Source organism: Pseudobacillus badius (genome assembly GCF_002189605.1).
Classification (GTDB): domain Bacteria; phylum Bacillota; class Bacilli; order Bacillales; family Domibacillaceae; genus Pseudobacillus; species Pseudobacillus badius.
Genome location: NZ_MWMM01000002.1, coordinates 340,319 through 396,331 on the forward strand (window position 1 = coordinate 340,319; position 56,013 = coordinate 396,331).

59 protein-coding genes, 2 pseudogenes and 2 riboswitches (2 of these 63 only partly in view) are annotated in these 56,013 nt (G+C 44.0%); of the genes and pseudogenes, 17 read left to right on the forward strand and 44 right to left on the reverse strand.

All coding sequences use genetic code 11. The annotated features are described in order from the left end of the window. Both B1A98_RS04790 and B1A98_RS04795 read left to right on the forward strand, forming a co-directional pair. Nucleotides 1–447, forward strand: partial view of a DUF1385 domain-containing protein gene (locus B1A98_RS04790; protein ID WP_041097188.1) — the end only. The gene continues 498 nt to the left of window position 1, outside the view; only the last 447 of its 945 coding nucleotides appear in the window; its start codon lies off the left edge, out of view; its stop codon occupies nt 445–447. A gap of 46 nt (nt 448–493) precedes the next feature. Further along, complete coding sequence (locus tag B1A98_RS04795) at nt 494–862, forward strand: SA1362 family protein (RefSeq protein WP_052475125.1); 369 nt, start codon at nt 494–496, stop codon at nt 860–862. Nucleotides 863–872: 10 nt separating this feature from the next. Here the strand turns inward: B1A98_RS04795 and B1A98_RS04800 are convergent, their stop codons facing one another. From B1A98_RS04800 to B1A98_RS04820, 4 genes and pseudogenes are all read right to left on the reverse strand, one after another. Next, nucleotides 873–1,745: a patatin-like phospholipase family protein gene (locus B1A98_RS04800; protein ID WP_041113291.1), complete on the reverse strand. Its 873-nt coding sequence runs from the start codon at nt 1,743–1,745 to the stop codon at nt 873–875. 134 nt (nt 1,746–1,879) lie between these two features. Then, nucleotides 1,880–3,001: pseudogene (locus B1A98_RS04805) on the reverse strand (ribonucleoside-diphosphate reductase); the annotation flags it as partial. Between the two features lie 279 nt (nt 3,002–3,280). Next, nucleotides 3,281–4,720: pseudogene (locus tag B1A98_RS04810) on the reverse strand (vitamin B12-dependent ribonucleotide reductase); the annotation flags it as partial. 319 nt (nt 4,721–5,039) lie between these two features. Next, nucleotides 5,040–5,876, reverse strand: a complete 837-nt coding sequence (locus B1A98_RS04820) for a lipoate--protein ligase family protein (RefSeq protein WP_063385571.1) — start codon at nt 5,874–5,876, stop codon at nt 5,040–5,042. A 362-nt stretch (nt 5,877–6,238) separates the two neighbouring features. Between B1A98_RS04820 and B1A98_RS04825 the strand changes: the two genes are divergently transcribed. Next, entirely contained in the window at nt 6,239–6,559 is a 321-nt protein-coding gene (locus tag B1A98_RS04825) for a rhodanese-like domain-containing protein (RefSeq protein ID WP_052475158.1), read from the forward strand. A 30-nt stretch (nt 6,560–6,589) separates the two neighbouring features. Here B1A98_RS04825 and gcvPB read toward each other — a convergent pair whose 3' ends face one another. From gcvPB to gcvT, 3 genes are read right to left on the reverse strand one after another with little or no spacing between them, the layout of a single operon-like run. Further along, the gene (gene gcvPB, locus B1A98_RS04830) at nt 6,590–8,062 is read right to left on the reverse strand and encodes an aminomethyl-transferring glycine dehydrogenase subunit GcvPB (protein ID WP_063385570.1); all 1,473 of its coding nucleotides are present in this window, start codon (nt 8,060–8,062) and stop codon (nt 6,590–6,592) included. Continuing rightward, on the reverse strand, nt 8,055–9,401 hold the full coding sequence (gene gcvPA, locus B1A98_RS04835; RefSeq protein ID WP_063385569.1) for an aminomethyl-transferring glycine dehydrogenase subunit GcvPA: 1,347 nt from the start codon (nt 9,399–9,401) through the stop codon (nt 8,055–8,057). The genes gcvPB and gcvPA overlap by 8 nt, the downstream gene beginning before the upstream one ends. 21 nt (nt 9,402–9,422) lie before the next feature. Then, nucleotides 9,423–10,523, reverse strand: a complete 1,101-nt coding sequence (gcvT, locus tag B1A98_RS04840) for a glycine cleavage system aminomethyltransferase GcvT (protein WP_063385568.1) — start codon at nt 10,521–10,523, stop codon at nt 9,423–9,425. An 86-nt stretch (nt 10,524–10,609) separates the two neighbouring features. Next, nucleotides 10,610–10,689: riboswitch (glycine riboswitch) on the reverse strand. A 3-nt stretch (nt 10,690–10,692) separates the two neighbouring features. Next, nucleotides 10,693–10,782, reverse strand: a riboswitch (glycine riboswitch). A gap of 158 nt (nt 10,783–10,940) precedes the next feature. On the opposite strand from gcvT, the gene B1A98_RS04845 reads away from it, so the two are divergent. After that, nucleotides 10,941–12,641, forward strand: a complete 1,701-nt coding sequence (locus tag B1A98_RS04845; RefSeq protein ID WP_041097206.1) for a DEAD/DEAH box helicase — start codon at nt 10,941–10,943, stop codon at nt 12,639–12,641. After that, nucleotides 12,613–13,386 carry a YqhG family protein gene (locus B1A98_RS04850; protein ID WP_063385567.1) on the forward strand — a complete coding sequence of 258 codons (774 nt, stop codon included), beginning with the start codon at nt 12,613–12,615 and terminating at the stop codon, nt 13,384–13,386. The genes B1A98_RS04845 and B1A98_RS04850 overlap by 29 nt, the downstream gene beginning before the upstream one ends. A 60-nt stretch (nt 13,387–13,446) precedes the next feature. Here the strand turns inward: B1A98_RS04850 and B1A98_RS04855 are convergent, their stop codons facing one another. From B1A98_RS04855 to comGA, 8 genes are read right to left on the reverse strand one after another with little or no spacing between them, the layout of a single operon-like run. After that, nucleotides 13,447–13,617, reverse strand: coding sequence for a YqzE family protein (locus B1A98_RS04855; protein ID WP_082821802.1), 171 nt, complete (start codon nt 13,615–13,617; stop codon nt 13,447–13,449). A gap of 60 nt (nt 13,618–13,677) precedes the next feature. Next, nucleotides 13,678–14,058, reverse strand: coding sequence for a hypothetical protein (locus tag B1A98_RS04860; protein ID WP_063385566.1), 381 nt, complete (start codon nt 14,056–14,058; stop codon nt 13,678–13,680). Further along, entirely contained in the window at nt 14,055–14,459 is a 405-nt protein-coding gene (gene comGF / locus B1A98_RS04865) for a competence type IV pilus minor pilin ComGF (protein ID WP_063385565.1), read from the reverse strand. The genes B1A98_RS04860 and comGF overlap by 4 nt, the downstream gene beginning before the upstream one ends. 10 nt (nt 14,460–14,469) lie before the next feature. Then, complete coding sequence (locus B1A98_RS20180; RefSeq protein ID WP_041097214.1) at nt 14,470–14,778, reverse strand: type II secretion system protein; 309 nt, start codon at nt 14,776–14,778, stop codon at nt 14,470–14,472. Next, a complete protein-coding gene (gene comGD / locus B1A98_RS04870) occupies nt 14,762–15,223 on the reverse strand; it encodes a competence type IV pilus minor pilin ComGD (protein WP_063385564.1) in 462 nt (153 codons plus the stop codon). Before comGD ends, B1A98_RS20180 begins: the two co-directional genes overlap by 17 nt. Continuing rightward, nucleotides 15,213–15,536, reverse strand: a complete 324-nt coding sequence (comGC, locus tag B1A98_RS04875; protein WP_041097219.1) for a competence type IV pilus major pilin ComGC — start codon at nt 15,534–15,536, stop codon at nt 15,213–15,215. The genes comGD and comGC overlap by 11 nt, the downstream gene beginning before the upstream one ends. A gap of 18 nt (nt 15,537–15,554) precedes the next feature. Further along, a complete protein-coding gene (gene comGB / locus B1A98_RS04880; RefSeq protein ID WP_125474383.1) occupies nt 15,555–16,622 on the reverse strand; it encodes a competence type IV pilus assembly protein ComGB in 1,068 nt (355 codons plus the stop codon). After that, nucleotides 16,549–17,634: a competence type IV pilus ATPase ComGA gene (comGA, locus tag B1A98_RS04885; RefSeq protein ID WP_063385562.1), complete on the reverse strand. Its 1,086-nt coding sequence runs from the start codon at nt 17,632–17,634 to the stop codon at nt 16,549–16,551. The genes comGB and comGA overlap by 74 nt, the downstream gene beginning before the upstream one ends. Before the next feature lie 305 nt (nt 17,635–17,939). Here comGA and B1A98_RS04890 point away from each other — a divergent pair, with 305 nt between their 5' ends. Next, entirely contained in the window at nt 17,940–18,182 is a 243-nt protein-coding gene (locus B1A98_RS04890; protein WP_041097224.1) for a DUF2626 domain-containing protein, read from the forward strand. A 128-nt stretch (nt 18,183–18,310) separates the two neighbouring features. Here the strand turns inward: B1A98_RS04890 and B1A98_RS04895 are convergent, their stop codons facing one another. Continuing rightward, the gene (locus tag B1A98_RS04895) at nt 18,311–18,943 is read right to left on the reverse strand and encodes an MBL fold metallo-hydrolase (RefSeq protein WP_063385561.1); all 633 of its coding nucleotides are present in this window, start codon (nt 18,941–18,943) and stop codon (nt 18,311–18,313) included. Nucleotides 18,944–19,132: 189 nt separating this feature from the next. Here B1A98_RS04895 and B1A98_RS04900 point away from each other — a divergent pair, with 189 nt between their 5' ends. Beyond that, nucleotides 19,133–19,306, forward strand: coding sequence for a DUF2759 domain-containing protein (locus B1A98_RS04900; RefSeq protein WP_041097228.1), 174 nt, complete (start codon nt 19,133–19,135; stop codon nt 19,304–19,306). 118 nt (nt 19,307–19,424) lie between these two features. Here B1A98_RS04900 and B1A98_RS04905 read toward each other — a convergent pair whose 3' ends face one another. From B1A98_RS04905 to rpmG, 5 genes are all read right to left on the reverse strand, one after another. Beyond that, complete coding sequence (locus B1A98_RS04905; RefSeq protein WP_063385560.1) at nt 19,425–21,293, reverse strand: LTA synthase family protein; 1,869 nt, start codon at nt 21,291–21,293, stop codon at nt 19,425–19,427. Between the two features lie 325 nt (nt 21,294–21,618). Beyond that, a complete protein-coding gene (locus tag B1A98_RS04910; protein ID WP_041098199.1) occupies nt 21,619–21,825 on the reverse strand; it encodes a YqgQ family protein in 207 nt (68 codons plus the stop codon). 71 nt (nt 21,826–21,896) lie between these two features. Beyond that, complete coding sequence (locus B1A98_RS04915; protein WP_063385559.1) at nt 21,897–23,069, reverse strand: rhomboid family intramembrane serine protease; 1,173 nt, start codon at nt 23,067–23,069, stop codon at nt 21,897–21,899. Nucleotides 23,070–23,142: 73 nt separating this feature from the next. Continuing rightward, nucleotides 23,143–23,727, reverse strand: coding sequence for a 5-formyltetrahydrofolate cyclo-ligase (locus B1A98_RS04920; RefSeq protein WP_082821799.1), 585 nt, complete (start codon nt 23,725–23,727; stop codon nt 23,143–23,145). Nucleotides 23,728–23,848: 121 nt separating this feature from the next. Continuing rightward, entirely contained in the window at nt 23,849–23,998 is a 150-nt protein-coding gene (gene rpmG, locus B1A98_RS04925; RefSeq protein ID WP_077247170.1) for a 50S ribosomal protein L33, read from the reverse strand. A gap of 213 nt (nt 23,999–24,211) precedes the next feature. Here rpmG and B1A98_RS04930 point away from each other — a divergent pair, with 213 nt between their 5' ends. Both B1A98_RS04930 and B1A98_RS04935 read left to right on the forward strand, forming a co-directional pair. Further along, nucleotides 24,212–24,589, forward strand: coding sequence for a hypothetical protein (locus B1A98_RS04930; RefSeq protein WP_063385557.1), 378 nt, complete (start codon nt 24,212–24,214; stop codon nt 24,587–24,589). Between the two features lie 4 nt (nt 24,590–24,593). Then, nucleotides 24,594–25,076, forward strand: coding sequence for an endolytic transglycosylase MltG (locus tag B1A98_RS04935; protein ID WP_063385556.1), 483 nt, complete (start codon nt 24,594–24,596; stop codon nt 25,074–25,076). Between the two features lie 306 nt (nt 25,077–25,382). Here the strand turns inward: B1A98_RS04935 and pstB are convergent, their stop codons facing one another. From pstB to B1A98_RS04960, 5 genes are all read right to left on the reverse strand, one after another. Next, the gene (gene pstB, locus B1A98_RS04940; protein WP_041097238.1) at nt 25,383–26,198 is read right to left on the reverse strand and encodes a phosphate ABC transporter ATP-binding protein PstB; all 816 of its coding nucleotides are present in this window, start codon (nt 26,196–26,198) and stop codon (nt 25,383–25,385) included. Between the two features lie 34 nt (nt 26,199–26,232). After that, nucleotides 26,233–27,123, reverse strand: coding sequence for a phosphate ABC transporter permease PstA (gene pstA, locus B1A98_RS04945; RefSeq protein ID WP_082028132.1), 891 nt, complete (start codon nt 27,121–27,123; stop codon nt 26,233–26,235). Further along, entirely contained in the window at nt 27,123–28,067 is a 945-nt protein-coding gene (pstC, locus tag B1A98_RS04950) for a phosphate ABC transporter permease subunit PstC (protein WP_041097240.1), read from the reverse strand. The genes pstA and pstC overlap by 1 nt, the downstream gene beginning before the upstream one ends. Nucleotides 28,068–28,144: 77 nt before the next feature. Further along, nucleotides 28,145–29,107 carry a PstS family phosphate ABC transporter substrate-binding protein gene (locus B1A98_RS04955; protein WP_041097242.1) on the reverse strand — a complete coding sequence of 321 codons (963 nt, stop codon included), beginning with the start codon at nt 29,105–29,107 and terminating at the stop codon, nt 28,145–28,147. A gap of 159 nt (nt 29,108–29,266) precedes the next feature. Further along, entirely contained in the window at nt 29,267–31,411 is a 2,145-nt protein-coding gene (locus B1A98_RS04960; RefSeq protein ID WP_370511054.1) for a peptidoglycan D,D-transpeptidase FtsI family protein, read from the reverse strand. Nucleotides 31,412–31,619: 208 nt separating this feature from the next. Between B1A98_RS04960 and B1A98_RS04965 the strand changes: the two genes are divergently transcribed. Then, nucleotides 31,620–32,039, forward strand: coding sequence for a hypothetical protein (locus B1A98_RS04965; protein ID WP_063385555.1), 420 nt, complete (start codon nt 31,620–31,622; stop codon nt 32,037–32,039). A gap of 540 nt (nt 32,040–32,579) precedes the next feature. Here B1A98_RS04965 and B1A98_RS04975 read toward each other — a convergent pair. The 3 genes from B1A98_RS04975 to B1A98_RS04985 form a co-directional block, all read right to left on the reverse strand. After that, a complete protein-coding gene (locus B1A98_RS04975) occupies nt 32,580–33,812 on the reverse strand; it encodes an MFS transporter (protein WP_041113281.1) in 1,233 nt (410 codons plus the stop codon). A 94-nt stretch (nt 33,813–33,906) separates the two neighbouring features. Further along, nucleotides 33,907–34,515 (reverse strand): superoxide dismutase SodA, encoded by a 609-nt coding sequence (sodA, locus tag B1A98_RS04980; RefSeq protein ID WP_063385553.1) that lies wholly within the window; start codon nt 34,513–34,515, stop codon nt 33,907–33,909. 252 nt (nt 34,516–34,767) lie between these two features. Beyond that, nucleotides 34,768–36,402 (reverse strand): Na/Pi cotransporter family protein, encoded by a 1,635-nt coding sequence (locus B1A98_RS04985; protein ID WP_041097251.1) that lies wholly within the window; start codon nt 36,400–36,402, stop codon nt 34,768–34,770. Between the two features lie 224 nt (nt 36,403–36,626). Here B1A98_RS04985 and B1A98_RS04990 point away from each other — a divergent pair, with 224 nt between their 5' ends. From B1A98_RS04990 to ispG, 3 genes are all read left to right on the forward strand, one after another. Further along, nucleotides 36,627–37,415, forward strand: coding sequence for a DUF1189 domain-containing protein (locus B1A98_RS04990; RefSeq protein ID WP_063385552.1), 789 nt, complete (start codon nt 36,627–36,629; stop codon nt 37,413–37,415). Nucleotides 37,416–37,484: 69 nt separating this feature from the next. Next, nucleotides 37,485–37,817: a hypothetical protein gene (locus tag B1A98_RS04995; protein ID WP_041113278.1), complete on the forward strand. Its 333-nt coding sequence runs from the start codon at nt 37,485–37,487 to the stop codon at nt 37,815–37,817. 159 nt (nt 37,818–37,976) lie between these two features. After that, nucleotides 37,977–39,074 carry a flavodoxin-dependent (E)-4-hydroxy-3-methylbut-2-enyl-diphosphate synthase gene (ispG, locus tag B1A98_RS05000; protein ID WP_240492511.1) on the forward strand — a complete coding sequence of 366 codons (1,098 nt, stop codon included), beginning with the start codon at nt 37,977–37,979 and terminating at the stop codon, nt 39,072–39,074. A 39-nt stretch (nt 39,075–39,113) separates the two neighbouring features. On the opposite strand, the gene B1A98_RS05005 is transcribed toward ispG, so the two are convergent. Beyond that, on the reverse strand, nt 39,114–39,455 hold the full coding sequence (locus B1A98_RS05005; RefSeq protein WP_063385550.1) for a hypothetical protein: 342 nt from the start codon (nt 39,453–39,455) through the stop codon (nt 39,114–39,116). Between the two features lie 154 nt (nt 39,456–39,609). On the opposite strand from B1A98_RS05005, the gene B1A98_RS05010 reads away from it, so the two are divergent. Next, nucleotides 39,610–40,206 carry a 5' nucleotidase, NT5C type gene (locus B1A98_RS05010; RefSeq protein ID WP_063385549.1) on the forward strand — a complete coding sequence of 199 codons (597 nt, stop codon included), beginning with the start codon at nt 39,610–39,612 and terminating at the stop codon, nt 40,204–40,206. A 67-nt stretch (nt 40,207–40,273) separates the two neighbouring features. On the opposite strand, the gene B1A98_RS05015 is transcribed toward B1A98_RS05010, so the two are convergent. The 4 genes from B1A98_RS05015 to B1A98_RS05030 all read right to left on the reverse strand — a co-directional run bounded on the left by B1A98_RS05015 (nt 40,274) and on the right by B1A98_RS05030 (nt 43,295). Continuing rightward, nucleotides 40,274–40,696: a Fur family transcriptional regulator gene (locus tag B1A98_RS05015; protein ID WP_041097264.1), complete on the reverse strand. Its 423-nt coding sequence runs from the start codon at nt 40,694–40,696 to the stop codon at nt 40,274–40,276. Nucleotides 40,697–40,702: 6 nt separating this feature from the next. Beyond that, nucleotides 40,703–41,539 (reverse strand): metal ABC transporter permease, encoded by an 837-nt coding sequence (locus B1A98_RS05020; RefSeq protein ID WP_041097266.1) that lies wholly within the window; start codon nt 41,537–41,539, stop codon nt 40,703–40,705. Further along, nucleotides 41,536–42,315 carry a metal ABC transporter ATP-binding protein gene (locus tag B1A98_RS05025; RefSeq protein ID WP_063385548.1) on the reverse strand — a complete coding sequence of 260 codons (780 nt, stop codon included), beginning with the start codon at nt 42,313–42,315 and terminating at the stop codon, nt 41,536–41,538. The genes B1A98_RS05020 and B1A98_RS05025 overlap by 4 nt, the downstream gene beginning before the upstream one ends. A 107-nt stretch (nt 42,316–42,422) precedes the next feature. Further along, on the reverse strand, nt 42,423–43,295 hold the full coding sequence (locus B1A98_RS05030) for a YitT family protein (protein WP_041098205.1): 873 nt from the start codon (nt 43,293–43,295) through the stop codon (nt 42,423–42,425). Nucleotides 43,296–43,405: 110 nt separating this feature from the next. Between B1A98_RS05030 and B1A98_RS05035 the strand changes: the two genes are divergently transcribed. Continuing rightward, nucleotides 43,406–43,660, forward strand: a complete 255-nt coding sequence (locus tag B1A98_RS05035) for a DUF2624 family protein (RefSeq protein ID WP_041097269.1) — start codon at nt 43,406–43,408, stop codon at nt 43,658–43,660. A gap of 140 nt (nt 43,661–43,800) precedes the next feature. On the opposite strand, the gene B1A98_RS05040 is transcribed toward B1A98_RS05035, so the two are convergent. Together B1A98_RS05040 and B1A98_RS05045 are read right to left on the reverse strand one after the other, a co-directional pair. Next, the gene (locus B1A98_RS05040; RefSeq protein ID WP_063385547.1) at nt 43,801–44,697 is read right to left on the reverse strand and encodes a deoxyribonuclease IV; all 897 of its coding nucleotides are present in this window, start codon (nt 44,695–44,697) and stop codon (nt 43,801–43,803) included. Nucleotides 44,698–44,924: 227 nt separating this feature from the next. After that, a complete protein-coding gene (locus B1A98_RS05045) occupies nt 44,925–46,244 on the reverse strand; it encodes a DEAD/DEAH box helicase (protein WP_063385546.1) in 1,320 nt (439 codons plus the stop codon). 170 nt (nt 46,245–46,414) lie between these two features. Here B1A98_RS05045 and vrrA point away from each other — a divergent pair, with 170 nt between their 5' ends. Next, on the forward strand, nt 46,415–46,957 hold the full coding sequence (vrrA, locus tag B1A98_RS05050) for a VrrA/YqfQ family protein (protein ID WP_063385545.1): 543 nt from the start codon (nt 46,415–46,417) through the stop codon (nt 46,955–46,957). Nucleotides 46,958–47,048: 91 nt separating this feature from the next. After that, nucleotides 47,049–48,005, forward strand: a complete 957-nt coding sequence (locus tag B1A98_RS05055; protein WP_063385544.1) for a 4-hydroxy-3-methylbut-2-enyl diphosphate reductase — start codon at nt 47,049–47,051, stop codon at nt 48,003–48,005. Between the two features lie 156 nt (nt 48,006–48,161). Here the strand turns inward: B1A98_RS05055 and B1A98_RS05060 are convergent, their stop codons facing one another. From B1A98_RS05060 to ccpN, 8 genes are all read right to left on the reverse strand, one after another. Further along, a complete protein-coding gene (locus B1A98_RS05060; protein WP_063385852.1) occupies nt 48,162–49,280 on the reverse strand; it encodes a Nif3-like dinuclear metal center hexameric protein in 1,119 nt (372 codons plus the stop codon). Then, nucleotides 49,258–49,986: a tRNA (adenine(22)-N(1))-methyltransferase gene (locus B1A98_RS05065; protein WP_063385543.1), complete on the reverse strand. Its 729-nt coding sequence runs from the start codon at nt 49,984–49,986 to the stop codon at nt 49,258–49,260. The genes B1A98_RS05060 and B1A98_RS05065 overlap by 23 nt, the downstream gene beginning before the upstream one ends. Nucleotides 49,987–50,084: 98 nt before the next feature. After that, a complete protein-coding gene (gene cccA / locus B1A98_RS05070) occupies nt 50,085–50,453 on the reverse strand; it encodes a cytochrome c550 (protein WP_063385542.1) in 369 nt (122 codons plus the stop codon). Between the two features lie 166 nt (nt 50,454–50,619). Next, nucleotides 50,620–51,153: a hypothetical protein gene (locus B1A98_RS05075; RefSeq protein ID WP_063385541.1), complete on the reverse strand. Its 534-nt coding sequence runs from the start codon at nt 51,151–51,153 to the stop codon at nt 50,620–50,622. A 255-nt stretch (nt 51,154–51,408) separates the two neighbouring features. Continuing rightward, nucleotides 51,409–52,530 (reverse strand): RNA polymerase sigma factor RpoD, encoded by a 1,122-nt coding sequence (rpoD, locus tag B1A98_RS05080; RefSeq protein ID WP_041097285.1) that lies wholly within the window; start codon nt 52,528–52,530, stop codon nt 51,409–51,411. Between the two features lie 40 nt (nt 52,531–52,570). After that, on the reverse strand, nt 52,571–54,385 hold the full coding sequence (gene dnaG, locus B1A98_RS05085; protein WP_087903730.1) for a DNA primase: 1,815 nt from the start codon (nt 54,383–54,385) through the stop codon (nt 52,571–52,573). A gap of 517 nt (nt 54,386–54,902) precedes the next feature. Continuing rightward, nucleotides 54,903–55,709 (reverse strand): pyruvate, water dikinase regulatory protein, encoded by an 807-nt coding sequence (locus B1A98_RS05090; protein WP_063385851.1) that lies wholly within the window; start codon nt 55,707–55,709, stop codon nt 54,903–54,905. Nucleotides 55,710–55,739: 30 nt separating this feature from the next. Then, nucleotides 55,740–56,013: the 3' end of a transcriptional regulator CcpN gene (gene ccpN / locus B1A98_RS05095; RefSeq protein ID WP_041097289.1), read on the reverse strand. 362 nt of this gene lie beyond the right edge of the window; the window shows 274 of its 636 coding nt (coding positions 363–636); its start codon lies off the right edge, out of view — the gene reads right to left on this strand; the stop codon is at nt 55,740–55,742.

The following is a 56,013-nucleotide window of genomic DNA, read 5'->3' on the forward strand; positions in this document are numbered from 1 at the left end:
CTCATCAAACGAGTGTTCCAATATCATGGAGCGGAGCATAAGGTGATCAACGCATTTGAAAGCGGGCTCCCGCTAACAGTGGCAAACGTGCAGTCGGCTTCGCGTCTTCACTACCGCTGCGGCTCCAGTTTTATTTTATTTACAGTAATTGTCGGAGTTTTTGTCTACATGCTCGTCCCCACTGATCCGCTTTATGTAAGAATATTAAATCGGATCGCTCTGATTCCCGTTGTTCTCGGCATCTCATTTGAAGTGCTGCAGTTGACGAATAAACTCCGGGATATCCCTGTGCTCCGCTACCTCGGCTATCCGGGTTTGTGGCTTCAGCTGCTGACAACGAAAGAACCAGAGGATGATCAAGTGGAAGTGGCGATCGCTTCTTTTGAGAAGCTGCTCACAATGGAAGAGAGCGCCAAAAAAGGGTTAAGCACAGAGGAAATTGTCTAATATGTAAATAACAGCTTATTTAACAGTTCGCTAGGAGGTGGCTTTTTTGACAATCCGGTCAGTCATTGCCTATACACTCGTGGGGCTCGCGGCCATTGGCTTAATTTCCATGCTGCTTTACTCACCTGGAGCTTTAGCAAAACAGCTTATTATTCTTGCGGTTACGGCTGCCGTTATTTATTTCATCTACCGCCTAGTTATCAGAAAACGCCTTGGCGGTGGCACTGAGGACAAAGCATTTGCCAAAGCAGCGAAGGAATCAAAGAAACGGCTGCAAAAACAAAAGCGGCGAAATCCCGTCTCTTCTTCAGTTGCTTCTCCGAAAAAGAAAAAACCGTTCCGAAGAAAAAAAACCAATCATTTGACGGTTATCGACGGAAAAAAAGGCAAAAAGAACAACCGGGCGTCCTCATGACACCCGGTTGTCAGTAGCACCACCTTTTTAAAAAGGCCTCTGTATACCCGCGCCCTATTTGAATGAGGGCGTCTTTTTTTTCGTCTGACAGCCCAAAGTCAGTAGCTGATGTCCCTTCTACAGGAATAAATACGATATTATTTGCATGCCTTTTGGAAATATACCTGGCATCATGGGCGTCTTTCATCGTATGGAACATGGCGCCGAATAAGTCGGCTCCGTTATGAATCTGGCGCGGCATTCTCATCGTTTTGGTGCTTAATTTAATGCCAAGCGCTGGCCGCTTTTTCTTTTTTTCTTCATCAAATAACCAGAGCGGAAAATTGCTTAGCATCCCTCCATCTAAAATAAGTGCCTTGCCATGTGGTCCAGGCAGCTTGACAGGCTGAAAGAAATACGGGAGCGTGCAGCTCATCCGCACTGCGCGGGCAATCGAAAATGTCTGCGGATTAATCCGGTAGGCAGGCAGGTCATCCGGCAGTGTCAATATCCGCCCATTGGTAATATCCGATGTCACAACCCGCAAAGCTCCCGGAGCCAGGTCGCCGAAAGAGCGAATGCCTTTCTTCATCAGCAAGCCATCAATCCACTGCTCCAGCTTTTTTCCTTTATATAACCCCAGTGAAAAATACACCTTCAGCCAACGCACAAACGGCAGATCGAACAGTGTATCATCGAGCAATTCCTTTCCGTCTACTCCCTTTATAATGCTCTTCAATTCTGTACTCGTATAACCGGCTGCAATCAAAGCGGCCATAATAGCGCCAGCACTCGTTCCCGCCAGCCTCACAAATCTCAAGCCTCTGCTCTCAATGGCCTCATAAGCGCCGATAAGAGCAAACCCTTTAATGCCGCCGCCGGAAAATATTCCATCAATGTGCATGCTTCCGCCTCTCTTCTGCTTTCTTTATATATATGTAAGCGGCAAAAGCTTGGACTAGAAGAAATTTCTTGCAAGTGCCCAGACAGATAACAACAAAAAAACAGCCCCTTGTTCAGGAGCTGTTTTTATGGCTTTTACAAACCGCATTTCAGCTGAGCGCCGCAGTTTGTGCATGTGTTGCATCCGCCCATTTCTTCCACGGTTCCTTTACGGCAAACCGGGCATGTATTCCCGACTTCGCTGCCGATCGTCACGTTAGTCGAGCGGATTTCTTGAATGGTATCAACGAGCACGACATGGTTTTCATGCTCTTTCGCTTTTGTTTCTTCTTGCTCGTCAAAGCTGTTTTCTTCTGCTTTTAATGTTAATACCTGCGAATCACGGCTGCCGTCCACATAGACCGTTCCGCCTTTTGCACCGCCTTTATACAGGCGCTCGTACACTTTTTCTACCTGTTCTACTGTATAGCCGCGCGGCGCGTTGACTGTTTTGGAGATAGAGCTGTCAATCCAGCGCTGGATGACACATTGAACATCAGCATGGGCTTCTGGAGACAGGCTCATGGCAGTCACAAACCACTCCGGCAGATGATTCGGATCTGCGTCTGGATGGCGGTCTAAGTATTCTTTTACAATATCCGCCTTCACTTCGATAAATTTACCTAAGCGTCCGCTCCGGTAATACGTAAAGGAGAAGTAAGGCTCTAAGCCCGTCGACACGCCCACCATCGTTCCTGTAGAGCCTGTCGGCGCTACTGTAAGAAGATGGGAGTTGCGGATACCTGTTTCAAGAATCGCTTCACGAACATCTTCCGGCATTTTCTTCATGTAGCCTGTTTCGATAAATGCTCGACGCAAACGATTCGTTTCCTCTTCTGTTTCCCCTTCAAGAAACGGGAAGCTGCCTTTTTCCTTTGCCAGCTCTACAGACGCTTTGTAAGCCGTTGTAGCAATCGTTTCAAAGACTTGATCTACAAGTTCATTTCCTTCAGGAGAACCGTATTCTTTTTCACAGTAGATCAATAAATCGGCAAGCCCCATGACCCCGAGGCCAACACGGCGTTCACCAAGGGCCTGCTTCTTATTTTCTTCAAGGAAGTAAGGAGTCGCATCAATGACATTGTCCTGCATTCTTACCCCGGTGCGGACCGTTTCTTTAAGCTTTTCAAAATTCACTGTTTTTGTTTCTCTGTCTGCCATTTCTGCCAGGTTCACAGCAGCTAAGTTACAAACAGAAAATGGTGCGAGCGGCTGCTCCAATGCTCGCTTTTGTTATCCTATCAGCTTTTTATCCGATAGTTCTTACAGTTGATTTCCTGTAAGTTCAGCATATATTTTCATTGCATACCATTAAAAAATTCCACCTCTTTATCAGGTATGCAACGTTGCGGCCTCGTGGATGGATTATATTCTGCCAGGCAGGTTCACCATCTATGCGTTGCCCCTGACTGAAGCTTTGCCTTCAGCCTTCGGTTCGGATTCCCATCTCAGGGTTCCCGCTTTATTCCGCAATGTTTAACGTGAGGCAAGCTATTTACCACACGGATTCGTAGCTACGACCTGCTGGCCGTACGCTTTAGCATTCGTCATGTCATTGGCGTTATCAATAAAGAAAATGCCTGGCTCTGCAGAATACGTCGCACAAATATTAATCAAGTTCCATAGCTCGCGCGCCTTCATCTTGCGGTATGTCCGCACAGCGTGTCCTTGTTTCTCCCACTCGCGCACATCACCGACTTTATGCCAGTTTTCATTATAGTAAGCCATTTCTTCTTTGCTGTATGTTTCAACAGCCGGGAATCGCAGCTCGTACTCCGCGTCTTTCTCGACCGCTTCCATAAATTCCTTCGTTAAGCAGATGGAAATATTGGCCCCTGTTAAGAATTCAGGATTGTGAACCGTATATGTTCCGCCCGTTCTTAATTTCTCTTCTGCTTCCTTAATAATTTCAGCGCTGAAGCCGCCATACCCCGGAATGTTTTTATAATTCACCACGCCTTGATACATCGCTTCTTCACGTTCAGTGAGCGGCTTGAAGTTCAGCTTGTCCTTCGCCGCTTTTTTAATTTGTTCATCTTGTGTATTTTCAAGCAAATAACGTAAAATACGCGGATTTTGCATTTTGGAAATAATAAATTCTACGATATCTGGATGCCAGTCCGCCAGCATAATCATCTGTGCTCCGCGTCTGGAGCCTCCTTGCTCTACAAGGTGCGTTAACTTGGCAATATCATCAAGCCAGGAAACCGATCCTGAGGACTTTCCATTTACGCCTTTGGCAAGCGTGTTGCGCGGGCGAAGAGTAGAACCATTCGTGCCGACGCCGCCGCCGCGGCTCATAATTTCCATTACTTGTTTCCGGTGTTCCGAAATGCCTTCGCGTGAATCAGGAACGAACGGCATGACATAACAATTAAAGTATGTAACGTCCGTTTGTGCTCCCGCTCCATAAAGAACGCGTCCCGCTGGAATAAAGTTTAAGTTCACAAGCTCTTGATAAAATTTTTCGAACCACTCTTTTCGCTTTTCTTCCGTTTTTTCTACAGAAGCAAGACCTGTTGCGTTGCGCTTAGCAATTTGCTCGTAATAAATTTCAAGAGGTTTTTCAATGACATCCAACGGACGGCGAATCAAACCCGTTTCTTGTTCCTTCGGGTCATCTAAAGCACCGCGGAACTCTTCATCAACAAGCACCTCTGCTTTTTTTTCCTGCCAGTCGATGCTTGTAATGAAGCCAACTCCTCTGGCCGGGAATTTTGGATCCTCTTTAATCGTTAACACAACAAAATCGCCTTCTGTTAACGTGACTTTCTCCGTGTCTTTAAACGAATAGCGGTCAATCATAACAAGACGTGAAACCCCTTTATGAGTGATCTTCATATCGGGGGTAACAGGATGAACTTGAGGGAAGACGCTGATGTCTTTGTTCAATCTGTCAACGTTGAGGGACATATTCTTTTGTGACGCAACAGACATAATCACAGCTCCTTTTCTTCTGCATAATATTTCATAGGCATTTAATTATGGTATACCCACACTTTTGAAGTAAAAACTAAACAAACACAATATATTGTGTTTGTTTTTATGAATACATTACTATATATTGAGTTAAAAACATTTTTTTGTCAAGGTGAAAAAGAGCTTCCTTTCCGATCAAAAGCTGGATTTCATAAGAAAACACAGCGATATTCGAAAGCGAGAAAAATTTTCGCGCTGTCCTTTTATTCCACTTTTTTCATTTTTTCGCAAAAAAAGAGAACAGGCCTAAAGGCCGGTTTCTCTTCCGCCTGATGATTCACCTTTTAAAATTCCATTCATCTGAAGCGTATTTTTCCTTGGCAAGCCGCTCGATATAAGCAATTTCTTCTGAAGTAAACTCATAAGGCTCAAGCGTTATTCCAAGGCCTTCCTGAAATCCTTTTTTAAAGGCTTCGCCAGCCTTCTCATAAGTCACTTTACGGGGACTGATGTCGTTCACGGCAACAGCCTTGCTTTTAAATGCCCGCTGCATCCGCTCTTTCACACGGTCGTTTGAATATGTAAATAAACTGAACAGCTTGTCTTCATCAAGATCCAGTAAGATGGAGCCATGCTGCAAAATCACGCCTTTTTGCCTCGTTTGTGCACTTCCTGCTACCTTTCGGCCCTCTACCACTAGTTCATACCAGCTTGGGGCATCGAAGCAAACGGAAGAACGCGGGTTTTTTAAACTATCCTTTTCCTCTTCAGTCCGCGGAACAGCGAAATAGGCTTCTAATCCAAGATGATGGAATCCTTTCAAGATACCTTCAGATATCACCCGGTACGCTTCTGTCACACCTGCAGGCATATTGGGATGCTCCTCTGTAACAATTACGCTGTATGTCAGTTCATGCTCGTGAAGCACCCCTCTGCCGCCTGTAGGACGGCGTACAAAACCGAGACCGTGCCGTTTGACCGCATCTAAATCAATCTCTTTAGCTGCTTTTTGAAAATAGCCGATGGACAGCGCTGCCGGCTCCCAGCCATAAAATCTTATAACTGGCGGGATTTTGCCTTCACTGTGCCACTCTAACAGCGCCTCATCCATCGCCATGTTGAACTCTGCCGTTTGACGGCCGGAGTCGACAAACTTCCACGTTTCTTTTTTCATGATGATTGCCGCCTTTTTTATGATGAATTCACCCACTTAGTGTATCAAAAGCAGCGACAAAAACAAAGAGTTATCATTCAAGATTATAGACAAAGTCTGTCCCCTGCCTTATCGGCCAGATGGAAAATGTTCAGCTCTCAAGGGATAGACATGGCCGAGAAACAGAGCGAATCTTGATGAAGAATTCGGACAGGCGAACGGCAAGCCCTGGCCAACCGCCTGATTGTTCGTTTATTTCTTTTGATTCTTCCCGCAGCCGCGTTTATAATAGAAATCAGCGCATGTTTTACTAGGAAGGGGTGTATCCATTGCTTTATACAATAGCTGCTATTTTAGGCGCCATTATTTTGTATACTTTATATATGTACTTTTCCCAGAAAAAAGCGGTCACTACGCTTTCTCAGGAAGATTTCATTAAAGGATACCGCAAAGCTCAGCTTATTGACGTCCGTGAACCGAATGAATTCGAAGCCGGCCATATTTTAGGCGCACGCAACGTTCCGCTGACACAAATGAAGGGGCGCATGAAAGAAATCCGCCCGGACAAGCCTGTCTACTTATATTGCCAAAGCGGCATTCGCAGCGGCAGAGCGGCCCAGACGCTATACAAAAAAGGCTATCGTGACCTTTATCAATTAGAAGGCGGCTTTAAACGCTGGACCGGAAAAGTAAAAAGCAAGTAAAAAAACTGCCTGTAGGCAGTTTTTTTATATTTAAGCGTTCTGCAAATCTTTCTCGTACCGAAGAACCGGCTTGCGGGCTGCGGCCGTTTCATCAAGGCGGCCAATAAGAGTCGTGTGCGGCGCTTCCTGGACAATTTCCGGATTAGTCTCTGCTTCCTCGGCAATTTGAATCATGACATCAATGAACGCATCAAGCGTTTCTTTTGACTCGGTTTCTGTCGGTTCAATCATTATGCACTCCTCCACATTTAATGGGAAGTAAATGGTTGGCGGATGGAAGCCGAAGTCAAGCAGGCGCTTAGCAATATCAAGCGTCCGGACGCCGAGCTTCTTTTGGCGCTTGCCGCTCAGCACAAACTCATGCTTGCAATGGCGGTCAAACGGCAGGTCGAAATAAGGAGCCAGCCTGCGCATCATATAGTTGGCATTTAACACGGCATATTCGGTAACTGCTTTTAAGCCGTCCGGTCCCATTGAGCGGATATAGGTATACGCTCGGACGTTAATTCCAAAGTTTCCGTAAAACGGCTTCACACGCCCGATGGATTGCGGACGGTCATACTCAAAATGATATACGCCCTTTTCTTTCACAAGCACCGGCTTTGGCAAGTAAGGAATCAAATCCTTCTTCACACCAACCGGACCAGAACCGGGGCCTCCCCCGCCATGAGGGCCTGTAAAGGTTTTGTGAAGGTTTAAATGCACAACGTCAAACCCCATATCTCCTGGGCGGGCTTTGGACATAACCGCATTTAAATTGGCTCCGTCATAGTATACTTTTCCGCCCACGCCATGAATAATTTCGGCAATCTCTAAAATGTTTTCTTCAAATAAGCCGAGTGTATTTGGATTAGTAAGCATGAGTGCCGCTGTTGTTTCATCAGCTACCCGTCTTAAATCCTCTAAATCAACCAGCCCGTCTTCCCCGGACTTCACGGTTACTGTTTCAAAGCCCGCCACCGTTGCTGAAGCTGGATTTGTGCCATGCGCAGAATCAGGAACAATAACTTTCGTGCGGTTTACATCCCCGTTAGCTTCATGGAAGGCACGGATCATCATCAATCCCGTCCATTCTCCATGGGCGCCGGCTGCCGGCTGAAGCGTCACTTCATCCATGCCGGTGATCTCCTTCAAATGCTCTTGCAAATCATACATCAGTTCCATCGCGCCTTGTACAGTCTCTTCTTGCTGAAGCGGATGAATGTGGGCAAAACCGTCAAAGCGGGCTACGTCTTCATTGATTTTCGGATTGTATTTCATTGTGCAAGAACCCAGCGGATAAAACCCAGAATCTACGCCATGATTTCTTTTGGATAACGCCGTATAATGGCGGATAATATCAAGTTCAGACACTTCCGGCAGTTCCGGCTCCTCCTCTCGCACATACCCATCCGGCAAAAGAGATGATATATCTGCTTCCGGCACATCCAGTTCGGGCAAGCTGTAGCCTACACGGCCCGGCTGCGATAGTTCAAAAATAAGCGCCTGGTCTTTGTTATTCATGGCTATCCCCCAATTCTTTTGCAAAAAGTTCAATTTCTTCTTTCGTGCGCAGTTCTGTAACGGCGACAAGCATACAATTATCAAGACCACTGTAAGAAAGCCCAAGATCATAGCCGCCAATGATGCCTTTTTCAAGCAGCTTGTTATTTACTTCTTTTACCGGCTTGCTTAAGCGGACAACAAATTCATTAAACACCGGTCCGTCAAATACAATGTCCAAGCCGTTTTGCTTGAGTGTTTCCCGGGCGAAGGATGTTTTTTGCAAATTTTGCACAGCCATTTCACGAACGCCTTTTTTTCCTAAAGCCGTCATGGCCACGCTGGCTGCCAGCGCATTGAGCGCTTGGTTAGAACAAATGTTGGAAGTTGCTTTATCCCGGCGAATATGCTGTTCGCGCGCCTGCAATGTCAGTACAAAGCCGCGCTGCCCTTCATCATCGTGCGTCTGGCCAACGAGCCGTCCCGGCACTTTGCGCATCAGTTTTTTCGTTACTGCAAAATAGCCGCAGTGCGGGCCGCCAAATTGGGCTGGAATACCGAATGGCTGAGCATCGCCGACAACGATGTCTGCTCCAAACTTTCCTGGAGGTGTCAACACACCAAGCGCCAGCGGATTGGAAGAAACGACAAACATCGCTTTTTTCCCGTGAGCTGCTTTTTCAACTTCGGCCAGTGATTCAACCGCTCCAAAAAAGTTCGGATATTGAACAATGACCGCTGCTGTATCATCATCGACCAATTCGTTTAATTGGCTGATGTCTGTTACGCCTTCTTTATGCGGAACGACCACGACTTCAATGTTTTGCCCCTTCGCATACATACACAACACGTCACGCGACTCGGGATGAACGGTTTCTGAGACGAGCACTTTTTTTCTTTTTGTCTGCCCCGCGCTTAGCATGGCCGCCTCTGCTAATGCCGTGCCTCCGTCATACATCGAAGAATTGGCGACATCCATGCCTGTCAATTCACAAATCATTGTTTGGAATTCAAAGATAGCCTGCAGCTCTCCTTGGGAGATTTCCGGCTGGTACGGCGTATACGCCGTGTAAAATTCCGAGCGGGAAATAACATGATCCACAATGGATGGGGTGTAATGGTCATACACACCTGCTCCCAAAAAAGAGGCGTATTGCTTAGCATTCATATTTTTCGCGGCCATAGCGCTCAATTCTTTTTTCAGCGCCGGCTCAGCTTTAGCTTCCTTAATATCATATAACCCTTGAAAGCGCACTTTCTCCGGAATGTCCGCGAATAATTCATCGATGCTCTGGACACCTACTGCTGCAAGCATTTCCTTTTTATCCGTCTCTGTCATCGGCAAGTAACGATGCTTCATACTATTCCCTTCCCTCTTCTCTTATTTTGAGCGTTTATAAAATGGCGGCTTTACAGTTTTAGCTGCAAGCTTTTTGCCGCGAATCTCTACGGACAGCTCCTGATCCGGCACAGCCCATTCAGCCTTCACCAAGGCAAGGCCAATGTTTTTCTTTAATGTTGGCGATTGTGTACCTGTTGTAATATGTCCAACTAATTCTTCACCTGAAAAAACAGGATAGCCATGGCGCGGAATGCCACGGTCGATCATCTCCAGGCCAATGAGCTTCCGCTGCGGGCCATGTTCTTTCTGCTCCTTTAGCACTTCCGAGCCGATAAAATCACCTTTGTTCAGCTTCACAGCAAAACCTAAGCCAGATTCAATAGGGGAAATATCTTCCGCCAATTCCTGTCCATATAATGCCAGATTCGCTTCAAAGCGCAACGTATCCCGTGCGCCAAGGCCGCAAGGAAGGAGACCTTCTTCCTTGCCTGCTTCTAAAAGGTCTTTCCATAGCTTAGGAGCCTCTTCACTCCGGCTATAAATTTCAAAACCATCCTCCCCCGTGTAGCCGGTGCGTGACACAAGGGCAGCTACACCATTCACCTGCACATGCTGACGGAATTTGAACGGCTTGATCTCAGCTAAATTCACATCTGCAACCAGCTTTTGCAAAATCTCTTCTGCTGCCGGTCCTTGAATGGCAAGCTGCGCCCAGTCTGTTGATACATTTTCAATATGGACGTTCTCTGTTTGATGCTCCTTTAGCCAAGCAAAGTCTTTATCTGTATTAGCGGCATTGACAACGAGCAAATAATCTTGCTCAGCCAGCATATAAACAAGCAAATCATCCACCGAGCCGCCTCTTTCATTACACATAATCGTATAGATTGCCTGATTGGGCTGCAGCTTTGACAAATCATTTGTCATCACTTTTTGCAGGAAAGACAGCGATTCCTTTCCTTTCACGATGATCTCTCCCATGTGGGAAACATCAAACAAGCCTGCTCTTGTACGAACCGCCTCATGTTCTTCCTTAATGCTCGAAAACTGAACAGGCAGCTCCCAGCCGCCAAAATCAATCGTTTTTGCTCCATGCAGCTGATACAGCTCAAATAGCGGCGTACGCTTTAATTCTCCCATTTTCTTGCCCCTTTCCTTGTCATTCTGATGGTTCAATTTGTTATTTTTCCATAAAAAAAGACAGAGAACAGCTTATACAAGTTGTTCTCTGTCCTTGAACCTGAAAGTTTAACCTGACGACCAGGCTGTCTTCTTTGGTGGTTTCCTCGGGAAACACTCTCCAGAGCCGCGTCCAGCAAGAGTTCTTTTGCCTGAGAGATTCACAAAAATTTGCTTGCTCCTTCGGCGCTGTATATACAGTCTCTCCCCTTACCTTCATTCGCTATATTTAATTGAGAAATGGGCATACTATGAACATATGATTAGCAAAAATCAATAATGTTCGTTTTTTTACAAAATGACACAATATTTTGTTCACTTACATCCTACCATTAAAGTTATGGTTTCGGCAACCTATTTTATAAAGGAGTTTTTCACATGAATGTAGATATTTATTTTGATCACGCCTGGGAAGAAGAATTAGAAAAAAGAATTGAACAGGACGGACCTTGGGGAAATTGGCCGCTTTTTCAATCGACTGTAAATATGGAAACACGAATGATGGTGCCGAATTTCGAAGGATTGTTAGCTCCTGGCTTTTTACCGGAGCTTAATCCTCTGCCGCATCAGCTTGAGGCAGCCAAGAGAGTCGTGGAAGAAATGAATGGAAAAGCAATTTTGGCCGACGAGGTTGGTCTTGGAAAAACAATTGAGGCCGGACTGGTATTAAAAGAATACTTGATCCGGGGCCTTGTCAAAAAAGTTTTAATCTTAACCCCTGCTTCTCTCGTTTCTCAATGGGCGAGTGAACTGGCTACCAAGTTTTATATTCCCGCTGTCGCCCAGAAAAAATTTTATGCTTGGGATCAGCACGACATTGTAATTTCTTCGATCGATACAGCAAAACGCAGCCCGCATAAAGAAAAAATTTACGAACAAGAATATGATTTAGTCATCATCGATGAAGCTCATAAATTAAAAAATCATAAAACTAAAAACTATCAGTTCGTTCGCCATTTAAAAAAGAAATTCTGCCTGCTTTTAACCGCGACTCCGATTCAGAATCGCTTGGATGAAATGTTTCATCTTGTTTCATTGCTAAAACCCGGCCACCTCGGAAACGAAGGACAGTTCACGGAGCGCTTTAAAAAAGGGGACCGCCAAGTGCAAAACCACCATCATTTAATCAAGCTGATGAATAAAGTCATGATTCGCAACCGCCGCCAGGATACCGGAGTGAAGTGGACAGAAAGAAAAGTAGAGTCAGTAAAAGTAGCGTTCACTGAGGAAGAGCGCTCGCTCTATCAGGCTCTCGAATCCTTTGTTCGCAGCCAGCCCGACGAGGTGCGTTCTTCTTTCTCCTTGCTCACGCTGCAGCGGGAAGCGTGCAGCAGCAAAGAAGCTGTTTTTTTCACGCTGAAAAACATGGCCCAAAAACTATATGGCAGCCAGTTGGAGTTTCCTCAGAGCTTTCAAGACGTTTTAACGCATATACAAGCGATCTCGCGCAATTCAAAAGCAGAGAAGGCGCTGGAACTTATTCAAACGATTAACGATAAAGTGATTATCTTCACTGAATACCGGGCTACACAGCTTTACCTGCAATGGTTTCTTAAACAAAACGGCATCTCTTCCGTTCCGTTTCGCGGCGGATTTAAGCGCGGGAAGAAAGATTGGATGAAACAGCTTTTTGAAAAGCATGCCCAAGTGTTAATTGCCACGGAAGCGGGCGGTGAAGGACTCAACTTGCAATTTTGCCATCACGTCATTAACTTTGATCTTCCATGGAACCCTATGCGCCTTGAGCAGCGAATCGGCCGTGTTCACCGATTTGGACAAACAAAAGACGTGCGAATTTATAATTTCAGCATTGCAGACACGATTGAAGATCGGATTTTGCAGCTTCTTTATGAAAAAATCCATTTATTCGAACAGGCTGTCGGCCAGCTGGATGCCATTTTAGAGAGAATGGATATTCCAAATATGCAAGAACACCTTACAGATATTTTCCAGCATTCAAGAACTGAAGGCGAGCTTCGGGTAAAAATGAAGAACCTTGAAGCAGTCATGGAACTAGCGAATGAATGGCAGGAAGAGGAGGATACATCGCATGAAAAACGAAATTCATCTATTTCTTGAAAATTATTTCAAAGCGGCAGAATGCACCTTTTTAGAATCTACAGAAGGCTCTCTTAGCGTTAAGCTGACACCCGAAATTGATAAAGAGCTGATGAACAGGCCCTTTTACTGGCATTATGCAGAAAAAACCGGCATGAAAGGCGAGCCGCTTTCCTTAACGCTTATAACAGATCCGACCAAAGCTCCTGGAGAGATTGAAGGGGAAAGCATTCATTTCGGCACTCCCCGGCTGCATCAAATCTTTCAGTCGGCCAAAGGGCATACAGGATTTATCCGGCTTTACGAACAAAGGAAATCAGGCAGCCGCCAGCCGCTTCATCCCTGGCTGCTCGTCAACATAAAGGTGTCTTATGAAGCAAACCATAAAAAAGATATCTTCTATTCACTCGGCCTCAGCTTAATTCACGGCGCGATTCAGGAAGAATTTATGAATGTGCTCAACCGGAAGCTGCTCGTATCAAAAATCCCGGATTTTTCGTTTACGATTACCCCTTTAATTAAGCCTAAAAGCGGGGTGAAACGGCTTCAGCGTTTTTTAATATCCCGGCTCGAACAAGAAAACCATGACTGGGCGGTAAAAGCTCGAAAAGAATGGGAAGAGGATCTTTTGCTGCTTGATTATTTTTATGAAGAAGAGGAAAAACCAGAAGCTTATTTTATTGAAAAAGCAGCCCTGGAGAAGCAGTATGCCCCCAAGATTCATGTCAGTATTATCAATGGAGGCATTGTTTATCTGCATTCTTGAATAAACGATAGGGGAAAAAAGATGGTTCACTCACAAAGCAAACAAAAAAGGCGCCAGCCCTCATCTTTTATGAAAGAGCTGGCGCAGCGCCCAAGGAAGCAGCCCGAACCACCGGAAAGAAAAGCCAGGGCGCTCTGCCTGTCTTTGGCGGCGTTTTTCTTTCCTTATCTGCTTCGGTTCATCGAAATAACCAAGAAATGCCTCCATAAAATATTTGATATACTCGTTCATGTCCACCGCCTCCTGCAGTCGGTGTCATTTTCTCCAACTTTCTTTCACTTTAAACGCATCTTATTCGATCCACTTAATAATTTGGCGTTCCGTCAAATGGTACACTACTTTCGTTGTGAAGAGAGTTTCCGGCTTATTGGTCTTTAAATGAATCACAACCGCTTCTTCCCCCTCATTCGGGGCAGCCGCATAAATAACCTCTCCCCGATCTGTCCGATAACTGCCCGAGACAGCCTCTCTACCTTCTAAAAGAGGAAGAATTTCTTGCAGAGCCATTAACTCGATCACTTTCGTTTCATAATAATCTGTTAACAGCAAAGCGGTTTGCTGCTTGCTCACAAAAATGCCGGTCCCAAATAAGGCTGCTGTGCACACGACCATAAAAAGCAGAAGCGTAAAGGGCAGCACTGCCCCATCTTCATTTGAAGCGAAGCCTTTCATATAGCCTCTCCCCGGTATAAATGCAGCTGCGCCTCTTCCTTTTCTCCGTTTTCAAAAGCCGCTTCTGCACATAATAACGAACCGCACGAATAAAAACGGATAGATACCACTTCCTGTAAAATAATTTCATGTCCCCTTCCCCCTACTCTTCTCCTCACTCCTTCTTGATATTTTTCAATGGAAACGAGGTCAGCCCCTTGGACAAAGATAATCCTTTCTTCTGTTATTTGCAGAGAGTGTGACAGGTGCATTTCTTTCCTGAGCTGTAAAATAAATAATTCCCACTCTGCTCTTCTTTCCGGATCAAGTTGTTCTTCTGTCCGATAAAGCGCTCCATACACCAGCGGAAAAAGCGCGGCAATGCTGATGAAGATCATGAGGACAAGCAACGATTCCACCATCGTGAATCCTTTATTGTTTGCGGATGCACGTCGCCCGCCCTGACACTTCAAAGCAGGCGGAGCCGCTGATTGTTTCCCAGGAAATTTCATAGCTTTGTCTCTCTCCTTCGTAAGCAACATAAAAATCTGCTCTTTCCTGCAGCCGCTTTCCGCTTTCTTCATATAAAAGCCTCATTCCTTTTTCGCGCTCCCACAGCGTTTTGGACTGGCCGGTCATTTGGACCATCAGCGGCAAGATAAAAGCAGCTATCATTGCCATAATCATTAAAGACAGCAGACTCTCTGCCAGAGTAAAACCTTTTTCATTGTTCTTTAACATAAAATCTCCCCTTACCAATTTGAAAAACCAGGGACAGGTACCGATCTCCATATTTAAAGTAGACAGTGCCGAAACTATTCGTATTGCCATTGGGCAAAAAAGACAGCTTCGCCAGTGAACCATCCATATATTGAATCGCATCGGGTATATTGCGTTGGACAAGAAAGGAAGAAGACGAAGCAAGTGTGCGGACCGTATAACGGTTCCCCCCGTAAGCAAACCTTACTTCGACGGTTTCCTGTTTGGCTATGGCGTAAGACTGGGCGAGAAAAAGATCTGCCCGCAGCTGGTTCAAGAATTGCCGTTTTTCAAACTCAGCTGCTCCCCTTGAAAATGAAAGTACAGTGATCGAAAGCACAACGAGCACAACCGCAAGAACAACCATTGTTTCAATCATTGTAAAGCCCTGTTCTTCCTTGATCGCTTTTTTCATTTTATTGAACAACCGACACTTCCCCATCTTCGCCAATTTTCAACTGTTCTCCGTTCGGACAAGCGGTTTCATCGTTTCTTAAATAGCCATCCTGTACCATTTCAGCAATTGAGGCCGGATATTTCTTTAAATCAATCCGGTAAGCCTGGACTTGTCCCTGCACCATATGTTTAAATGCCGTGCAGCCTTTATTGTTAATGTTCTTGCTCTGTTTAGCTACATTTGGAATAGCAATGAATAACAAGACGGAAATAACAAGCAGCACGATCATCATTTCAATCAACGTAAATCCTGATTCATTTTGTCGTACAAGCTTTCTTTTCACAAACTCACTCCTCCTTTTTTAAACGGAACCGATCATTTGAAACATCGGCAGCATAACCGACAAATAGATAGCAATGACTACAAGGCCGACAAACAAGAAAATAGCCGGCTGCAAAATAGACAGTCCTTTCTTGATTTTCTTCTCGAGAAGCGTCTCACAAAATTGGCTAAATAGCAGCAGTTCCTGTGCAAGCCGGCTGTTTGCCTCGCCATGCCGCATAATGCGCGGCAGTTGGGGGACAAAGCATGAAACCTGTTCGGCAGCTTCAGCCAAAGAATGCCCGGTTACTAAATAGCCATTTATCCCGGCCGCCACATGCTTCATCATCGGGTGCACGGTCTGTTCTTGCAAAATCAGCAATACTTCATTGACAGCAAAACCGCTTTCCAATAAATAAGACACTTCTTTAGCGAATAATCGGGTAAAAAACAAAGCAAAGAAAGTAGAGAGGACTGGAATTTTCATTAGCCGATTGATTTTTATTTGAGGAGTTTGCCGTTGGTAGTTGAAGAAATACGAAAGAGAAGCTGCTGCGCAGCCAGCAGCAGCTAGAAGAATCAGGGAGGGTCCTTTCTGCAGAAAAGCCATGAAAAGAAGCGTACTGCCCTCAGGAGAAAAATTGAGGGCCGCATAGAGGTCTTCCAGCCGGGGCATTAAAAAGTGCTTTAGCAAAAACAACAGCAAAAATAAAAGAAAAAGCAAAAAAAGCGGGTATTGAAGCAACTTAGTTAACTTTTCCTTCGCCTGCTCTGTTTTCTTCCAGTGCTCCCCAGCTTGTATGAGCGTTTCCGGCAGGCGGCCATGCTTTTCAGCAAAATACACTTGAAGGCAAATCATCGATGGGAAATCAAGCAAATGAAGAATCTCGTGCAGAGGTGTACCGGCGTTCAATTCAGCGCGAAGGGAGTGAATAGATTCACGATGATTGCGGTCAAAGTTGATTAACAAAAATTCAAGAGCCGCACTCATCGGGAACCCCTGCTTCAGCATCTCTCCCAGCCTTAAAATAAACTCACCTTGATATTTTCCTGCTCTTCTCTTCTTCAAATACCCAGCGATCATATTCGCTTTGAGAGAGATACCCAAGGGCAATCCCCTTTCCTAATAAATGTTTTAACAGCGGATAGCGATAGAAGCTCTTTTCTCCTTTTGCTTCATTTAATACCGCCTTTAAATTAGACCCGCTTAAGATTTCATAAATAGTCGCCTGTTTGCGCTGCTTCTCTGACAGACAGCGGGAAGAACAAGCTGCCCCGCACGCCGGACATAACAGATTGACAAGACGCTGGGCCGTTACGGCGATTAAGGTTTGCTCAATCTCATGCCACTTTAAGCCGAATTCCAGCAGGCGAATGACGGCTCCTTTGGCGTCACGCGTATGCAATGTCGTTAAAACCAGATGCCCTGTTAAGGCGGCTCGAATGGCTATCCTTGCCGTTTCTTCATCGCGGATTTCCCCGACCATAATCACATCGGGATCATGCCTTAAAATGGCTTTTAGCCCAGCTGAATAAGTGACACCGGCTTTTTCATTCACCTGCACTTGCAGCCATTGGTCATTTTGCTTTTCTACAGGATCTTCAAGTGTAATCACATTGCGGCCGTGCTGGCTGGCGGTATGCTGGATTAAGGAGTAAAGCGTGGTCGTTTTGCCGCTGCCCGTAGGACCGGTAAAAACAATTAATCCATGCGAATGCGACAGGAGGGCAAGCAGTTTTCTTGCCGAATGAGGAAACAAGGAAAGCTGAAGCAAATCCGGAACTCCTTGCTGCGGAAGAAGCCGGATGACAAGGCTTTCTTTTGAGAGGGCGGTAGGCAAAGTGGAAATGCGCAAAGAAATTAAACAACCTAAAACCTGAAGTTGAAACGAACCGCTTTGGGGCTTTCTCTTCTCCCCGATATCCATAGAAGCCATAAACTTAAAATGAGAGATGAGTCTCTCTCCTTCACGAACTGAAAATTGACTGTGGGGAATTAATTGGCTGTGGGAGCGAATGTGAACAGCGTAGCTATGCTTGCGGGGGATGAAGTGGATATCTGTCGAATCGAGGGAAAGAGCTTCTTGCAAAAGTTGTTCCACCGTTTCTTCAATTGCCATTGTTGTTGCTTTCACCACCTTTCTTTCCGGTTCACTTAGTTTTTATTCGACAATATAGAAGAAATTCCTTTTTCTTTTTTAACTTTTTTTGCTTCCTTCTGCTTATTAACCTCAGAAAAAACAAATGCTGCAGCCGCATAGCCAAATAACGGCCTTTTTCTTGAATATGCATAAAGAGGAGCGGCATGATATGATAGAGATATCACTTAATCGTCACAAAGTGTATGAAAGTTATATTTACAATACTAGCGCCATTCCATTATAATAAGATACTGATGGAGTGACGAATAAAGGAGGGATACATAATGGATCGCATGTTCCGCGTATTAGCATTCTGGACTGGAATCTTTGCTGTCATGTTCTATCTTGGCGACATGAATAAAACAGCGCTGCTATTCCTCGGCCAGACAGGATTCTTCTTAATTGTAGGCTTTTTAAACTTAACTGAACGTATGTACGTGTATCTTTTCGCAGCATACTTAACTGTATTCTTCTGTGGATACAGCTACTGGACTACCTTTATGGTAACTCCTGGAGCAGGCCATTAATCAATGGCACTGCCAGCCGGCCGCTATGGCCGGCTTTTTCATTGGGATGCCTTCCTTTTATTTAAGAATAAGCCAAAAAAGCTGTCTCTTCAGGTCTTCAGCCTATGCGAGAGACAGCTTTTCTATTTTTAGAAGCCGTTTAAAAATGGATTGCGCTCCATTTCGTCACCAATCATAGTGGCTGGACCATGGCCAGGCAGGACAATCGCTTCCTCCGGCAATGTCAACAAATGATTGTGAATGCTTTGAAGCAGCTGTTCGTGATTGCCTCCCGGTAAATCCGTCCGTCCGATACTTCCCATAAACAGCGTGTCGCCGGCAAATACCGCATTCCCCTCCTCAAAAAAATAAGAAATACTGCCGGGAGAATGTCCAGGTGTATGGAACAGCCGGAAAGAAAATTTTCCGATTGTCAACGATTCTTCCTCATCTAAGAGATGATCGGCTGGCTGGCCGCTGATTTCTCCAAACTGAAAACGGGCAGAGCCATTCAATGACGGATCTGTCAGCCATTCTGCTTCTTCTTTATGCAAGTAAACAGGAACGTTAAATGCCTGCCTTACCTGCTCGACTGCGCCAATATGATCAAAATGCGCATGCGTCAGCAAAACAGCCAGCGGCTGTAAGCGATTTTCGTTTAACCATTGAACCAGCTGCTCTCCTTCTGCTCCGGGATCAAATACGATGCATTCTCCGTCTTCGCCGGACAATATGTAGCAATTTGTTTGCAGCGGGCCTAACGGCAATTGCGTCCAATTCATTATTCCTTCTCCTGCCTTTCATTGTGACTATCATTATCGTACCAGCCAAACGTGTCTTTTTAAAGAACAATGATTTTTCAACTCGACAAACAATCAAAAAAACTATAGAATAGTGATGAATATGTACTGATTTTACATAATGATCTCTAAAGGATGATTATCGAGTGATCTAAGAAAGGAGTTTAGTTTATGAACGGCTTAGTAATTATCTTTGCCCTAGTAGCTCTTCTTGCCCTATTCAGCACAGTAAGCGCTTTGAAAAACAAAAATCTTTTGGGCATTATTTTCGGACTTGGCACGTTGGGAGTATTCGGATGGTTTACAGTTATGACTGTGATCCACCAAGGATACCCTGCCGGATAATTGACTTTCTTAACGGAATCCTTTGCTGCTCTTTTGCAGCAGAGGATTTTTTCTTTTACGCCGAATTCAACAGTAAGCAATAAAAAAACACCCCTGCCGCTTAACGGCAGGGATGTTTTTATTGCTTTTTGGCAGAATCCGGATCATAGAAGCGAAGCAAATCGCCATAAATAATTCGGTCTGAGTAATCAAGCTCTGTTGCCGCCTTTTCAATGTAAGGCGTGCAATAATTCTTTTCTGTCGGCTGTTCGGTCGCTTTGCTCCAGCATTTGTTGTCAGCATAGACATAATCTTTCGTTACGAACCGGCCATCGCGGAATACAGTAAAGTCTTCATGATCTTCAGACAACAAATCTTGTCCGAATTGCAAATCATCTTTTGTATTGATTCCGAGCAAGTGAAGAAGTGTTGGACGAACATCAATTTGTCCGCCTACCTTGTCGATCACTCTGCCTTTCACGCCAGGAACATGGATCATAAATGGCACCTTTTGCAGCTGAGTGGAAACGAACGGCGTAACTTCCTTGCCTAAATATTGGCTCATTGCTTCATTATGATTTTCTGAAATCCCATAATGGTCTCCGTAAAGAACGATGACGGAGTTTTCATACAGTCCGGAAGCTTTCAAGTCCGCCACGAACTTCTTTAACGCCTCATCTGTATAGCGCACGGTAACGAAATAACGGTTCAGCGTGCCGCTGTTGGAAGTAAATTCATCAATGAACTTGTCTTCCTCATCATAATAAAACGGATGATGGTTCGTTAAAGTAATCATTTTTGAATAAAACGGCTTCGGCATCTCTTTCATATGCTGGACAGATTGCTCGAAAAACGGAACATCTTTCATTCCCCAGTTGACACTGTTATCTTCATTGATATCATAATCCCCGGCTTCATAAAAGCGCTCGTAGCCTAAAGATTTATACATAATGTCCCGATTCCAGAAGCTCTTGTTGTTTGCATGCATAGAGTTAGAGAAATAGCCGTTTTCACTTAATTTTTCGGCCATAGAATTAAATTCATTGCCTGAATGAGTAAAGAAAACAGCTCCACGGCTAAGCGGGTAAAGCGAGTTTTCAGTCAGGAATTCCGCATCAGATGTTTTCCCTTGGCCCGTTTGGTGGTAAAAGTTGTTAAAGTACAAGCTTTCCTTAGCAAACTGGTTCATAAACGGCGTAATTTCCTGGCCGTTCACTTTATTATTCATCACGAATTCCTGAGTAGACTCCACAGAAACCATAATCAAATTCTTGCCTTTCGCCACGCCGAACAAATCATCATTTGGCGTCGCATAATTGGCGTCTGAATAGTTTTCAATATCCGCCAGTTCGCTGCCATCGGCAAGCGCACGCTGTGCAGACGACTTCGATTGCAAAATCACATCATAAATATGATAGTTAAATGTTCCAATGTTCTTCACAAGCATCTCGCGGTCAAATGTTCTCGTTAAAAGCTGCGGGCGTTCAATTTCAGAAAGGCCCAAATTTAAAAAGAACATCGCAGCAGCAGCCAAAAAGTAAGCGCGACGATTCATTTTAGTCATGGAACCGAAGTTTACAAGCTTTGGCTTCACCTTTAAGATCACCACGAGCACAATCAAGTCGATAAAATAGAAAATGTCATACCATTTAAATTCTTCCGTGACACTATTGCCCAGATCCGCAAAGTTGCTTGTCTGAAATAAAAGCGGCATCGTAATAAAGTCATTGAAAAAACGGTAGAACACTACGTTTGCATAAAGCAGGAAAGTAAGCAAGAAACTTGCACTAATTAAATAACGGTTTCTAGCTTTTTCACTCTTAAAGAACATACTAATCCCCATAATGAGCATAATAAAGCTCAATGGGTTGATAAAGAGTATAAATGCCTGCAATGTATTTTCGATTTCCATTTTAAAGCTCGTTTGATAGATAATATACGTTTTCATCCATAAGAACAAAACGACAACAGCGATTAAAGATACATTGTTGCGTAAGGTTCCTTTCATTCAATAACCTCCTTAATACACACCGTACCGATCACTCTGTATAAAAAAACCGTTCACTGTAAAAACATCATAGCTAATCTTAATACTTTTTTTACAAAAAAGCAAACGAGAGAAAACAGAGATTTTGTAGAATAATAGTTTAGACTCCCCCTTTTCTTCCTCTTTATCATACGATTCACAAAAGAAAAAAGTTCCATTTTTTTAAGTTTTGGACAATAAAAAAGGAACCGGCTTTAAACGGCTCCTGAAGGCAGGGGAAAGCCCTGCTTTTTTATTGAATCAGCGATTCCAGCATGGAAGCTGCCGATTTCCCCCATCGCCGCTGTTAGCAGCCCCTCTTTTCCCTTTCCAGCCTGTGCTCCTGCCGGACAATGAGCAGCGCCTGCTGAAAATCCTTTATATCAAGCAGCTTCGAATCATATAGATCTTTCAATTCCGCTTCCATCAGCTCTAAATCGGCCAGACGGTCGCCGACATATACAAAAATACCATACCGCTTTAAAAGCTGCTGTACATCCCACATCGTCTTCAACTTGTTCAACAGCTCCTTTATTATGTTTTGTCGAATTATCTGTTGCTTTTTTTGCTGCCGGGCATGGCTCGCTATACGGAAAATCCGATATAAAGACCGCCCATCGTTAATAAAAGCGCCGCTGCAAGAAAGGCGAGCTGCATCAAAGGTTTTGTCTTAGCGGGAACATGAACAGCGCCTGCGGCTAAAAATCCGCCGATCAAACCGCCAATGTGCCCGGCATTATCAATTCCCGGCATGGAAAAACCAAATACCAGGTTTATCACGATCAACACAATGATATTCATGCCCATGGTCCGGAAAAACAAGCGCGGATAAATCACCCCAAAGTAAAGCAAGGCGCCAAAACAGCCAAAGATTGCCCCGCTTGCTCCAGCTGACAGGCTAGGGCTTATAACGAAGCTGGCTAACGTTCCCGCGAACCCGGCAAATAAATAAATGAACAAAAACCGAAAGCGGCCATATATTTTTTCTACGGCTGTTCCAAGAAAGTATAAAGCAAAAGTATTCATGAGCAAATGCAAAAAACCGATATGCAAAAAAACTGGGGTAATAAAGCGCCACCATTCTCCTTCAAGAATAAGCGGATTATATTTTGCTCCAAAATAGATAAGCGTTGCTGAGTTTGTGCTGCCGCCGCTCAATTCCAGCAGAAAAAATACAATGATTTGAACGGCAATAAATAAGTAGGAAAAGAACGGAGCCGAAGCATGAAACACCTTCTTTTCTTCTTCGCTCTTTTTGACTGAATGAACGAGAGCAGCTCTTCGGTAAGCAGCGGTCTCTTCCTCAGACCCAGGTTCAAAAAAAGCCGCCTCCAAATCCCCTGGAAATAAGCCGCTCAATGATTTTGCCGCTTCATGCTTATGTCCCTCGGAAAACAAGATAGAGGTCACTTTCGTCCGTCCTCCCTTAGGGAAATAGGCCGGCTCTTTTAAATAAGTTTCATATGCATCAACTGGCGGATAGGGGGACAAGTATAAGTTGACGACCGTTAATTCCCGCTTGCCCAACTGTTTGCGAATGCTTTCTCCGACAGTGAGCACTCTTTCGATATCCCGGCGCATTTTGCTGCTCCAGTCCAATTCGCTGTATACCATTCGAATGATCTGCGCTGGCTTATTAGATAAGTTTTCAAACAAAATCTCCTGATAATTCTCTTCCATCCGGACAATTCGATAATCCTGCTCCACGATCAGAAAATACGCCAGCTTCCAAAACAAGTTGTTTTCATAAGAACCCATTTCACCACTGCCTTTATTCGTTTTCTTATTACAGTAACTATAACGAATAGAAAAAGTGAATGCAAAGCGCAGACTACGACTGTGTACTTGCCGATTCGCAAACAATTACTTCTTGTTCTGTGATAATCCGCTGAACAGGCAGGTCATGAGGCTCTGTAGGCAATTCAGCGATCAGCTGCTCTGAAAAGGCAAGCGCAGCTGTTCTTCCGCTATAGCCCGTTAAAAAACGGTCATAATAGCCGCCTCCGAAGCCGAGCCGGCCGCCTGAACGGCTGAAAGCCAGGCCCGGAACAAGAATCAGATCCATCTGCGAGCGGTCCACCGGGGGTGTGCTCTCGAGCCGAGGCTCGTACAAGCCGAAATAAACCTTCTCTAATTCGGTAAACGAGGACAGCAGCTGGAAGGTTAGTTTCTTTTCAGCCGGCAGGCATTTTGGCACCGCCATCTCTTTCCCCTCAAGCCAGCCTTGGCGGATAATCTGCCATGTGTCCACTTCCGGAACATTCGATACAGTCACCGCGACTGTCCTTGCTTCTTTCCATTCTTTCAAAGAAAACAGCTGGCGGGCAATTTGAAAAGAGTGCTGCTCATAGGACAGCTTATTTAGCGTGGACAGCTTTTCTTTTATTTGCTGCCTGACAATTTGTTTATTTACCAAGAGACAGCCTCCTTCTTTTACCTGTTTATGTATCAGCCCTATTCGTGCCTACCCTGCTGGGGATAGCTTTCTGGGCGTCATTATACGCACAAAAAAACAGCAGGAAATAAATCCCCGCTGCTTACTTTGTTTCACGGTGTGCAGTAACACGTTTTTCTCTAGAGCAATATTTTTTCAGTTCAAGACGATCTGGATTGTTACGCTTGTTTTTAGTAGAGATATAATTACGATCACCGCACTCAGTGCATGCTAAAGTGATATTTACGCGCATCTTTTTTTCCCTCCAAACTTTTCAATACATTTGTATCTTCTTTACGACTTTTCTATAATAGCACTTTTCTTGTACAAATGCTAGTCCGACTTTGCTATTCGGCAGTTGAATCAAAAATTCTTTTTTAACAGCCGAAAAGATAGCCAGCACCGCAAAGAACTAGTTTGAATGCCCCCTCAATCACGTTATAATAAACAATGAGGTGAATAAGAAATGAATGGACTAATCATTGGGCTGGCTGCGGCAGGCATTGTTTTCTTTCTGCTGTCCTTCTTCGTTAAAGATCGCTCCCGCCTGCTGGAAAAAGAAGTAGAAGACTTGTCCTTGCAGTTTTTGCAAGAGACTTATCAGTTAAAGAAAAAAATTAAAGTTCTGGAAGAAGAGTTGTTAATCGGGCCTCCCGTCACCTCTTTGCAGAAAACAGCCGCCGCTGGCGAAACGGCAGCCGGCGTCAACGAAATACTGAAGAATCAGGTAATCTCCCTTTATTATCAAGGAGTAAAACTTGAAGATATCGCCAGACAATCGTCTCTTTCTCTTTCACAGGTCCGGCAAATTTTAACTCCCTATCTAAATGAAGGAAAAGGATGATAGCATGAATCAGCAAACAATGAGAGCCTTTGCGTTTGGTCTTCTGGCCGCTGCACTCGCCCTCTTTATTTACACCCAAGCGACCGGCTTTTCCTCGTTGTCTGAAACGGCGATGATTAAGCAGCTGGAAAAAGAACAGTATGTGGTGCTGACGTCTGCACAAGCGGCAAAGCAAAAGCAAGAAAATGAAAAGCTGCAGCAGAAACTCAGCCAATTAACTGCCGAGAACGGCAAGCAGGCGCCGCAACGAACGAAAGAAAAAACAAGCGCAAAGAAGAAAAAATCGTATACTTTGCATATCAAATCAGGCATGTCTTCCTCTGAGGCCGGACAGCTCCTTGAAAAAGCAGGAATCATCGAAGACAGCCAAGCATTTAATGATTACTTAACAGAAAACGGCTATGCGGAAAAGCTCCAATTGGGTGAGCATACCGTTCACCAGTCGATGTCCATGAAGGAAATCGCTGTCGTTCTAACAACGAAGTAAAGAGGCCGCCTTTTAAAGGGCGGCCTTTTTTGTTTTGCTTGTGGAGGAAAATGGTTGATTGCCATTTCAGAGGCTTCGCTTTCCGCAGACAAACATCAGGTCTTGTTCCTTTACATGACTAATGATGAAGAAGGCAGCCTTACATAATAGAGAGAAAGCAACCAGCAGAGCATTCCGAGAAAGGAAGAGGCTCTCGGACAATCATTCTATTCAGCGAGGTTTCCCATTCTCTCTAAGTTCTTGACACCCCTTAAAAAGCAGAAAAGGTTCGGAAAGAGCTCTTTCCGAACCTTTTTGATGGCCGATTTAGCCAAATCGGCCTGTAATGTAATCTTCCGTGCGATGATCTTTGGGATGATTAAAGATGGTATACGTATCATCGTACTCCACCACTTCTCCATTAAGGAAGAAAGCTGTTTTATCGGAGATTCGCGAAGCCTGCTGCATGTTATGCGTCACAATAATGATGGAGTATTTTTCTTTCAGCTCTTGAATCAGCTCTTCTACTTTTAACGTTGATACCGGGTCCAAGGCCGAAGTCGGCTCATCCATTAACAGCACATCCGGCTCCAGCGCGAGGCTGCGGGCAATACAAAGACGCTGCTGCTGTCCGCCGGATAACCCGTAAGCAGATTCGTGCAGTCTGTCTTTTACTTCGTCCCAGATCGCTGCCTGGCGCAAGCTCTTCTCCACCGTTTCATGAATGAGCTGTTTATTTTTGATGCCATGAATTCTTAAACCAAAAGCAATGTTCTCAAAAATTGACTTTGGAAAAGGATTTGGCTTCTGAAACACCATACCCACTCTCGTACGCAGTTCTTCTACATGAAAGTCCTTGCTGAAAATATTTCTTCCCCGGTATTCAATCACTCCAGCTGTTTTTACATTTGGAACAAGATCGACCATGCGGTTTAGCGTCTTGATATAAGTAGATTTCCCGCAGCCTGAAGGACCGATGATAGCTGTTACTTCTCTTTCTTTCATATCCAGATTAATATTCTTCAAAGCATGGTGATTCCCATACCAAAGATTGCAGTTCTTTGTGCTGTACACGGTTTGGCGTTCAACAAGCGGCTGTTCATTTATTTTTTTCGTTTTTGTTTTTAAGGCGACTATTCCCATTTTATTTCCTCCTCGTTTGCTTTCAGTTGTCCACTCAGTATTTATTCTCGTAACGGTTGCGAATCCATACAGCCACCGAATTCATTAAAATTAATATGATAAGCAAGACGATAATTCCGGCGGCAGCAAGAAAATGAAACTCCTCCTGCGGTCTGCTCGTCCAGTTGTAAATTTGCATCGGCAAGGCCGTAAATTGATCAAACACACTTTTAGGCAAAAAAGCGACGAATGCCGGGATGCCGATGACCACTAGCGGAGCTGTCTCCCCGATAGCACGGGAGAAAGCGAGAATGCTTCCCGTTAATATGCCGGCTAAAGCAGAAGGCAGCACAACACGCAAAATCGTTTGCCACTTTGTAGCTCCGAGCCCATAGGACGCTTCCCGCAACTCTTTCGGAACCGCCCGAATGGCTTCTTGAGAAGCAACGATAATAACAGGAAGAATCAGCAGGCTCATCGTTAGTCCTGCGGCCAGGACACTATTGCCGAGAAAAAGGACGCGAACGAAAAGAGTTAACCCCAACAAACCAAAAACTACTGAGGGAACACCAGCCAGATTAGAAATATTCATTTGGATAAAGCGGGTCATTCGGTTTTTCCCCGCGTATTCTTCCAGATAAATAGCCGTTCCTACCCCTAACAGCAACGAAACAGGAACAACGACCGACATCATCCACAGCGTACCGATCATGGCTGCTTTAATTCCCGCCTGCTCCGGGCGTCTTGACGCAAAATTTTGCAAGAAATCAAGCGATAGATGCGAAGCACCCTGCGAGAAAATTCTGGCAAGCAGCACGACTAAAAGAATAAAAGTGAAAAAAGAAGCGAGAAAAAAGAGTCCTTTATATAGTTTATTTTTTAACAAACGGCCGGGAATTTTACCGATCATCTCGTCTGTATGAATTTTTTTGTGAACGTTCTCCATTAATACTCCTCCCTGAACCTTCTGGAGATTTTCTGTGCCAATATGTTCATAGCAAGTGTGAACAAGAACAGTGTAAAACCGACGGCATAAATACTGTAGTAAATCGTTGTGCCGAAGCCCACATCGCCCGTGCTCACTTGAACAATGTAAGAAGTCATGGTCTGCAGAGAAGTGGTTAAATCCAACGAAGCAGACGGTGTCGATCCGCCGGCAATGGAAACAATCATTGTCTCACCAATTGCGCGGGAGAGTGCGAGCACAATAGAAGCAATGATCCCAGACAAGGCCGCTGGAAAGGCAACCCGCCAGGTCATTTCCCACTTAGTCGCTCCTAGCGCTAGCGCACCTTGGCGCACCGAGTCAGGCACAGAAGACAGAGCATCCTCTGAAAGCGATACGATCATCGGAATGATCATCATTCCAACAACAACTCCCGGGCTGATGGCGTTGAACATTTCCAATGAAGGAAACACTGCCCGAAGTATGGGAGTAACAAACGTTAAAGCAAAGAATCCGTAAACGATCGTTGGCACCCCTGCTAACACTTCCAATATCGGCTTCATGACTTTCCGCACCTTCTCGGAAGCATATTCACTCAAATAGATAGCTACGGCCAAGCCGATCGGAACAGCTGTTAAAGCCGCAATTAAAGTAATTTTTAATGTACCGATGAATAAAGGCAAAATCCCATATGAAGCATCTGTTTTTGAAAATGGATACCAAACTTTGGCCGTTAAAAACTCTGCTAACGGCACTTGTTTAAAGAAGGTAAATGTCTCAACAATTAAAGTAAGTACAATTCCGATCGTTGTAACAACGGAGACAGCCGCCATTAGAAAAAGGATCACCGGGATGGCTTTTTCTCCCTTTCCTAAAAAACCGTTCTTATTTTTTTTGTCAAGCAGGCGTTGGACCGGGCTCTTTTGCTCCTCGTTCGCTTTCAAAACGAAAACTCCTTTCAACCTTGGACAAGCGGGTAGATCGTCTCTATCCCGCTTGCGCCTGTAGATCTGTTCTCAAATTATTTTTTTAAACCTTCGAGCGTTTTTAATGCTTTTTCATATTCTTCTTCTGGAAGTTTCACATAACCGACTTCTTCGGATAACGTGCCGGCATTCTCAAGCGTAAACTTCAGGTAATCATAAACTGCTTCATCTTCTGCCACAGCTTTGTTGGCTGCATAAGTGAATAATGGTCTTGATAATGGCGCATACTCGCCGCTTTTAATTGTTTCATTTGTCGGCTCAACGGCACCTTTTCCACCGTCAATTGGCACAACTTTTAGTTTGTCTTTGTTTTCAAGGTAATAAGCATAGCCGAAATAACCGATTCCGTTCTTCTCTCCTGTTACACCTTGCACGAGGACATTGTCATCTTCAGAAAGAACAGCGGCTTTGTCGATTTGCGCACCGTCAAGGATCACTTCATCAAAGTAATCATAGGTGCCTGAATCTGTTCCCGGAGAATACAGCTTAATTTCTTTATCAGGCCAGCCTTTGCGAATATCAGACCATTTCTTTGCTTTGCCGTTATCTACCCAAATCTTTTTTAATTCATCAACAGTCAGGCTGTCCACCCAGTCATTATCTTTATTAACGACGACCGACAGACCGTCATAAGCTAATTTGAATTCAGTAAAATCTATCCCTTTCTCTTCCAAAGATGCTTTTTCTTCATCTTTGATCGGGCGGGACGCGTTGCTCATTTGTGTTTCACCAGCAATGAACTTTTCGAATCCGCCGCCTGTTCCGGAGTAGCCGACTGTTACTTTAACATCAGGCTTTTCCATCATGTATTCTTCAGAAACAGCTTCCATAATCGGAAAAACAGTAGAGGAGCCGTCGATTTGAATGTTTCCTTGCATTTGTTTATTTTCTTCTGCTGATTGTTCAGCCTTTCCTTCACCGTTCGTGCTGCCGCATGCACCCAGCACTAATGCGGTGCTCATCATTGCTAAACCAGTCAACACTTTTATCTTTTTCATTCTGTTCTCCCCCTGCTAACTTGTCAGTTTTTATTGTTCTTTACAATAAACAGATTAACGGAGAACTATTAAACAGGTTTTAATAGAATGTAAACGTTTTGTAAATGACAATTTTTTTATATAAAAACACCCGATTTTTTTGAAATCGGGTGTTTTTGGCTACTGCTCTTCTTTATTTTCTTTCTCATCTTTTTCTTTCTCGTCTTTGAATACTATTTCTTGTTCCAAGGACACATCAGACGTTTCTTCCTTCATTCTTTCTGATTTTAATTCAAAATACTTATCAAGAACTTTTTTGCCAATCGTTTTATTTATTTTAGAGCTCCCTTTACCTTCATATACCCATGGAACAACAACGGAAAAAGCTACTTCTGGATTATCATAAGGTGCGTAACCCACAAGCGTTAAATTCCATGTCATAGGCAACTGTTGACCATTTTTTAAAAATTGTTCACCCTTTGGTCCATCGTATACCCCTTCTGCTGTCCCTGTTTTTCCAGCAGGGCTGTATGGTGTGCCAGCAAAATTTTTAGCGGTGCCTTGTGAACCGTTCATCACTAGTCGAAAGCCTTCTTGTACACTTTTTATCTCAGCTGGTGTAGCATCTAATCGATTTAATACTTTCGGCTGTATCTCCTGCACGACAGGACCAATTTTATTGTTTTCCTTAGCAGGCTCCCGAATCTCTTTCACAATATGAGGCTCCATCCGATAGCCGCCATTCGCAATAGTTGAGACATACTGAGTTAACTGAAGCGGTGTATATGTGTCAAACTGACCAATGGAAAGGTCAAGAAGTTTTCCTGGTTCTCCTAGGTTGATTTTCCCCTGAAAGCCTACTTGTTCATTTGGCAAATCAATGCCTGTAGAGACCCCAAGGCCAAATTGACCGAAGTATCGGCGCATTGTTGAAAAACCATCCTCTAAGTTAATCTTCAAACTTGAGTTTGGAATATATTTGCCGCCGGCAATTTCAATCGCTGTTTTAAACATGTATACGTTGGAAGAGCGCATTAATGCTGTTCTATCATTCACTGCAACCCGCCCATGCCTATTAAAGACCGAACTCTTTGTTTTCCTGGTTCCTTTAAATTTTAAAGGCTCATCAATAAGAGTATCTCCTGGATTATTTACACCTGTCATAAACCCAGTTAATACCGTCGCTCCTTTGACAGCGGATCCCATTGCATAGGAAGTTGTCAGATTTCCAAGCGCAAAGTCCAGAACCTCCGTCTTGCCGTCATTTGTTTCAATCTTTTTTCCTGACATCGCAAGAATTTCTCCTGTGTTAGGATCCATCATTGTCACAAATGCACGGTCGAGAAGATGGCGGCCATAACCCGCTTTCTCTCTCTTCAACTCTTCCTCAACAATTTGATCTACCGCCCGCTGAAGTTCCATATCGATTGTCAACATCAAGTCATTTCCGCGCTGACCTTGGCGAATTACTTGAGAATCCAATATGTTTCCGGACTTATCCGTTACATTCTTTACTTTTGTTTTCTGGCCGCGAAGCATATCTTCATATTGGTACTCAATATAGCTTTTACCTACGCGATCATTTCGGCTATACCCTCTTAATGTGTAATAATCAACCATTTCTTTAGGCAAGCCTTCTTTTGAAGAAGAGATGTTACCAATTACAGTCTTTAATGTATTGTCATATACATAAGCTCGCTCCCAATCTGTCGTTGTATTCACGCCAGGCAGGGAAGCCAGGTTTTCACTGACAACAGCATATTCTTCTTCTGTAACATTTTTATTTTTAACAATTTGCGGAGTCATCGCATAACCTGACGTAAACTCACGATAAATAGCCAATATTTCTAGGTCCTTTGGCTTCAATTCTTTCAAATCAGCTTCCGTAATACGGTCGATTTGCATTTGATAAATGGTCTTCTCGTCAATTTCATTTTCTTTGTACTTCTCCCATTCTCCCTCCGTAATTTTTTTCTTTCCTTCTTTCGGATGTTTCATTAACCAAAAGTCTTTTTTATCACGTTCAGTCACTTGATCGGTTTCTTTATCGATCAGCTTCGCCAATTTTTCTGCTGTTTCCAGCATTTCTTCTTGTGAAGCCCCTTTTTTGCGCGTATACGTAATTGCATTTTGCGGAAGGTTATCTACAACGACTCTGCCATCTCGATCAAAAATCTTCCCTCTTGGCACACTTGCATTCACTGTTACGTCTTCTGTCCGCTCAATTTTTCTTTGATAATCTTCTCCCTGGACAATTTGTACAATCCCCAGCCTGAAAATTAATAGAGAAAAAAGCAAAAAGACAACGAAGAACATCATGTTCATTCGCAAAGAGACATGTGTCTTCTTTTTTTTCCTTGTCTTTTTCACCTGTTCACAACCCTCTCTAAATCATTCTTTTTTCTATTCTTCATTTTAACGAAGTTTATTTATTTTTTCTACTAATATAAGAACCAACAGAAAAAGTAAATACTTTAATTTACAATATAAAACTTTTATTGTAAAATAAGGAAAATAAAAGGAGGTTGTAAGTGTGAAAAAAATTAAAATGATTATACTTTCTTCATTAGTTATGATTGGCAGCATCGTGGCTATTTCTCCTACTAATGAAGCAGAGGCTTCTATGTCTGGCTGGCAAACTATTTCTGGCTCATGTAAGGTTAGAGTTTGGACAGACGCAGACACCTATACTTCTAGAGCTACTTCCGTTGATACATATGCTGAAACTAATGGCAAGTGTAGTACACTCAACTATAAAATGTACATTAGCGCATACGCCGCTGGAGGCTCTGGTCAAATATCTCCGACTAAATCCGGTAGTTTTAAAACTAAAACACCAACAAAGAAGTTCTATTTTAGCCAAATGGATAACGTACAGAGACCTATGACTTGTGAAGTAAACGTTGAATTTTCAAACGGTAAATTTGCTTCTAAAACATTTACTTTAAAATAATTTGATGTAGGTAAGTGAAGAATCACTAAGAGTATAAAGGATTTTGTGTAAATAAGAAAATAATAAAAACGTCCTTTTTATGGAATAGAGCCAATATAACCCATTCAAAAAAAGAAGCTATCCTTAAGGATAAGTTTACAATCTTTATTATCAAGTCTCTGATAAAAACAATGTATGATGGAAACAGGCTTCTGCTTGGCCGCAATAATCCATAAATTGTTAGATGAAGAGTGAACCGCCCCCCAATTGTTAGACACAGCTAACAATTGGGGGGCAATTTTCATAATAAAAGTCTGAGCAAGGTGAATATTTAAAACACTGGGCTTTTCTTCTCGGTACTGACAAATGTTTAGAGTAAGCGGGAAGAAAGCTTGATCGTCGATTACTTTCTTCATCATAACAAAAAGAGGCAAAGCTCTATTTATTCATCAAATATCTGAGCAATTGCCTGGAAAGAGGTCTTCAGCAGATAGATTCATTATCCATGCTGAAAAATTAAGTTCTACTTAATATACATCCAAGCCTAAAAAGAGACTTGGATTAGTTCACCAAGTCTCTAACAGGCTGTGTATTCACCTTTCTAATACATAAATAAATGAGACTATGGCCGGCGCCAAGAATCAGGAGCAGCACCGGAATGCTTACTTTTTCGTCAAAGAGGGTGATCGCGGCAATAAAGGATAGGATCGACACTGTCCGGCCGGCGTTAATAAAGATTTCTCTGAGAACGATGTATTCCACTCTTCTTTCCGCTGCTTCCCTGCTTCGCCCGATGACATCGTATGTCATGGACACGTAAGGCACATGCAAGAACGGATAAGCTACCGCAATGATGGCCGCATAGATCAGCAGCTTTGTGAATGTCAAATTCACAATGATTAAAAACAGCGACAGAAAAAGAGCGACGCCGCCGGCAAAGATCACTTTCTTGCGGTGTTCTTTCTTTACGAGCTTGACCGCGAGCGAGTAACTAAAAAATGAAACACCCGAATACACCAATCCATACGTTCCTAACGCAAGCTCACTTCCGGTGGTCACAAAAACAAAGACAGAAATGACGAACACAAATACGCCCTCTCTCAACCCTTGAAAAAAATGAGCATTCAGCACCCGCCGCCAATCGGGATGACGGTCTCGTTCCTTCCATACTTCCAACAATTGAAATCGGCCGCGTGAAGGGCGGCGCTTTAACAGCAGGCTTAATAAAACAGCAGCCACAAAGCAGCCAAGAGAGATGCCGAAAATGATAAAATACCCCGTATTCGAAGTAAAACGGCTAATGATAAAGCCAGCAGCGATCGGCCCAATCATTCCCCCCATAGAAAGCAGCGAACCGAAAAATCCATTAAAAAAGTCTCTTGTCTCCGGTTCTGTAATCTCAAAAGTCAGCACATTGTAAGCAAGCCAATAAAAACCGTAGCCGACACCAAGCAGTGCACCAAGCAGCACAATCCATTCCGAAGCTTGGCCGCCGATTAACAAGACCGCTATATAGAAAAAGCCGAGAAATAACACGCCCATTCTCAATACAACGATACGATCGACCTTTTTGGCGCATTGACCGGCAGCAATGTATGCCAGCAGCTCAAAGATAACCGCCGTCAGATTATAGATAGCTAAATCAATAAATCGACCCGACTGTTTCCAAAGAAAAATATTTACAAACGTGTTAGACAACGCCACGCTCAGGGAGTACAAGCCGCCAATAAGCAGCAGCAGCCCAAGATCTTTCGACAGCGCTAAGTGGCGGAACCTCTCTCGAATGATCGACAAGATGCATCCCCCTTTCTCCATTATAGCGTTTGGAGAAAAGGGCAAAGTTATTCAAAAAAAGCGAGCCGGAGAACCGGCTCGCTTTTTGCATTGATTATTTTGCTGCTTGATAACGCTTAGCTGCTTCATCCCAGTTAACAACATTCCAGAAAGCATTGATGTAATCAGGACGACGGTTTTGGTAATTTAAGTAGTACGCATGCTCCCAAACGTCCAAGCCAAGGATCGGTGTTTTGCCTTCCATGATTGGAGAATCTTGGTTTGGTGTGCTTGTTACTTCTAATTCACCGTTGTTTACAGCAAGCCAAGCCCAGCCAGAACCGAAACGGCCTGCAGCCGCAGCAGCGAATTCTTCTTTAAACTTGTCGAAGCTGCCGAATTTGCTGCTGATAGCATCAGCTAATTCGCCAGATGGCGCGCCGCCGCCGTTTGGAGAAAGGATTTGCCAGAATAGAGAGTGGTTCGCATGTCCGCCGCCGTTGTTGCGTACAGCTGTGCGTACGTTTTCTGGAACAGCATCCAGGTTAGCAATTACTTCTTCAACTGACTTGCTTGCCAATTCATCCTGGCCCTCAAGTGCTTTGTTTAAGTTTGTTACATATGTGTTGTGATGTTTCGTATGGTGGATATTCATTGTTTCCTTGTCGATATGAGGCTCCAGTGCATCATATGCATAAGGTAATTCAGGTAATTGAAATGCCATAATAAATTCCTCCCTATGTAATATTTGTTTCTCTACTTTCAATAATAAGAGTAACAAAACTGAAAGCGCTAATCAATAATAAAGCTTACAGCCCCGCAGAAAACTCTTTTCCCCTGCCGGATGCATTTGCAAGGCATACGATCTTTAAAGGCTGGAACAGAAGCGGCCATAATGTTTGCCGATAAGTAAAAAAGCAGCCTTCTCCTGTTCAAGGAAAAGACTGCTCCTGCTTCCTTTCAGATGGTCGCTGCTCTACAGATCTCTCACTCCGAGAATTGCCTCTGCAATATTCACAGCGTGGTCACCCATCCGTTCAAGGTTACTGATAATATCAACAAACACGATGCCTGCTTGTCCTGTACAAAGCCCTTCATTCATGCGCAGAATATGCTGTTTGCGCAGCTTTCTCTCCATCTTATCAATTAGATCTTCTTTTTGTGCTACTTCTTTAGCCAAGTTCAAGTCGTTCTCATCTAACGCTTTCACCGATTTATTCACAGCGGAAATCGTTAAAGCAAACATTTCCTCTAAATCCGCCATTGCTTGATCGGTGATTTTCACTTTATTCGCCTGCTGATAGTCAATCAGCTCAACAATGTTTTCACAATGATCGCCGATGCGCTCAATATCCCGAACCGCATCGATTAACATATTGTGCTTTTCTAATTCCGCTTCTGAAAGCGAGGTGCCTGATAAATGAACTAAATAATCAGTAATTTTTTTATCTAAATTATTCAAAGCCTCTTCTACTTGAGTGGCCGTATCAGCATGCTTTTGATTTTTTGTTTTTAAGTATAGCTGGACTTCCTCCATCCCTTTCACGGCGAATTGTCCCATGCGGATAACTTCCTCTTTCGCCTGTCCAAGGGCAATGGAAGGAGATTGTTCGATAAAGATTGGGTCAAGATGCTTTGCTTTATACTCAATCACTGTATCTTCCCCTGGGATCAGCTTCGTTACAATCATAGCAAGAACTCCCACGAACGGAAGCTGAATTAATGTGTTCGTCACATTAAACGTACCGTGCGCAAAGGCGATGACCATTTTGGGTTCTAGATCCAGCATACCGGTCAGGTAATGGATAAATTGTGTAAACAACGGCAGGATGATTAAAAAGATAACCGTTCCGATCACGTTAAATAATACGTGAGTGGCCGCTGCCCGTCTTGCCGCTACTGAAGCCCCAATCGATGCTAGGATAGCTGTAATGGTCGTTCCGATATTATCGCCGAACAGAACCGGCAAAGCTGCATTTAAATCAAGCAAATTCTCTGAAAATAAGCCTTGAAGGATTCCAATCGTCGCACTGGAACTTTGAACGATCACAGTGAAGATCGTTCCGACTACGACACCTAAGATAGGGCTGGAACTCATATTAACTGTTAAATCATGGAACGTTTCTAGTGAACGCAGCGGCTTCATGCCGTCGCTCATTAACTCTAAACCGAAGAATAAAGAACCAAAACCGAAAAGAATCATTCCCATATTGTGCATCTTCTTGCTCTTAAAGAAGAAGATAAATACGGCGCCAAGCGCTAGAATAGGCAAAGCATAAGCTCCCACATCGATCCCAATAATAAAGGCCGTAACTGTTGTACCTATATTAGCCCCCATAATAACGCCGATTGCCTGCCTTAGAGTCATAAACCCGGCACTGACCAATCCAACGGTAATAACCGTAGTGGCAGAACTGCTTTGAATTAAGACAGTAACAAGAATCCCCGCTAAAACTCCCATCAAAGGGTTGGTCGTAAAGCGGTCGAGAATGTCACGCAAACGGTCCCCAGCAGATTGCTGCAGTCCATCCCCCATGAGCTTTATCCCATACAGAAATATACCAAGTCCTCCTAGAAACTGGAACAGCATTTCTTGGACGTTAATCCCCATCTTTTCAACTCCTAATCAAAATGAATTCGACAAAACTTGCAAACCCTCTACAATTATTAATAAATTGCAAGGAAGAAGTAAATGCTCTCAACGAAAAATTTACAATTGATTAACATTAGGTGAGTTATGTTACATTTTCATTACAAAAAGAGAGAGAAAATAGGACGCTGCGCTTGAAAAATGAAGAGAATTAAGAATAGAATAACGAGAAGGAGGATTCACATATGAATATTTTTCAGCAGCTATGGAAGAGTCTCTATTCTCCCAAAATGATTTCTTTTTTTCGGTTTCAAGGAATAGGCAAGACCATCGCTTATGTTTTTTTATTAACGCTGATCGCTTCTCTGCCATTTATTATTCAATTCAGCCTGCTGGCAACAAGCGGCCTGTCATCCTTGAAAGAAGCTGTGAAGGAAGAACTGCCGCCATTTACGATCGAACAAGGCCAGCTGACGGCTAATGAAGTGGAATCGATCTGGATGAAAAAAGGAACGATTGATATCGTTTTTGATCCTGCAGGTACGGTGTCAGCAGCGGATGTCGCAAAAAAAACCGAAGCCATCGGACTTTTAAAGACAGAACTGGTCTTATCCATCGGAGGGCAGGTACAAACGATTTCTTATAATTTCCCAGGCATCGGAACAATTCATAAAGAGGATATCATCGATTATATCCAGTCCATTCAAGCCTACTCGGCTATTATTTTTCCTGTTCTCTTTATCATTTATTATTTATTCACTGCAGCTCTTTACTTTATCAAAGTATCCATTTTTGCTGCTATTGGCATGCTTTTTAAGCAGCTAACAGGCAGAAAGCTGTTTTACCGGCAAAGCTGGCGGCTGGCCACCTATGCTATGACGCCTGCGATTGTACTCTTTTCGCTTTTGCACATAGCCGGCATTATTCTTCCTTTCAGCTTGCTTATTGATTGGTTGTTAACGGGGCTGATGCTGTTTCTTGCTGTCCGCTCCATTCCGCTCCCAAAAGCGAAAAAGCAGCCGGAAGCACAATAACTATCTGCCGCCTCTTTTATTGTTCTATTTCTTTAGGACAAGCATATAGTACTAAAAAGAGGTGGAGAGATGAAAAATTTCTTGATCTTTATTGCTTGTATCCTAGTCGCAGCCGGTCTCTGGAACGACTTGACCAACGGCTCGCTGCCCCATATAGAAGAACCGCAGCAGCAGAAAGTGAAGGCAGAAAGGAAGGAACTGCCCGCTCTTCCTTATAAAGAAATGAAGGTGGAGCAGGGGGATACGGTCCTTTCCATTTTGGCCGACTTGCATCGCGGAAAGCTTCCGGCAGACATTGAAACAGCCATTATCGACTTTCAAGAATTAAACCAAGGCATCTCGCCGGACAGCATCCGCACGGGCGAACAATACAAATTTCCTCTGTATGAAGGCCGGAGATAACGGCTGCAAAAAGCAAAGGAGCCAAGTTCTGCAAACGGCAGCAAGCGAAAAGCGTTTTCCGCTGTCAATTCCTTGTCAGACCTGCCCGATTACTGGTACAATTGATGACTGAAGCAGCTTTTTAACAGAATGAAAAGGGGCGAATCACCATTGAGTGAAATTATCCACCGTTCAAATACACGTCCGGTGAAAGTTGGAAACTTAACCATCGGCGGAAGCAATGAACTATTTATCCAAAGTATGACAACGACTAAAACTCACGACGTAAAGGCAACGGTCGAGCAGATCCACCGCCTTGAAGAAGCTGGATGCCAAATTGTCCGCGTTGCTTGTCCTGATGAGCGTGCGGCCGATGCCATCGCAGATATAAAAAAACAAATTAATATTCCACTCGTTGTCGATATTCATTTCGACTATAAGCTCGCATTAAAAGCGATTGAAGGCGGAGCTGACAAAATTCGGATTAACCCGGGCAATATCGGCCGCCGCGAAAAAGTGGAAGCTGTAGTGAATGCCGCCAAAGCGAAAGGCATTCCGATTCGTATCGGCGTCAATGCAGGAAGCCTTGAACGCCGCATTTTAGAAAAATACGGCTACCCGACAGCTGATGGAATGGTAGAAAGTGCACTGCACCACATTAAGATTCTGGAAGACCTTGACTTCCATGACATTATTGTTTCCATGAAAGCGTCAGATGTAAACCTGGCGATCGAAGCGTATGAAAAAGCAGCTAAAGCCTTTGATTATCCGCTTCACCTCGGCATTACAGAATCCGGCACATTATTTGCAGGAACGGTAAAGAGCGCCGCAGGTCTTGGAGCCATTTTAAGCAAAGGCATCGGGAACACATTGCGCATCTCTTTAAGCGCAGATCCTGTTGAAGAAATTAAAGTAGCTCGAGAGCTGTTAAAAGCTTTTGGCCTTTCCTCCAATGCTGCAACCTTAATTTCCTGTCCAACTTGCGGACGGATCGAAATCGATTTGATCAGCATTGCTAATGAAGTAGAAGAATACATCCAGAAAATTAAAGCACCTATTAAAGTGGCGGTGCTTGGCTGCGCTGTCAACGGACCAGGAGAAGCGCGTGAGGCTGACATCGGTATCGCTGGCGCCCGCGGGGAAGGCTTGTTATTCCGCAAAGGACAAATTGTCCGCAAAGTGCCGGAAGAAACAATGGTCGAAGAGCTGAAGAAAGAAATTGACAAAATTGCTGAAGAATATTACCGGAAACAAGAAGCAGAAGCGCAAAATGCATAACATGCAAAAAGCCTGGCAAATGCCAGGCTTTTGTGTTATCTAAAAAAAGGGTAAAACGAATAGCCCCATAATCACAGCAGCAGCTCCTACGCCAATTGCCCAAGCACCAAGCATTCTCTCTCCTCTGTTCCTTGCAAAGAAACCGAGAACGATGCCAACAATCCCCAACAGAACCGGCATAATAAACAACGCGAGAACAGAAACGATTAAACCGGCATATCCAAAACCGCGGCCGCCCGTAGTTCTATCCTCTCCATCATCTATCCTTTCCTCATCATCGATACGTGAAGGAACCGGATCAGTCAGTTCAGCAGCTGTCTCTTCATACATCCCTGTTTCGCCTGCGGGCATTGGGTCTCTGTCAAATTTATTATCATCCATTGCTACTCATCCCCTCACTATCATCATTTAAGGAGCCTTTATAGTATTGGCATTTGCGTTAAAATTATTCCGATCGCCAAGGTCTTTCATAACAATCTTCACCAAAATATGATACACTTTGATAAAGATTTCACAACGTAAGGAGCAAAGAACGATGAAAGAAAAACGGTTTGGCATCGATATCGATGGAACAGTTACTTGTCCAACGAGTCTGATCCCGTTCATTAACGAGGACTTTTCTTTAAATATTACGCTTGATGATATAAAGAAATACGATTTATCCGAAGCACTTGATATTCCAGCAGAACGCTTCAGCGATTGGTTCAACAAAAAAGAACCAGCAATTTATTCCAGCTCTCCCCTTGCAGAAGGAGCGAAGGAAGTCCTTTTAAAGTGGAAAAAACAATTTCAGCTGTTTTTTATTAGTGCCCGCAGAAGCCACCTGATGGATATTACTGAACAATGGTTTGAAAAGCAGGATATTCTTTATGATCGCATTGAGCTAATTGGCTCTCATGACAAAATCAAGGCAGCCAAGCAATATGAAGTGGACATTTTCTTTGAAGATAAACATGATAATGCAGTTAGCATTCATGAAGAACTGCGTATTCCTGTGCTCTTATTCAATACTCCCTATAACCAAGACCCGGTGCCTGAGGGAGTCATTCGCGTCAATAATTGGACACAGGCAGAGCAGTGGGTGGATCAATGGGTCCATACAGAAAAAACGCTTCCCCTCAACAGAAGCTAACAAATAGAAAAAGGATGCAAAAGAAGCATAAAGCTTTTTTGCATCCTTTTTTTGATATTCAGCGGTTTTAGGCCTCTTTTGCTGGCGAGCAGGACGGACACAACCCATAAATTTCAAATTTGTGGCCGGACACTTCATATCCGGGAAGCTCATGAATGTGATCCATTGGACATAAATGAATTTCCCGGGTCTTGCCGCAAGTGAGGCAAATAAAATGATGATGATGCTCCTTATGCGAGCAAGTGAAACGGTAATGCCGCTCGCCAGATAATTCAGTTTCCTCAAGAATCCCCATCTCTACAAACAACGCTAAGTTCCGATAAATCGTGTCAAAGCTAAGTCCTGGATAGCTGTCCTTCATCTCCTCCAGCACTTCTTTTGCTGTTAAATATTTATCTTTGCGCGCAAATAGCGCCAGCATATCCTCGCGCTTGCCGGTCTGCTTATATCCCCTTTTCTTTAAAAGCTCAACCGCTTCCGTTAAATTCATGCTTTCTCACCCCGCCTTTGTAAACTTTTTAGCCGCAATGACGAGCAATAAAATCAAGATAGAGGCCACAACAATCGTTCCGCCCGGAGCCAGATCCAAATAAAAGGCACTAACCAATCCGGCAAGCACCGCGATTTCACCAAACAAGACAGAATAAGCAATGGTCTGCTTAAAGCCTTTGGCCATCCGCATAGCGGCAGCAACCGGCAATGTCATCAGCGCGGATACAAGCAGGACACCGACAATCCTCATAGAGGCTGCAATCACAAGCGCCACAAGAATGATAAATATAAAATGGATAGACTTGGCCGGTATGCCTGAAGCTTTAGCATGCTCTTCATCAAATGACAGCAAAAATAATTCCTTATACAATAAATAAACGGTTGCTATCACAATGAGGCTAATGAGGCAGATCAGCCACAAGTCTTCACGGCTGACAGCGCTGACGCTGCCGAACAAGTAGCTGAATAAATCCGTGTTGAAGCCGTCCGCCAATGAAATAAAGATCACACCTACGCCTATGCCTCCCGACAAAATAATCGGTATGGCCAATTCCTGATAATGCTTATAAACCGTTCTCAGCCGTTCAATGAACAAAGAGCCGATAATCGAAAAAACCATTCCCGAATACATAGGATTAAGCCAGGCGAGAAAAGTAAATGTCTGGCTAAAGTACAATCCAGCCGCAATCCCGGCCAGCGTTACATGGCTAAGAGCATCCGCGATGAGCGAAAGCCGTCTTACAACGATAAACGCACCTAGAAGCGGCGCAATTACTCCAATAATCATGCCCGTCAAAAAAGCATTTTGAAGAAACTCATATTGTCCGATTGCTTCAATCATACATCTGCCCCCTGATGCTCGTGATGATGGTCAAGGAGATGAATGCCGTGTCCATATAAGTCGGACAAATCCTCTTCATCGAGTGTTTCAAACTGCTGCATGCTGCCGTGGAAATGCAAATATTTATTTAAGCAAGCCACATGGGTCACTTTATCGCTAATAATGCCAATATCGTGTGTCACCAGCAAAAGTGTAATTCCCATCTGCTGATTTAAATAAGCAAGCATGTTATAAAATGATTCGACATTTTTGCTATCCACTCCAACAGTCGGCTCATCGAGGATAAGAATATCCGGTTTGGATACAATCGCTCTGGCAATAAAGATCCGCTGCTGCTGTCCGCCGGAAAGCTCCCCGATATTCCGGGCAAGAAACGCCTCCATCCCTACTGCTTCTACAGCCGCTTTAATCGCCTGCTTTTCCTTGCTTCCCGGCCGCCGGAAGAGTCCCAGCTTCTTCGTTAAGCCGCTCGCTACTACCTCATAGACAGTTGCAGGGAAGCCCGTATTAAATGAATTGGCTTTTTGCGAGACAAAGCCAATCCGATCCCAGTTTTTAAAACTCTTCTGAGGGGTGCCAAACAGGAAAACTTCCCCTTCCTTCACTTTTAACAAGCCCAAAATTAATTTAAGCAAAGTGGATTTTCCTGAGCCATTCGGACCTACTAAACCTAAAAAAGCCCCTTTAGGGACAGATAATTGAATGTTCTCTAACACATTATCCCGGTCATAACGGTAGGACACGTTTTTAATTTCAATGACAGGTGGTTGATTCATTGAAGTGTCTCCTTTATAAGAATGATTACGATTTGTAAATCAAATGAAGTATACAACATCTAATAAGAAAAGTAAATCGGAACTGCCTCCTGGCAGCTCCGGCTTGGTTAATGGATCGCTGTCTTAAAACGGCCGCCTCTTGTCTCATGGGTATTCATAATCGTCAGAAAAGCATCCGGATCCACATCATTGATAATGCTTTTGAGCTTAGTGATCTCCAGCCGAGTGACAACTACATAAATCACTTCTTTTTCCGAATCTGTAAACCCGCCTTTTCCTTTCAGCTTGGTGGTTCCCCTTCCAAGACGATGAAGAATAACATCGGACATTTCCTCATAAAAATCAGAAATAATGATGCAGGCCTTCGTTTCCTCTAATCCCTGAATGACCGTATCAATCGCTTTAAATGCAATATAGTACGTCATAACGGAGTACATAGCATTCTCCGTGCCCAGTACAAAAGCGGCCCAGCCAAATACAAAGATATTAATGAACATAACAAACTCCCCGACGGAAAAAGGCAATTTTTTCGTCATCAAAATGCCGAGGATTTCCGTGCCGTCAAGCGTACCGCCATGGCGAATCACAAGCCCGACTCCCAGGCCAAGAAGAAGCCCGCCAAAGATAGCCGCCAAAATCGGCTGATTTGTAAATGGATCGAATCGATGAAAGCTGTTTTCCAGAAAAGCAAGACAAATGATTCCAAAAAGCGAAGAAAACATAAACGTCTTTCCGATCTGCTTGTAACCAAAATAAAGAAATGGAATATTTAATAGAACAACAAATGTGGAGAAATTCAGCAGCGGATGCTGGAATAAGTAACTTAGGATTAGCGATATCCCAATGATTCCCCCGTCAATGATATTGTTAGGAACAAGAAATAATTCAATGGCGGCAGCGGCAAAAGCTGCTCCCACCAAGATCATAACGAGGCGGTAAAAAGAGCGGGATTTACTTTCTCTTTTGTGTTGTTTAGGCATACCATCATTCCTTTTTATTTTAGAATATTCTTTTCGCTCCATTCTGTCCTTCAATCACCTCTTTTTCTTTCTCTCATACATTAAACATAGAAGAAAAGGAGTGACTGCTAATGAAATTCTTACAGCACCTCATTAATCAAAAGGCGCAAACAATTACGGCAGATGAATTATTAAATTATGCAAAGGGACTGGATATCCCGTTAAAAAGGGAAGAGGCTGAAAAAGTTTCCAGCCTTCTGCGCAGACAAAAAGTCAATTTATTTAATGAACAGGCGAGGGCAAGTCTGTTGAGGGAAATTGCCGCCATCACGAACGAACAAACCGCAAATAAACTAAATAAATTGCTGACCACATTTTTACAATAAAAAACGCAAAGATGCTCATTTGCAGCCCGGCTCACGAGTCAAACAGGGAGTAGAAGCTTGCGGTTAGGCAGCAAAAGAAGAAGCGCTTGTCCCTTCTTTTGCTGCCGCGCATCCGCTTGCTCATAAAGAAAATACGCTCGTTAATGAACAGCTGTCACTTTCTTTAGTACCTCATCATCAAAGGCTTTTTGACGGAACATTTCAATTTCAAATTTGTAAGGCGGTTTGCGTGATTTTTTATCTTCGCCCACGTATGGAGTTTCTAAAATTTTAGGAACCTCCATCAGCTGAGGGTGATGAACGATATAATTAAGCGCGTCAAATCCAATGTAGCCAAACCCAATGTTTTCATGACGGTCTTTTCTCGCCCCTTGTTCATTTTTGCTGTCGTTGATATGCAAAACCTTGATCCGGTCTACTCCAACGACACGGTCAAAGTGGTCAAGCACTCCGTCAAAATCTTCTTTAATGGCGTAACCCGCATCATGGGTATGGCACGTATCAAAGCAAACCGATAATTTATCGTTTAAATGTACGCCGTCGATAATCATCGCCAGCTCTTCAAACGATGCGCCGCACTCCGATCCTTTGCCAGCCATCGTTTCGAGCGCTATTTGGACATCTATGTCTTTGGTCAGCACCTCATTGAGCCCTTCAACAATTTTCTTGATGCCCGCTTCCGCCCCCGCTCCGACATGAGCACCGGGGTGAAGAACAATTTGTTTAGCGCCGAGAGCAGCAGTGCGTTCTATTTCTGAACGCAAAAAGTTCACTCCAAGCTCAAATGTGCTTGCGCTTACTGTATTGCCGATATTAATAATATAGGGAGCATGGACAACAATGTCGCTCATATTATTTTCTTTCATATGAAGCCAGCCCTTATCAATGTTCAGTTCTTCGATTTTCTTTCTTCTTGTATTTTGAGGAGCCCCTGTATAAATCATAAATGTATTTGCCCCATAGGAAGCCGCCTCTTCACTTGCCCCAAGGAGCATTTTTTTCCCGCTCATAGAAACGTGAGAACCAATTTTCAACATATGTATCTCTCCTTTATCTCTTTATTTTACTAAAAAAAAGAGCTTGTTTCAGCAAAAAAGACCTGCCGCAGCAGGTCCCGGTCCATTGACAAATACTTGCTTTCTTCTTTTGGCGAGCTGCCAAGTCAGACTTCTTGAAAAGCCGTTGCTTCCAATCTGCCTAATAAGCAGGTTCGGTACAATCTGCCGTTCTCTTGCTTGCAGCAGCGGATTTGCTGGCTTCTGTCTTACCCTTTGTTGTTGCGTTTCCCTTCTAGACGGCGGGCACGCTTTTTAAATTGGACTACTTCTCTTTGCATTTTCTTCTTGTAGCCTGGTTTTACCTTTTTCGGTTTACGGACGATTGATTTAGCTTTTGCGTCAATGTCATCAGCGGCTTTTTCCCGTTTCTTCCGCTGATTGCGGTCAGCCAGCTCTATCCACTCTCCTTGGCGCAAATCAGCAGAACGGAAGGTGATGCCGAGCTTCTCTAACCGGACGAGGGCATCCTCGTCAGATGGCAGATAAATAGTCGCGCATATTCCTGAGGAGCCTGCCCGCGCTGTCCGCCCTGCCCGGTGAATGTAGAAATCCAAATCCTTTGGCAGTTCATAATTAATTACGTGGCTTACCCCTTCAATATCAATGCCCCGTGCCGCCAGATCCGTGGCCACGATAAATTGATAATCAAGATCGCGAATTTGCTTCATCATTTTCTTGCGGTCACGGGGGGATAAATCACCGTGTATACGCCCTGTTTTTAAACCTTTTTCTAAAAGAGCATCCGCTACCTCGTCGGCTTTTTGCTTCGTATTTGTAAAAATAACCGCTAGATACGGGTTGTATGCCTGCAGCATGTCAGACAGCAAATCAATCTTCTCCCGGCTTTTTTTGGGAACAAGGATATGATCAATATTTTCTGCTGAAATATGCTTAGGCTGAATGTGAATATACTCCGGGTTTTCCATATATTTTTTCAAAAACGGTTTCAACTTTTCCGGAATTGTCGCTGAAAAAACATACATGCTTAATTGCTCTGGCATTCTCGAAGCAATCTGGTCAACATCGACAATAAACCCCATGTCGAGCATTAAATCCGCTTCATCAATCACGAGCATCTGAGCTTTATGCACAGACAGCGCTTGGGCTTGTATTAAATCATTGATTCTTCCAGGTGTGCCGACTACGATATGCGGCTGATTTTTCAGCTTTTCAATATCGCGCTGCTTATCGGTGCCTCCGATGTAGCAGCGGGCGGTAATTTCCTCATCAGACAAACGGGCAATCTTAAGAACCTCCTGATAAATCTGATTAGCGAGCTCTCTTGTTGGCGCTGTAATTACCGCTTGCACTTCTTTTTTGGCCGGGTTAATTTTATGAAGAATCGGCAGAACATACGAGTGTGTTTTCCCGGTTCCCGTTTGCGATTGGCCGATCGCGCTTTCCCCTTTTAACACCAGAGGAATCATTTTGGTTTGAATGGCCGTCGGCTCATGAAACCCTAATTGCTTTATTCCTTTATTAATAAACGGCTGAAATCCGTACTTTTCAAATTGATGATTTGTCAAATGTGACACTCCTTTTGGCTGAAAACAGCCTTTTTCTCCATCTTGATATTATATCAAAACCTTTCATAAATCAAAGGCATCCTTATGGATTCGTTTATTTTCGGGAAAAACCTTTTTGCTTTTTGCTGCATACAATAACGAAGAAGAACAGATGAAAGGATGAACAAGTGATGATTCCTGTTCCGCGCGGTAACGGGCTTCCTCCCTCCTATCGCTATCCGCCTCCTATGCGGGGATTTTCTCCCTCCATGCCGCCCCCAGGCATGCCAAGAAGAACAGGCGGACGAGGGCTTCTTGGCCTTTTAAGGCAAGGGGCCGGATCCGGCATGACCGGGTTTGAGCGTGGTGGGGCCGGAGCTGCTGCCCAAAAGTTAGCCAATCCCATGAACTTGCAGCAAATGCTGGCGAACACCCAGCAAGTATTGAAAACCGTCCAGCAAATCGGTCCGATTGTCGAACAGTATGGTCCCATGGTCAAAAACCTGCCTTCCATGTGGAAGCTGTATAAAGGATTAAAATCCCTTCCTAATGCAGAGGAAAGCAAAGAAAGCGACAGCCAATCGAAGCAGCAAGAAAGTAAGCAGCAAGAATCTGATACTGAAAAAACAGAAAAACAGCCAGCTAAAGCAGAAGAAGCTCCGCCGGAGGATGATGGCGATAAATCCGCTCCAGCACTGGAAACGAAATCATCGTCTCCCAAACTTTATATTTAAGAAGCGGCTGTTCACTTCCAAAGTTCAGCCTCCTCCTATATAATGAATTCGTACACATTTTCACTCCGCCCTAAAAATAGGAGGTTTTTTTATGGAACTGATTAAAATTGCCCCAAGAGGGTATTGCTACGGCGTGGTAGATGCAATGGTCATTGCCCGGAACGCCGCTTTAGATAAAAGCTTGCCGCGTCCGATTTATATTCTTGGAATGATTGTCCATAACAAGCACGTAACAGATGCATTCGAAGAAGAAGGCATTATTACCCTTGAAGGCAGTAACCGCAAAGAGATTTTGGAAAAAGTCAACGAAGGAACGGTTATTTTTACTGCCCATGGCGTTTCTCCAGAGATCAGGGAGCTGGCCCGCGAGAAGAACCTTGTCACTATCGATGCGACTTGCCCTGATGTAACAAAAACGCACGAATTGATTCTTGAGAAGAAAGCTGAAGGCTATGAAATCATCTATATCGGGAAAAAAGGGCACCCCGAGCCGGAAGGTGCGTTAGGGGTTGCCCCTGATATCATTCATCTAGTCGAAAAGCCTGAGGACATCGGCAAATTGAACATTCAAAGCTCAAAGGTGATTGTAACCAATCAAACAACGATGAGCCAATGGGATGTAGCTGATATCATGGACGAAATTAAAGAAAAATATCCGCATGCAGAAATGCACAAGGAGATTTGCCTGGCTACCCAGGTTCGGCAAGAAGCAGTAGCCGAACAAGCAGGCGCTGCCGACGTGCTGATCGTTGTCGGCGATCCAAAGAGCAACAACTCTAATCGCCTCGCTCAAGTATCCATAGAAATTGCCGGGACAACCGCTTACCGGGTGGCCGATGTTTCAGAAATTGAAATTGACTGGCTTAAAGACGCTAAAGTAGCAGCTGTCACTGCCGGAGCGTCCACACCGACACCGATCGTTAAAGAAGTGATCCAATTTATAGAGCAATTTGATCCAAACGATGAGAGTACATGGGCACGCGAGAAAAAGGTTCCGCTAAATAAAATCTTGCCGAAAGTAAAAAGATCCACACTTACAACCCGTTAAGCAAAAACAAAGAAAGCGGCAGATCCTTGCAAAAGGATCTGCCGCTTTCTGTTTGTCAGCAAAAGGGAGTCGAAATAACCCCGTTCTGGATTTCACGAACTTAGAGAGCGGCAGGCCTTTCGGGTTCCCATTAAGGCCGCCCGCGGCTGTTCGTTTTTATATAAACGTAAACGGATCTGTATGAATGGAAGAAGGAATGAACTGCACATCCAGTCCTTTCTCTGCTGCCAAGGCGGCCATTTTATTTGCTGTTCCCGCTTTCATGACTTTTTCTACATTATGGCCAGGATCAACAACCTTTAAGCCCGCTGCTAACGCATCATGGGCAGTGTGGTAATAGAAGTCACCCGTTACATACACATCTGCCCCTTTAAATTTGGCGGATTGAAAATATTTGTTTCCATCGCCTCCAAGCACGGCTACTTTCTTGACCTCTTCAGTTAAGTGGCCAACAACACGCACGCCTTTCACATCCAGCTTCTCTTTCACGAATTCAGCAAATTCATGCAGGGTCATAGATTTTTCCAGCTGGCCGATTCTTCCAAGGCCGAGTGTTTCTCCCTCATTATCAAGCGGATAAATATCGTAAGCGACCTCCTCATAAGGATGGGCCTTCAGCATGGCAGACAGAACCTTTTTCTCCAAGCTTCTTGGATAAATGGTTTCTATCTTTACCTCTTCTACCGTTTCCAGCCGGCCGGCTTCTCCAATATATGGATTTGTCTGCGCGCCAGGCAGGAATCGTCCTGTTCCCTCCACGGAGAATGAGCAATGGCTATACTCGCCGATAAAGCCCGCTCCCGCTCTGCCTAATGCTTCCCGAACACTTCCGGCATGGTCTGACGGCACAAACACCGCAAGCTTCCTTAAGTCCTCTTGGAGCGTCGGTACGAGCACTTCTGTTTCTGTTAGCTCAAGCGCCTCTGCCAACAGATCATTCACACCGCCCTTGGCCACATCCAAATTTGTATGAGCTGCATACACGGCGATGTCATGCTTAATCAGCTTCTCTAAAAGCCGCCCGGCTGGATCGCTCGTAATAACCGATTTCAATGGCCGGAAAATTAACGGGTGGTGGGCAATAATCAGCTGAACATCTTTGTCAATCGCTTCGTCCACCACTTCCTCCAATACATCAAGCGCTATCAGCACCCGCTCAACCGGTTTGTTTAAGCGGCCCACTTGCAAGCCGATTTTATCGCCCTCCATTGCATATCTTTTAGGAGAGAATTGTTCAAACAGCTGAATAATTTCATGTCCGTTCGTTTTCTTCACCATTGATTGCCTCCTTGATTAACTGAAGTTCTTGAAGCACACTTTGCCTTTTCTGATCGGCCGCCTGCTGATCTTCTGCCTTCTTCAGATTTTCGAGCACCACCTCAAGCTGATCTGCTTCTCTTCTCCACTTCTTGAGGAATACATCACTTTTTTCAGCCAGCAGCATCGGGCCAGTCAGCAACTCGACTTCTTTCCTCTTCCCGTAGGGCTTGTCGGCATCTCCTTGTTCAGCAGTTAAGATTTCATAAATTTTCCCGTCTTCTTCCATGATTTCCTCATCGATTAATTGCCATCCGTTCATTAACAGCCACCTGCGAATATGATCTGCCCGGAGGTTAGGCTGAAGCACAAGCCGCTTGACCCCGACGAGCTTCTCCTTTCCTTCATTGAGAATAGAAGTGATCAACGGACCGCCCATTCCGGCAATCGTGACACAGTCCACCTCGCCGGCTGCAATCACTTCCAGGCCATTTCCTTTTCGCACGGCGATTTTCTCTTCAAGCCCTGCGGCTTGCACCTGCTGCTTGGCCGCCTGCAAAGGACCATCGGCTACTTCCCCTGCCACCGCCTGTGCAGCCACTCCTCTTTGGACAGCATAACAAGGCAGATAAGCATGGTCGGAGCCGATATCTGCTATAACCGCTCCAGCCGGAATCCGGGAGGCTACCGCCATGAGTCGTTTTGATAATTGATTAATATTCATCGTGTCACCACTTTTAATTTAATGTATCTTCTCTATTCTAATAGAAAACGGTTAATGTAAAAAAGTTCTTTGCCCTTAGACAAAGAACTTTTTCTGCATTATTTAATTTTGCTGACCCAGTCAGCCATTGCGTCAGCGTTTTCAGCTGGCACAAGACCCGGAGGCATAGCGCCTTTACCGTTTGTGAGGATCTCTTTAATTTCGTCTTTCGACAATTTGCCGCCAACACCTTTCAAAGAAGGACCTGCTCCTCCTTCGAAGTTGCCGCCATGGCAGCCTGCGCAAGTTTGCTTATAAAAACCTTCTGGTTCAAAAGCACCTGCTGTTTCACCTTCTGCTTGCTCTCCGCCTTTTTCCTCTTTCGCCATTTCTTTAGAGTTATCCAATCCCTCTAAAGAAAGGAAGAAAATCAGACCAAGGCCGAACACAGCAATCAGCAAGAACGGAATGATCGGATTACGTTTCATTTTTTAACCTCCCTTATGTACACAAATAACAAATAGAAAGTACAAACACTTATTATTCTACTTGAAAATAGAGAAGACGAAAAGCCCTTACATAGAAGTTTTTACCCGTTTGTCGTAAATTAGACACAATTTCGGCCCTTTTTTCTTCTGCAACAGATTTTTTATATTATACAAACATAAAAATCAGCAGCAATGCCGCTCCCAGCCATGCAGAGATTGTAAAATAAATCTGACCTAGCTTTCTGCCTGCTGCCCACCAGATTAAACAGTGAAAAAATAAGAGTGCATAAAGAGAAGCAGCATTTTCTCCCCATAGCCTCTCATGCAGCTCCACAGTGAAAATCAAAAACAAAACAGCAGCGGCGGCGTATAAAAACGGAAGAAAAAAACCTTTTTTAGAAAAATAAATAGCAAAAGCTGTCAATGAAACGACAAAAGCTGCCAAAATCGTCATTTGCAAAGGGAAAGACAATTCAGTAAAATATAGAACAAATAAAGAAATACCTGTCAATAAAAGGGCGGCAAACAAACTGACAGCGAACAGACGCTTAGCGCTTATTCTTTTGGCAGCGTTTTCGGGCAGCTCTTCTCCTTGCGTATACAGCGTCAGCAAATAATCGCAGTATTGTTCAGGCAACATATGATTCTGTTTCCAAAAAGAAATTTCATTGAGGATAATTTGTTTTTTTTCATCTTTCATCCATTGTCACATCCTGTCATAAACACATTCAAGAAAAATCGGGAAATACCTGCTTACAATAAAAAAAGTTTACTTCTTAGACAAGAAGTAAACTGCAGGTGCAAACAAAGCCGGCTTTATGCTGCAAGCCCAGCTTTTCAATGACAAGGCACGAAAAGTGAGCCATGCAGAAAAGAAGCGTTTATCAGCAGATTAAACAAAGCAAATGCAGGACGGTCCAGCCTGCTCGACTGTCAAGCCATTTGATCGTCTTTTTTATTCAAGAAAATCTTTCAGTCGTTTGCTGCGGCTTGGGTGGCGAAGTTTACGCAGGGCTTTCGCTTCAATTTGGCGAATCCGTTCGCGTGTTACGCCAAACACTTTACCGACTTCTTCAAGCGTACGAGTGCGGCCGTCATCCAGCCCAAAACGAAGGCGCAGGACATTTTCTTCGCGATCAGTTAAAGTATCAAGGACATCTTCCAACTGCTCCTTCAGCAATTCATAGGCAGCATGTTCGGAAGGTGATGTAGCTTCCTGATCTTCGATGAAATCACCTAAGTGAGAATCATCCTCTTCTCCAATCGGTGTTTCCAGAGAAACTGGCTCCTGGGCAATTTTAAGAATTTCGCGGACTTTTTCCGGTGTTAAGTCCATTTCCTCAGCAATTTCTTCAGGAGAAGGTTCGCGGCCAAGATCCTGAAGAAGCTGTCTTTGGACACGGATCAATTTGTTAATGGTTTCAACCATGTGAACAGGAATCCGGATCGTTCTTGCTTGGTCAGCTATCGCACGCGTAATCGCTTGGCGTATCCACCAGGTAGCATACGTACTGAACTTAAACCCTTTGCGGTAATCGAACTTTTCGACCGCTTTAATCAAGCCCATGTTTCCTTCCTGGATAAGGTCAAGGAAGAGCATGCCGCGTCCCACATAACGCTTAGCAATGCTGACTACAAGACGAAGGTTCGCTTCGGCCAGCCGGCGCTTGGCTTCTTCATCGCCTTCTTCGATGCGCGTGGCCAGTTCAATTTCCTCTTCAGCGGAAAGAAGGTCGACACGGCCAATTTCCTTTAAATACATGCGTACAGGGTCATTAATTTTTACGCCCGGAGGAACGCTTAAATCGTTGAGGTCAAACTCTTCGCTTTCCTTCTCAAGTTCATGAATATTCGGATCCTCATCCTCGTCCTCATCGTTTGTTATGTCAATCCCTTGTTCCCCAAGGTACTCATAAAATTCATCAATTTGATCAGATTCTACTTCAAACGGCGACAACTTATCCGCCACATAATCATAAGATAATTTGCCCCTCTTTTTCCCTATCTCAACAATTTGCTCTTTCGCTCTTTCCAGTGTTACTTCAGCTTCTTTGGAACGTGTAGACTTTTCAGCCATTCGTCGTCCCCCTCCTTCCAAAATCCTTGCCTCAGAGTGATTACTTATTTTTCAATTCCTTTTTCAACTTGACAATTTCCATAGCAAGATGGGCGGCTGTTCCATAATCCTTGGCCTTTTCCGCTGCCACTTGCTGTTGTTTTTTTGCTTTTATTTTCAATACTTTATCGTATTGCAATATTTCTTTTATATAATCATGGACTGCTTCATCATTTATCGCTTCACTGACCATCATCATTTCTATATCTGAAACGAGGCGGCGCAAATTGGTGTTTGGGAGAAAACTGATAAATGCACTTGAATCCGGCGCATTGCCTCCTTCATAAAAGCCCAGCAAATACGTAAAGATGGCCTGGTGCTCATCTAGATTGAATGTTTCGCCATTTAACAGCTCCTTGACTTTATATGTCAGGTCCACATCCTTCAGCATATGAGCAATGAGCCTTCGTTCTGCTGTTTGAAAGGCCGGATACAGTTTGACCGGCGCACGTACAGCAGGTGCTGGCCGGAGTGTTTGTTCATTTGAAGCATGTTTCTTTCTTTCCTTGAAGAACAGCTGTTTTTCCTGTTGCTTTAACGCATCAAGCGAGAGCGAAAATTGCTCGGCGATCTGCCTTAAATAGTAATCCCGCTCCACTGCTTTTTTCAGCTTGGAAATTTCCGCTACTATCTCTTCAATATAGTGAAGCTTTTGGCCTTCATCCTGTAAATTTTTCCCTTGCTTATAATATTCCATCTTGAAGGCCATTAGGGTCATAGCTGTTTCAATCACATTGTTACGAAACTTTTCAGCGCCATAGGCCTTTATATAGTCATCCGGGTCCAGTTTATCCGGAATGAGGGCGACTTTGATATCGCAGCCGTTGTCACTTAAGAGATTAGCCGCACGGAAGGCCGCTTGTATGCCTGCCGAATCGCCGTCAAAACAAATAATGACCTGATCGGCTATTCGTCTAATCTGCTGGACATGAGCATCAGTCAGCGAGGTTCCCATCGTCGCGATCCCTGTTTCCACCCCGGCGCTTGCCGCTGCAATTACATCGGCAAATCCTTCAAAGAGGACAGCATAATGCTGCTTGCGGATAGCTGGCCGAGCCCGATGAAAGTTATACAGGAGACGGCTTTTATTAAAAAGCGGGGTTTCGGGACTATTTAAGTACTTGGGCTTTTCATCATGAAGCGATCGGCCGGAAAAAGCGACGACCTTTCCTTTTTCATTATGAAGCGGAAACATGATGCGCCCGCGGAAACGGTCGAAGTAGCTTCCATCCTCCTCTTTGCGGATAATCAATCCGGCTTTTTCCATCCATTCAGAGTCAAACCCGCGCTTTTGCAGAAATTTGGCGGTAAAGTCCCAATTGGGAAGCGACCAGCCGATTTGAAAAGCTTCCAGTTCTTCCTTTGAAAAACCCCGTTTTTCCAAATAATCCAGCGCTTCCTGTCCCTCTGTTGTATTCATCAGCAAATGATGGTAGAATTTTGCCAATAGCTCATGAGCTTCCATGATTTGATCATGCTCTTTCGAAATCGAGCCTCCATGCTCATGGCGTGTAACAGCAGAGTCAAGAGTTATTCCTGCGCGTTCGGCCAATTTGGCCACAGCTTCCTGAAAGGAAATGTTTTCTATTTCCATCAAAAAAGAAAAAACATTTCCTCCCGCTCCGCACCCGAAGCAATGATAAATCTGCTTGTCGGGGGATACAGAAAAGGATGGTGAATTCTCACCATGAAACGGGCATAGCCCGAAAAAATTTCTTCCCTGCTTTTTCAACTGAACATAGTCGCTGACCACTTCAGTAATATCCAGTGATTGCTTAATTTGTTGAATTGTTTCTTCAGGAATCTTTCCTGTCACATACATCACCAGCTATACTATTGTTCGATAAAAAAACTAAAGTTCCTGCAGCTTTTTCCGCTATTTGTTTTCTTTTAGCGGCTTCTGCCAGCGATTATCCGTTCTGGCACCTTGTGCGCTGCTGGTTAACCGCCAAGCAAGCACAGGCAAGAGAATCGACAAATCCTCTCAAATTTCTCTTCCCTATGCATTATTATTCTACAATGTTGATTAGAATCCTTCTCAAATGAGAAATAAACTAAAAAAAACGAACAATTATCTGCCGTCCGGCAAATATCCTTCCAAGTGGCATACAATTAGTTTATTCCTTTACGCTAGGTGTTAAACCTTTTTAAATACATTTTTATCACAATTTTTTATTATAGTACATTTCATAAAAAAAAACCATTGATTTCTGCAGGCCAAAGAAAAAGAAGCTCTTCCAAAATGAAAAGCCTCTCTTTCCCATTGGCCGTCTAAACCATAAAACTTATCGATCAACTGTTCAATTGTAAAACCGTACGGCCTCAAGCAATTATTATTTGCGTTTGCCAAGCCGGCTTAAAATAATGTTAGCCGTTTCTTCCACGGCTTTATTTGTTACATCAATCACTTCGCAGCCAATGCGGTTCATAATCTTTTCGGAATAGGAAATTTCCGCTTTAATCCGTTCAAGATCCGCGTAACTCGCACTGTCATTAAGACCAAGAGATAGCAGCCGTTCCCTGCGGATTTGGTTCAGTTTATCCGGACTGATTTTTAATCCAAAGCACTTTTCAGGCGGAAGGCTAAATAATTCCTCTGGAGGGTCCACTTCTGGTACAAGCGGAACATTGGCTACTTTCAGACGCTTATGCGCCAGGTATTGTGAAAGAGGCGTTTTTGACGTCCGTGAAACACCGATTAAAATAACATCCGCTTTCAACAGACCTCGAGGATCCCGCCCATCATCATATTTGACAGCAAACTCGATAGCTTCTACCTTTTTGAAATATTGTTCATCCAGCTTCCTCACGAGGCCCGGTTCCATTAAAGGCTGATGGCCGTATAAAGATTCTAATTCATCCATCAGCGGACCAATCAAATCAAAAATCATAATATTTTCTTTTTCAGCTTGCTGCTTCATATAATTTCTGATCTGTGGTTTAACAAGTGTATAAACAATAATTCCGCGCTCGATTTTCGCCAGGTCAATGACTTCATCAATGGTCGATAAATCCTCCACATATGGAAATCGTTTGATCACAGCGTGCGATCCATTAAACTGGCTGACAGCCGCTTTTGCCACAAGTTCGGCTGTCTCGCCTACTGAATCAGAGACGATGTAGATGATTGGGTCATTCAGCAAAAAATAGAACCTCCTTTCTTAGCTGCATCATTCGTCATCTGCCAATGAGACAAATGCTTTGGCAATATTCGTTTTAGTGATGCGGCCGATCACTTCTTGGCCGGCAGCCGTTTTTTTCACGACTGGCACAGCATCTATTTGGCGTTCAATTAAGTTTTTCGCCACATCAACGAGCAAATCATCTCTTTCGCATACAGTAACGTTTGGCATTCTTGTCATAATAATATTGACTGGAATTGCATTTAATTCCTGCTTGCCGATGCTTGCCCGCAGCAAGTCTTTGCGTGAAAGCACACCGGCT

What these genes read in the sequence shown, in the direction of transcription:
- B1A98_RS05020 (WP_041097266.1), bottom strand. Translation starts at nt 41,539, where the DNA reads ATGATTGAAGCAATCGGACAATATGAGTTTCTTCAAAATGCTTTTTTG.
- pstA (WP_082028132.1), bottom strand. Translation starts at nt 27,123, where the DNA reads ATGGAGAACGTTCACAAAAAAATTCATACAGACGAGATGATCGGTAAA.
- B1A98_RS05025 (WP_063385548.1), bottom strand. Translation starts at nt 42,315, where the DNA reads ATGAATCAACCACCTGTCATTGAAATTAAAAACGTGTCCTACCGTTAT.
- B1A98_RS04890 (WP_041097224.1), top strand. Translation starts at nt 17,940, where the DNA reads ATGGATCGCATGTTCCGCGTATTAGCATTCTGGACTGGAATCTTTGCT.
- B1A98_RS05030 (WP_041098205.1), bottom strand. Translation starts at nt 43,295, where the DNA reads ATGCCTAAACAACACAAAAGAGAAAGTAAATCCCGCTCTTTTTACCGC.
- comGA (WP_063385562.1), bottom strand. Translation starts at nt 17,634, where the DNA reads ATGGCAATTGAAGAAACGGTGGAACAACTTTTGCAAGAAGCTCTTTCC.
- B1A98_RS04860 (WP_063385566.1), bottom strand. Translation starts at nt 14,058, where the DNA reads ATGAAAGGCTTCGCTTCAAATGAAGATGGGGCAGTGCTGCCCTTTACG.
- B1A98_RS04985 (WP_041097251.1), bottom strand. Translation starts at nt 36,402, where the DNA reads ATGGGGATTAACGTCCAAGAAATGCTGTTCCAGTTTCTAGGAGGACTT.
- B1A98_RS05075 (WP_063385541.1), bottom strand. Translation starts at nt 51,153, where the DNA reads ATGAAAGATGAAAAAAAACAAATTATCCTCAATGAAATTTCTTTTTGG.
- B1A98_RS04845 (WP_041097206.1), top strand. Translation starts at nt 10,941, where the DNA reads ATGAATGTAGATATTTATTTTGATCACGCCTGGGAAGAAGAATTAGAA.
- pstB (WP_041097238.1), bottom strand. Translation starts at nt 26,198, where the DNA reads ATGGGAATAGTCGCCTTAAAAACAAAAACGAAAAAAATAAATGAACAG.
- vrrA (WP_063385545.1), top strand. Translation starts at nt 46,415, where the DNA reads ATGATTCCTGTTCCGCGCGGTAACGGGCTTCCTCCCTCCTATCGCTAT.
- gcvPB (WP_063385570.1), bottom strand. Translation starts at nt 8,062, where the DNA reads ATGAATAACAAAGACCAGGCGCTTATTTTTGAACTATCGCAGCCGGGC.
- B1A98_RS04850 (WP_063385567.1), top strand. Translation starts at nt 12,613, where the DNA reads ATGAAAAACGAAATTCATCTATTTCTTGAAAATTATTTCAAAGCGGCA.
- cccA (WP_063385542.1), bottom strand. Translation starts at nt 50,453, where the DNA reads ATGAAACGTAATCCGATCATTCCGTTCTTGCTGATTGCTGTGTTCGGC.
- B1A98_RS05005 (WP_063385550.1), bottom strand. Translation starts at nt 39,455, where the DNA reads ATGGATGATAATAAATTTGACAGAGACCCAATGCCCGCAGGCGAAACA.
- B1A98_RS05010 (WP_063385549.1), top strand. Translation starts at nt 39,610, where the DNA reads ATGAAAGAAAAACGGTTTGGCATCGATATCGATGGAACAGTTACTTGT.
- B1A98_RS04800 (WP_041113291.1), bottom strand. Translation starts at nt 1,745, where the DNA reads ATGCACATTGATGGAATATTTTCCGGCGGCGGCATTAAAGGGTTTGCT.
- B1A98_RS20180 (WP_041097214.1), bottom strand. Translation starts at nt 14,778, where the DNA reads ATGTTAAAGAACAATGAAAAAGGTTTTACTCTGGCAGAGAGTCTGCTG.
- B1A98_RS04935 (WP_063385556.1), top strand. Translation starts at nt 24,594, where the DNA reads ATGAATCAGCAAACAATGAGAGCCTTTGCGTTTGGTCTTCTGGCCGCT.
- gcvPA (WP_063385569.1), bottom strand. Translation starts at nt 9,401, where the DNA reads ATGAAGCATCGTTACTTGCCGATGACAGAGACGGATAAAAAGGAAATG.
- B1A98_RS04990 (WP_063385552.1), top strand. Translation starts at nt 36,627, where the DNA reads ATGAATATTTTTCAGCAGCTATGGAAGAGTCTCTATTCTCCCAAAATG.
- B1A98_RS04905 (WP_063385560.1), bottom strand. Translation starts at nt 21,293, where the DNA reads ATGAAAGGAACCTTACGCAACAATGTATCTTTAATCGCTGTTGTCGTT.
- gcvT (WP_063385568.1), bottom strand. Translation starts at nt 10,523, where the DNA reads ATGGGAGAATTAAAGCGTACGCCGCTATTTGAGCTGTATCAGCTGCAT.
- rpoD (WP_041097285.1), bottom strand. Translation starts at nt 52,530, where the DNA reads ATGGCTGAAAAGTCTACACGTTCCAAAGAAGCTGAAGTAACACTGGAA.
- B1A98_RS04855 (WP_082821802.1), bottom strand. Translation starts at nt 13,617, where the DNA reads ATGAACGAGTATATCAAATATTTTATGGAGGCATTTCTTGGTTATTTC.
- B1A98_RS05035 (WP_041097269.1), top strand. Translation starts at nt 43,406, where the DNA reads ATGAAATTCTTACAGCACCTCATTAATCAAAAGGCGCAAACAATTACG.
- sodA (WP_063385553.1), bottom strand. Translation starts at nt 34,515, where the DNA reads ATGGCATTTCAATTACCTGAATTACCTTATGCATATGATGCACTGGAG.
- B1A98_RS05065 (WP_063385543.1), bottom strand. Translation starts at nt 49,986, where the DNA reads ATGAATATTAATCAATTATCAAAACGACTCATGGCGGTAGCCTCCCGG.
- B1A98_RS04900 (WP_041097228.1), top strand. Translation starts at nt 19,133, where the DNA reads ATGAACGGCTTAGTAATTATCTTTGCCCTAGTAGCTCTTCTTGCCCTA.
- B1A98_RS04960 (WP_370511054.1), bottom strand. Translation starts at nt 31,411, where the DNA reads ATGAACATGATGTTCTTCGTTGTCTTTTTGCTTTTTTCTCTATTAATT.
- rpmG (WP_077247170.1), bottom strand. Translation starts at nt 23,998, where the DNA reads ATGCGCGTAAATATCACTTTAGCATGCACTGAGTGCGGTGATCGTAAT.
- B1A98_RS04895 (WP_063385561.1), bottom strand. Translation starts at nt 18,943, where the DNA reads ATGAATTGGACGCAATTGCCGTTAGGCCCGCTGCAAACAAATTGCTAC.
- B1A98_RS04995 (WP_041113278.1), top strand. Translation starts at nt 37,485, where the DNA reads ATGAAAAATTTCTTGATCTTTATTGCTTGTATCCTAGTCGCAGCCGGT.
- B1A98_RS05055 (WP_063385544.1), top strand. Translation starts at nt 47,049, where the DNA reads ATGGAACTGATTAAAATTGCCCCAAGAGGGTATTGCTACGGCGTGGTA.
- B1A98_RS04915 (WP_063385559.1), bottom strand. Translation starts at nt 23,069, where the DNA reads ATGGGTTCTTATGAAAACAACTTGTTTTGGAAGCTGGCGTATTTTCTG.
- B1A98_RS04955 (WP_041097242.1), bottom strand. Translation starts at nt 29,107, where the DNA reads ATGAAAAAGATAAAAGTGTTGACTGGTTTAGCAATGATGAGCACCGCA.
- B1A98_RS05040 (WP_063385547.1), bottom strand. Translation starts at nt 44,697, where the DNA reads ATGTTGAAAATTGGTTCTCACGTTTCTATGAGCGGGAAAAAAATGCTC.
- B1A98_RS05015 (WP_041097264.1), bottom strand. Translation starts at nt 40,696, where the DNA reads ATGAATTTAACGGAAGCGGTTGAGCTTTTAAAGAAAAGGGGATATAAG.
- B1A98_RS04930 (WP_063385557.1), top strand. Translation starts at nt 24,212, where the DNA reads ATGAATGGACTAATCATTGGGCTGGCTGCGGCAGGCATTGTTTTCTTT.
- B1A98_RS04825 (WP_052475158.1), top strand. Translation starts at nt 6,239, where the DNA reads ATGTACTTTTCCCAGAAAAAAGCGGTCACTACGCTTTCTCAGGAAGAT.
- comGF (WP_063385565.1), bottom strand. Translation starts at nt 14,459, where the DNA reads ATGGTGGAATCGTTGCTTGTCCTCATGATCTTCATCAGCATTGCCGCG.
- B1A98_RS04820 (WP_063385571.1), bottom strand. Translation starts at nt 5,876, where the DNA reads ATGAAAAAAGAAACGTGGAAGTTTGTCGACTCCGGCCGTCAAACGGCA.